The sequence below is a fragment of the Streptomyces sp. NPDC058274 genome, assembly GCF_042881375.1.
Classification (GTDB): domain Bacteria; phylum Actinomycetota; class Actinomycetes; order Streptomycetales; family Streptomycetaceae; genus Streptomyces.
The window spans coordinates 626921-683139 of sequence record NZ_JBHVXW010000001.1; the positions used below are offsets into that span (position 1 = coordinate 626921).

Sequence of the window (56219 nt, forward strand, 5' to 3'; positions counted from 1 at the left end):
AAGGTGATCGTCTCGTACGCGCCGAAGTCGCCCGTCTCGTAGAGGAGTCCGACGGTCGCCGGGTCGGCGCGGACCAGGTCCGAGTACGCGGCGGGCAGTCCGTCGACCGTGTGGACGGGCCGCCAGGTGGTGCCGCCGTCGGCGGAGGCGCGGACCGTCATCAGGGCCCGGAAGGCGGGGTCCGCGGGTCCCGCGTACAGCAGCAGGTCGGGGTCGCGGAGCTGGAGGAGGCTGCCCTGGACGACGGGGGTGACGAGTCCGGCCTGCGGGCGGAAGGGCTTCTCCAGGGTTCTGCCGCCGTCGCGGGAGTGGGCGTCGGCCCGGTTGCCGGGGGACGGCGAGTCGTTGCGGGTGTTGAAGTAGACCCGGCCGTCGGGGAGTTCGGCCGCCGTGGTCTCGTTCACGTTCACATAGCCGTTGGTGTTCTCGTCGAGGTAGCCGAGGGTCCAGGTCGCGCCGCGGTCGTCGCTGAGCAGGCAGTGCCCGCTGTTGTACTTCGCCTCGGTGCCGTTGTCCGTGCCGGTGGGCGGGACGGTGTGGTTGCCGGGGACGACGACCCGGCCGGTGCTGAGCTGGATGCCGTGCCCGGGCGTGGTGGCGTACCACCGCCAGGCCGCCTTCTTCACCTGCCCGGTGATCTCCTTCGGGCCGGACCAGGTCATTCCGTCGTCGTCGCTGTGCTGCACCCAGACGCGGCGCCCGTCGGCGGCCTTCACCTTGCCGCGCAGCAGGGCGTCCTCGGTCGCCGTGGCCGCGCTGCGGACGTGGACGAGGAGGACCCGGCCGGTGTCGAGGACGACGGGGGCCGGGTTGCCCGCGAGGTTGTCCCCGTTGCCGGCGACGGTCTGGAGGGGGCCCCAGGTGCGGCCGCCGTCGCCGGACCGCTTCAGCACGATGTCGATGTTCCCGTGGTCCTGCGCGGAGCCGACTCGACCCTCGCAGAAGGCGAGCAGGGTACCGGTCGCGGTGGCGACGACCGCGGGGATCCGGAAGCTCGCGTAGCCCTCGCGGCCGGCACGGAAGGGGATGCTTGCCTCGGTCATGGGCGGGCTCCTCGGTCGGAACTGGGGTGTGGCCTTCGATCGGTGCCCCTTGCCCATCTTGGGCGAATTCGTGGTGAACTCCGCCTGACGAACGGCCGGTTGCGGCAGGATGCCTTCCATGGACGCCGTACGGGTCGCATTGCTGCGCGAAGTGCTCGCCGGGACCGAGTGGCTCGGGGCCACGCGCCGCTTCGCGGGGGCCCTGCGGGGGTCCGTGGTGTCGTACGGCGGCGGGCTGCTGCTGGTGGGGACGGCCGACTACGAGCCGTGGCACCTGGCGGCGCATCTGGTGGACGAGGCCGCCTGGTCGGGGACACCGGAGCTGTCGCCGACGCTGGTGCGGCACGGGGCGCGGGCCTCGGATCCGGCCCATCTGGCCGTGGGTCTCGGCCGTATCGAGGCGGCGCGGCGCGGTGAGACCCTGCTCGTGGTGTCGCCGGCCGCGCCCGGGGCGCCGCTCCTGGAGCGGGTCCACGACGCCCGGCAGGCCGGCGCGACGGTCCTCGCCCTCGACGCGGGCGACCGTGAACTCCAGGCGCTGGCCCATGAGTCCCTCGCCGTGCCGCCCGGTCCCGACCTCGACCTCGACACGGTCCAGCACCTGGTCAGCGCGGCGGCCGGCGAGAACTCGCTGCCAGCTCCCCGGGGTCGGCGGCGCCTTCGCGACCGGCTGTCCCGGCTCGCCGACCAGCTGACGTCGCCGCCGCCGGCGCGGTGGTAGGCCGGGCTCCGGCGGTTTTCCGGCGCCACGGACTCCCCCGCGGGCGTCCCGGGCCGATAAGAAGGTGCCCTTCCGGGAACCTGCGCTGTCGGGGCCGTCGGACTCGTACCGCTGATCGTCTTCGGCCTGTACGGCGGGGCGCTCGCCGACGCCCTGGACAAGCGGAAGCTGATCGTCTGGACGGAGGCCGGGCAGGGCGTGCTGTGTGCCCGGGCTGCCGGCCAACGCGCTGCTGCCGCATCCGACGGTGTGGCCGCTGTACGGGGTCGCTGGTGCCCCGGATCGTCCCGCACGAGCACCTGCCGGCGGCGGCCTCGCTCAACTCGCTGCGCTGGACGGTCGGCGGGGTCGCGGGCCCGGCCCTGGCCGGGGTGGTCGTGGCGTACGCCGGGCTCGGCTGGGCGTACGCCGTGGACCTGGCGACGTTCGTCGTGTCGGTGGTGCTGATCGTCGGGCTCGCGGCCTGCCCCGCCGCCCACGAGGCCGCGAAACCGTCGCTGCGGTCCATCGCGGAGGGCGCCCGGTACGCCTGGAGCCGTAAGGAACTGCTCGGGACGTACGCCATCGACCTCGCCGCGATGTTCTTCGCCATGCCCCTCGCCGTGCTGCCGTTCCTCGCGGACGAGCTGGACGCCGAGTGGTCGCTCGCTGACGGGAGGGGTGCGGGGCGGGAGTCGCGAGGGGGTGCGGGGCTGGGGATCGTGAGGAAGTGCGGGCCGGCGGGACCACTCCCGGCCGCCCGCCTCTCCGCAACCCGGCACCCGGCACCCGGCACCCGGCACCCGCGATCGGCACCCACGAGGGCGATCCGGCGCCCGTCGCGCGGCTCAGTCCTCGTCGGTGCCGCTGCCCGGGGCGTCATGCCACTTCGGGTCGTTCTCCCATTCGAGGTTCCGCTCGCGCGCCTGCTCCATCGCGCGCTGGGCCTCCTCGCGGGAGGCGTACGGGCCGAAACGGTCCTTGGCAGGACACTCGGGGCCCTCCTCGACCTTCTTGTGTTCCAGGCAGTAGTACCACTCGCCGGGCTTGCCGACGGTCCGCTTCTTGAACAGGGCCATGACCAGCTCCTTTCGCCACGGACATGGTGCCCCACGTCCGCTGGTTAAACTCGCTGGCATGTCTGGCCAGTCGCTGCTCGTACCAGGGGAGCTCTCTCCCATCCGTTCCGTACCCGGAAACATCAGGCGCCCGGAGTACGTGGGCAAGCCCGCTCCGACGCCGTACACCGGCCCGGAGGTGCAGACCCCGGAGACCATCGAGGCGATGCGGACGGCGGGTCGCATCGCCGCGCGGGCCATGGCCGAGGCCGCCAAGCTGATCGCCCCGGGGGTGACCACGGACGAGCTGGACCGGGTCGCGCATGAGTACATGTGCGACCACGGGGCCTACCCGTCCACCCTCGGCTACCGCGGCTTCCCCAAGTCGCTCTGCACCTCCGTGAACGAGGTCATCTGCCACGGCATCCCGGACTCCACGGTCCTCAACGACGGCGACATCATCAACCTCGACGTGACCGCGTACATCGGCGGGGTGCACGGCGACAACAACGCGACGTACCTCGTCGGTGACGTCGACGACGAGAGCAGGCTCCTCGTCGAGCGGACTCGCGAGTCCCTCGACCGCGCCATCAAGGCGGTCAGGCCCGGGCGCCAGATCAATGTCATCGGGCGGGTCATCGAGTCTTACGCGAAGAGGTTCGGATACGGCGTGGTCCGGGACTTCACCGGCCACGGGATCAACTCGTCCTTCCACTCCGGTCTGATCGTTCCGCACTACGACAGCCCGCACGCGACGACCGTCATCCAGCCCGGGATGACCTTCACCATCGAGCCCATGCTCACACTGGGTACGCACGACTACGACATGTGGGACGACGGCTGGACGGTCGTGACGAAGGACCGCAAGCGGACGGCCCAGTTCGAGCACACCCTGGTGGTCACGGACAGTGGCGCGGAGATCCTCACGCTGCCGTAGCACCCGCCCCGACGAACCGGCTGAGCCCGCCCTGTCCACAGGGCGGGCTCTTTCATGTGGGTGTTCATGGTGGTGTTCACGTGGGTGTTCACGTGGGTGTTCACGTGGGTGTTCAGGTGGATGCGAGCGGATTCGCGGGTAGGATTTTACCGACAGGATGTCGGAAACTCATTGACTTAGGTAAGCCTAACTATAGAAGATCTGACTGGCTCTCGTCCCTTCGGCACCGGAGGTTTCCATGAAGTCGTCGACCGCGTCGCCCGCGTCCGGCACGGCGTTCTCGACACTCATCCGTACCGCGTCGCACGAGCAGCACACGGAGGCGGAGACCTCGACCTTCATGAGCGACCTGCTCGGCGGCCGGCTGGGCATCGAGGCGTACGCGCGCTACACCGAGCAACTGTGGTTCGTGTACGAGGCGTTGGAGGCGGACGCCGAGCGGCTGGCCTCCGATCCGGTGGCCGGTCCCTTCCTGCGGCCGGAGCTGCCGCGCCGCGCGGCGCTGGAGCGGGACCTTGCCCATCTCCGGGGCGCCGACTGGCACTCGACGCTCACCGCCCTGCCCGCGACCCGGGCGTACGCGGACCGCGTCGCCGAGTCCGCGCGCACGTGGCCCGGCGGCTACCTCGCGCATCACTACACCCGCTATCTCGGTGACCTCTCCGGCGGCCAGATCATCCGCGACAAGGCGGAGAAGACCTGGGGCTTCGCCCGCAAGGGCGACGGCGTCCGCTTCTACGTCTTCGAGGGCATCACCAACCCGGCCGCCTTCAAGCGGAGTTACCGCGAGCTCCTCGACGCGGTCCCGGCCGACGACCTGGAGAAGCAGCGGATCATCACCGAGTGCAAGCACGCGTTCGCCCTGAACACGGCGGTGTTCCACGCCCTGGGCGAGGAGTTCCCGCTGACGGCGTGACCTTCGGGCCGGTGCCCCTCAGCCGCGCATCAGCCGTACCCGGCCGCCGACCTCCACCCAGCCCTCCGGCTGCGGTGCCGTGAGGATCTGCGATCCCGCTCCCTGGACGATGTTGAGTGCCCGGCCCAGCCGGGCGGTCAGTAGCAGCGCCGCCGCTCCCGTGGCCTCGTCCTCCTCGACCCCGTCGCCGCGGCCGGGAAACCCACGGGCCCGCACCCGCCCCGCGGCCTCGTCCTCCCAGGCCCAGGCGTAGAGCCACTCGCCGGCCGGCGGTACGGACAGGCCGTCGACCTCGGCAGCCGACGCGTACTGCCGCACGGTACGCGGCGGCGCCCACTCCGCCCGCGCCTCGATCCAGCTGAACTCGCCATCGAGACGGACCCCCACCACCCCGGCGGGCGTGACCAGTTCGGGCACGTCGAGCAGCCAGCCGGTGCCGACGCAGGGGTGTCCGGCGAACGGCAGACGCAGGGTGGGCGTGTAGATGTCGATGACACCGCGCTCGGGATCGTCGACGAACACGGTCTCGCTGAAACCGAGTTTCGCGGCGAACGCCTGGCGTTCCTCGCGGTCCGGCAGCACCGAGCCCTCGCGGACGACACCGAGTTCGTTGCCGTATCCGCCGTCGGGCCCGCAGAAGACCCGCAGCACGTCGAAGTCAGTCACCCCCGCATTCAAACATCACCGGACGGCGAGTCCGCCTCGGCCCGGGGTCCTCCCGAGCTTGCCGGGCCGGCCCCCGGGGCCACAGGGCCGCCCGGCGGCGGGGCCGCCCGCGTCACACCCGCAGGCGCCCGACCCGGCACCGGTCAACCCGACCCCGACCGGTCGACCCGACCCCGACCGGTCGACCCGGCCGCCCCGGTCGACCCGGCCGCTCGACCGGGGCGATCCGTCAGGCCGTACGCCACCTGCGCACCGCGGGCACGGCACCCGCCCGACCAAGTCGACGTCCACGGCCGGCCGGTCGAGGTGTTCGCGCACCCCAGGACGGGCGCCGTCCTCGTCGCCCCCAAACGGAGCTCTTGACCTTCTCTTTACTATTCTGTGGGGCTGGTTTTGAGACGCCGTGATCAAGCCGTGCCTGTGCGCCGCCCATGAGAGCTGAATCACCGACCTCGTGGGTATCGATGAGGCAAGCCTCAGATAAGTTAGGCCAGCCTCACCATGCTGCGCGGGCGTGCCGCGCGGTCCTGTCCGCCTTCACCGGGAGCCTTCATGCGAGCCGTCCGACTCTCCGTCGTCACCGCAGCCGCCACCGCGGCCGCCCTGGCCGCCGTCACCGGCTGCACGGAGAAGAGCGACGCCAAGGGAGGTGACGCGATCCAGGTGACCGCCGCTGACTCCACCTGCGACACCTCGTCGAAGTCGGTCCCGGCCGGCCAGGTCACCCTGAAGATCGAGAACAAGGGCTCGCAGGCCACCGAGGTCGAGATCGTGTTCCCCGACGACCGGATCGTCTCCGAGAAGGAGAACATCGGCCCGGGCACCAAGTACACGCTGACCGCCGAGGTCAAGGCCGGTTCGTACGAGATCGCCTGCCGCCCGGGCATGAAGGGCCACGGCGTCCGCCAGAAGCTCACGGTCACCGGCGGCAAGGTCGCCCAGCGCGACCCGCGCCTGGACAAGGCGGTCGCCGCCTACCGCGAGTACGCGCAGGAGCAGGCCGACGCGACGCTGCCCAAGGCCGAGGCCTTCGCCAAGGCCGTCAAGGACGGCGACATCGAGGCCGCGAAGAAGGAGTTCGCCGGCTCGCGCCTCGGCTGGGAGCGCACCGAGCCCGTCGCGGAGTCCTTCGGTGACATCGACCCGAAGGTGGACGTCCGCGCGGACGGCCTGGAGGACGGCCAGAAGTGGACGGGCTGGCACCGTCTGGAGAAGTCCCTGTGGCAGGACAAGAAGATCGGGACGGCGGAGAAGACCCTCGCCGACCAGCTGGTCACCGACCTCAAGGACTGGCAGCAGCGGGTCGGCAAGGCCGTGATCACCCCGACCTCCATGGCCAACGGCGCCAAGGAACTCCTCGACGAGGTCGCCACCGGCAAGGTCACCGGCGAGGAGGACCGCTACTCGCACACCGACCTGAGTGACTTCAAGGGCAACGTCGAGGGCGCGCAGAAGGCGTACGAGCTGCTGAAGCCCGTCGCCAAGGAGAACGACGCGGCCCTGACGACCGAGCTCGACAAGCAGTTCGCCGCGCTGAACACGCTGCTCGACAAGTACCGCACGGACAAGAACTCGTACGACTTCACCTCGTACGACAAGGTCGGCGGGGCCGACCGCAAGGAGCTCTCGGACGCGGTCAACGCGCTCGCGGAGCCGCTGTCCAAGCTTGCCGCCGCTGTCGTGAAGTAGGAGCCGACCCCATGACGGACACCAGGGAAACCACGGAAGTCACCGAGGCCGCCGACACCCCCGCGCCGTCCCGGCGTTCGCTGATCGGCTGGGGCGGTGCCGGCCTCGCGCTCGGTGCCGCCGCGGCCGGCGGCGCGGTCGCGATGACCCGCGCGGGCAACGACGTGGAGCCGGCCGGCGCCGAGACGGGCGGCGCCGTCACCTTCCACGGCACACACCAGGCCGGGATCGCCACGCCCGTGCAGGACCGCCTGCACTTCGCCGCGTTCGACGTGAAGACGGACGACCGCGCCGCGTTCGTGCAGCTCCTGAAGGACTGGACGCAGGCCGCCGCGCGGATGACCGCAGGACACGCGGTCGGCGAGGGCGCGTACGGCGGCCTGGCCGAGGCTCCCCCGGACGACACCGGTGAGGCGCTGGGGCTCAAGCCGTCGCGGCTGACGCTGACGATCGGCTTCGGGCCGTCCCTCTTCGAGAAGTTCGACCTCGGCGACCGGCGGCCCGAGGCGCTCGTCGAGCTGCCGAAGTTCCCCGGCGACAACCTGGACAAGGCCCGCAGCGACGGCGACCTGTGCGTCCAGGCCTGCGCGGACGACCCGCAGGTCGCGGTGCACGCGATCCGCAACCTGGCCCGGATCGGCTTCGGCAAGGTCGCCATCCGCTGGTCCCAGCTCGGTTTCGGCAAGACGTCCTCGACGACCCCGGACGCGCAGACCCCGCGCAATCTGATGGGCTTCAAGGACGGCACCCGCAACATCGCGGGCACCGAGACGGACCGGCTGAAGAAGTTCGTGTGGGTGGGCGAGGGCGACGGGCCCGACTGGATGGCCGGCGGCTCGTATCTCGTGGCGCGCCGGATCCGGATGAACATCGAGACCTGGGACCGGACTTCGCTCCAGGAGCAGGAGGACGTCTTCGGCCGGGACAAGGGCGAGGGCGCTCCGGTCGGCAAGGCGAAGGAGCGCGACAAGCCGTTCCTGAAGGCGATGAAGCCCGACGCGCACGTGCGGCTCGCGCACCCCGACTCCAACGACGGGGCCACGATCCTGCGCCGCGGCTACTCCTTCACCGACGGCACGGACGGCCTCGGCCGGCTGGAGGCGGGGCTGTTCTTCCTCGCGTACCAGCGTGACGTCCGCAAGGGCTTCATTCCGGTGCAGCGCAGCCTGTCGCGCGCCGACGCGCTCAACGAGTACATCCAGCATGTGAGTTCGGCGGTCTTCGCGATCCCGCCCGGCGTCCGGGACAAGGACGACTGGTGGGGCCGCGAGCTGTTCTCGAAGGAGGCGTAGCCCGTGTTCGGCAACTATCTGATCGGTCTGCGCGAGGGCCTGGAAGCCAGCCTCGTCGTCTGCATCCTGATCGCCTATCTGGTCAAGACGGGCCGCAGGGACGCCCTGAGGCCGATCTGGGCCGGCATCGGCGTCGCGGTCGCCCTCTCGCTCGGCTTCGGCTGCGTCCTCGAATTCGGCTCCCAGGAGCTGACGTTCAAGGCCCAGGAGGCGCTCGGCGGTTCGCTGTCGGTCCTCGCGGTGGTCCTGGTGACGTGGATGGTCTTCTGGATGCGGCGTACCGCACGGCATCTGAAGGCCGAGCTGCACGGCAAGCTGGACGCGGCGCTCGCGATGGGCACGGGCGCGCTGGTGGCGACCGCGTTCCTGGCGGTCGGCCGCGAGGGCCTGGAGACGGCGCTGTTCGTCTGGGCGTCGGTGCACGCGGCGAGCGACGGAACCCCGCGCCCGCTGATCGGCGTCGCTCTGGGCCTGGCCACCGCCGTGCTCCTCGGCTGGCTCTTCTACCGCGGCGCGCTGAGGATCAACCTCGCCAAGTTCTTCACCTGGACCGGCGGCATGCTGGTCGTCGTCGCCGCGGGCGTGCTCGCCTACGGTGTCCACGACCTCCAGGAGGCCGACCTGGTGCCCGGTCTGACGAGCCTGGCCTTCGACATCAGCGGCACGATCCCGCCGACGAGCTGGTACGGCACCCTCCTGAAGGGTGTCTTCAACTTCCAGCCGGACCCGACCGTCCTCCAGGTCACGGTGTGGGTGCTGTACCTGGTGCCGACCCTGGCCGTCTTCCTGTCGCCGGGCCGGCCCGGTACCGGAAAGCCGAAGCCGGCTGCCGAGGAGCCCCAGCCGGCGACCGGCGGTCCGGTGGGCGACAAGCGCTGAGCAAGGTCACGATGCGGGCGCCGTTGCGGATCCCCGCGCTCAGGGCCTCGGCGCTCCCCGGTAGGGTTCGGGCCCGGGAACGGGGAAGGCGGAGGGACCCGATGAGCACGCTTGGAAGGCTGAGGCGAGCCGTGCCGGCGGTGGCGGCCGGCATCGCACTGTCCGTCACGGTGAGCGGATGCGTGGTGGTGCACGGGGAGCGCGAGTTCCTCCCGACGGCGACGGCCGGCGAGGCCGCGCGCGCCCTCAAGGACTTCACCACCGCGTACAACAAGGCCGACAAGGCGAACGACCGGTCCCTGGACGCGGACCGGGTCACCGGCCCGCTGGCCGCCATCGACGGCGCGAAGCTCAAGGCGGGTCACAAGAACAACCCGAGCGGCAACCCCGACCACGCGCCGCTGAAGCTGACCGACGCGAAGTTCGTCATACCGAAGAAGGCCGGCTGGCCGCGCTGGTTCGTCGCCGACACCAAGGCCAACAAGGGTGCGGCGGACTCCCATTGGCTGCTGGTCTTCACCCGCAGCGAGGCGAACGACATCTGGCAGGTGTCGTATCTGACCGTCCTGTCCGCCGGTGACATGCCCACGTTCCAGCAGGACAAGGACGGCTGGGCCGAGCCCGTCACCGCCGGCGACGCGGAACTGGCCGTCGCGCCCAAGGAGTTGGGCCAGTCGTACGCGGCCTATCTGAAGAGCGGCGGCGACACCTTCGCGCCCGGCACGCACACCTCCGCATGGCGGGACCTGCGCAAGAAGAACGCCAGGAAGCCCGGTCTCGCCCGGCAGTACGTCGACGAGGCGCTGCCGTCCGGCGACTACGCGCCGGTGGGTCTGCGCACCTCGGACGGCGGCGCGCTGGTGTTCTTCAGCACACGGCACTTCGAGAAGCAGACGGCGGCGCCGGGCGTCGACATCAACGTCACCGACCCGAACATCAAAGCCCTGCTGACCGGTGAGGTCAAGCAGTCCCTCACGCTGGAGTTCGTCTCCAACCAGGCGGTGCTCGACCCGTCGAGGACGGCCTCGGACCGGAAGGTGGAGTTCCTCAGCCGGGTGCAGGGGCTGACGGGGGCGCAGGGCGAGTAACGCGCCGGCGGGGGCGCAGGCCGCGTGATGCGGGGCGGCGGGCGCGGCCCGCCGCCGGGGCGCTCAGCGGCGGTGCGGCCAGGCGGCCAGCCGCTCCGTGTGGTCCCCCGCATGGCGCGCGCAGGCGTCCGTCAGGACTTCGAGCAGGCTCAGCGGGTCGGGCAGCGGGTGCTCGGGCCCCCGTACCCAGTCGACCGTCAGATCGCCCATGAGCCGGGCCGGCGGCACCGGCACGTACGAACCCCGGCAGTGCCAGCGCAGCCCGGGGTGCTCGTCCATCGTCTCGGGGTGGCAGTCCAGCTCACAGGGCCACCACTCGTCCTCGTCCTCGGGCGTACCACGGGTCGCCGTGAAGAAGAGCAGGCGGTCACCGGCGGACTCGGCGACGGGACCGACCTCGACACCGGCGGCGAGCAGCCGCTCCAGCGCCTCCAGGCCGGCGTCCAGCGGCACGTCGAGGACGTCGTGCACCAGGCCGGTCGCGGTGATGAAGTTGGCCTGCGGCTGGTGCCGCGCCCAGCGCTCGATCTGGCCGCGGTCGGTCGTGCACTGCGTCTGCCAGGCGAAGGAGACGGGGTGGCGCGCGGGGGTGGGACAGCCGACCCGGTCACAGGAACATCGGTACCCGGCGGGGTGCGCGGCCGGTGCGAGCGGCAACCCGGCAGCGGCGGCGGCGAGCAGCAGGCCCTCTCGGCCGCCGTCACCGGCGGCCTCCTTGGGACGACGACCACGCAGCCACTGGGAGATCCTGCCCTGCCGGCCGGAGCGGCCGCCGAACTCCGCGCTCATCTATCCCCTCACCATGCCGTGGGTGTGGACAACATGCTCCATCGTCCCACCATCCTGCGCCCTGGGTGGCCAGAGCCCACATCCGGGGTAGCCGGGGCAAGCCAACCCCGGGGATGGATCGAGTGTCATTGCATACTTTTATGGTATTTATCCCCCTACCGTGGTCGCCATGGTCACATGGACTGCGCTCACGGGTCTCGCCGGTCTCGCCTCACTGGCCCTGACCGGGCAGGGCGGCGCCCTGGCCCCGCTGGAGTGGGGCGCCGGACCTCTGACGGTGGACGCGCTGCCCCGCGTCGTCTACGTCGCCCACCGCGGCGGCGCCCGCGAGGTCCCGGAGAACAGCATGTCGGGGCTGATGGCCGCCTATGAGCGCGGTACGGCGCAGGTGCTCGACTTCGACACCCGGATGCTGCGCGACGGGCACATGGTGGTCATGCACGACGAGACCCTCAACCGCACGACCTATCTGGGCGGTCCGGTACGGAGCCTGGGGCTGCGGGACTGGGCGGGCGTGCGGCTGCGGCCGAGGGCCGCGATCCCCGGCAGCTGGCGCTCGGAGCGGCCGCCGACCGTCGCCGAAGTGCTGGATCGTTTCGGCGGCCGGGTCGTGCTGATGCTGGAGGCCAAGGACCCGGAGAGCCTGCGCACCCTCGCCGGGCTGATCCGCGCCCGCGGGCTGACCCGCTCGGTCTTCGTCAACTCCAACCGTCCCGAGGTGGCCTGGCGGGCCCACCGGATGGGTCTGGTCGCCCAGCTGTGGCGCTCGGCGGAACAGATGCGCGGCGACCGGCCCGAGCGCTGGGCGCCGTTCGTGGACGTGCTCGACGTGGACTACAAGGCGCGGGACGCCGATCTCGCACGGGCCGCGCACTCCGGCATCTCCCGGGTGTGGGCGCACACCGTGGTGACCCCGGCCCAGCGCGACCGGGCCCTCGCGCTCGGCTGCAACGGGATCATCACGGACGCGCCCGGGCGGCTCTCCCGCCACCCGGTGAAGGGGGTGGCGGCCGCGGCGGCCGTGCAGGGCGTCAAGGGCGTGAAGGGCTTCCGGGCGGTGCGGGGCCGCCCGCGGCCGTAGGGGCCGCCTGGCGTGGAGCCAGGCCGTTGGAGGCCTGGCCTGGCGTGGGGCTACCGCGGGGCGAGGCCGTAGCGGTCCGGCGGGGGCCAGGCCGTGGGGCTACCGCGGGGCGAGGCCGTAGCGGTCCGGCGTGGGGCCAGGCCGTGGGGCTACCGCGGGGCGAGGCCGTAGAGGGCGTATTCGACGAGGGCGTCCGTGTACGCGTACGAGATCGGGCCGGTGCGCTGGAGCCAGCGCTGGGCGAGCGGGGAGACGAAGAGTTCCAGGGCGATACGAGGGTCGATGCCGGGGCGTACCTCGCCGCTTTCCTGGGCGGAGCGCAGCCGCTTCACGTACAGCTGGAGCTGGGGCTCCAGCAGCTTGCTCACGAACTCCTCGCCGACCTGCTCGTTGACGACACCCTCGGCGGCCAGGGCGCGGCTGGGGATCTCGAACTTGGGGTCGATCAGCTCGTCGACGGTGGCGCGCAACACGGCCTTGAGATCGGCCTCCAGGTCGCCGGTGTCCGGGATCTCGTACGTCGCCGCGTCTCCGATGACCTCGGGGTGGCCCGCGGCCTCCGCCGCCTGGGCGCTGAGGTCCATGAACGCCTCCAGCAGGACGTCCGCCTTCGACGACCACCAGCGGTAGATCGTCTGCTTGCCGACTCCGGCGCGGGCGGCGATGCCCTCGATGGTGGTCTTCGGGTAGCCGACCTCGACGACGAGGGCGAGGGCGGCGTCGTAGATCGCGCGACGGGAGCGTTCGCTGCGGCGGGTGGAGTCGGGGGTGGGCTTGCCCGGGGGCGGGGCGGGCTTCTGGACCATGGGTCGAATTTAACAGGGGGCCAAGACGGGACGTCTCGCTGCGCGGGGGTCTCCGGCGTGCGGGGGCCTCCGGCCGTGCGAGGGCGGCGGCAGCGTGAAGTGCTGCACACAGGAGCTTCGGTAGCGGTAGCGGCCAGTGACTCCCGAGTCCGAGTCCGAGTCCGAGTCCGAGTCCGAGTCCGAGTCCGAGTCCGAGTCCTGGTACGGCTTCTGACGTCGAGTCAGTCGGTGTCCGGCGGCCAGGCGTCGCCCCAGTCGGCGTCACGGGCCGCCCGGTACAGGGGTCCGTGCCGCTTGGTCACCGTCTCGCGGTGCAGGGCTTCGTCCGGGCCGCACAGGTCGAGGAGCACCTGACCCTTGCGGATCTGCGGCCTGCGGACGACCCGGGAGGGGGCCGGCGTCACCGGGAAGCGGGTGGCGGCGACGTAACTGAACTTCTCGTCCTCGTACGGCAGTGAGCCGCCCTTGACCTGGCGGTGCAGGGAGGAACGGCTGACCCGGGCGGAGAAGTGGCACCAGTCCTCGCCGGGGACGATGGGGCAGGCGGCGCTGTGCGGGCAGGGGGCGGCGATCCGGAAGCCGGCGCCGATCAGCCGGTCGCGGGCCTCGATGATCCGGGCGTAGCCGTCCGGGGTGCCCGGCTCGATGATCACGACGGCCGGGGCGGCGGCCGCGGCGGCGTCCACGACGTGGCCGCGGTCCTCCTCGGTGAGCTCGCCGAGGACGTAGGAGACGGTGACGAGATCAGTGCTCTCGATGGTGAGCGCCGCTCCGATACGAGAGCGGTGCCACTCGGCGCCCTTCAGCGCCGGGTTCGCGGCGGCGAGGTCGCGGCCCAGCGCGAGCGCCGGTTCGGCCCAGTCGAGGACCGTCACCGGTCGGTCGCCGTCCCAGGTCGCCGTCACCGCCCAGGTCGCCGCGCCCGTGCCGCCGCCGACGTCCACGTGGCTGCCCGGCGTCCATTCCGGCACCGTCTCCGCGAACGCGTCCAGCGCCGCGCGCACCGCCTCGAACGTCGCGGGCATCCGGTACGCGGCGTACGCCACCACGTCCGAGCGGTCGCGGAGGACCGGCGTGTGCGTCGGGGTGGTGCCCCGGTAGTTCGCGATCAGCCGCTCGACGGCCTGCGCGGCTGCCTTCGGCGGCAGCCCGTCCAGCAGCCCGGCGAGGGCGGCGCGCAGGGTTTCGGCGGGAGGAGCGGGGGCGTTCACCCGGCGATTCTACGGTCGCCGGGCAGGGCCCCCGCCTGTCGGCGTCCGGGCCATGGGCTGGCCGGGCAGGGCCCGCCTGTCGGCGTTCCGGGGCCATGGGCTGGCCGACCAGTGCTCCCGCCCGTCGGCGCCCGGGGGCCACGGGCCGGCCTGGCACGGCCCGCGCCCGTCGGCGCCCGGGGCCATGGGCTGGCCGGACAGGGCCCCCGCCCGTCGGCGCCCGGGGCCATGGGCTGGCCGGACAGGGCCCCCGCCCGTCGGCGCCCGGGGCCATGGGCTGGCCGGACAGGGCCCCCGCCTGTCGGCGCCCGGGGCCATGGGCTGGCCGGACAGGGCCCCCACCCGTCGGCGCCCGGAGGCCACGGGCCGGCCTGGCACGGCCCTCGCCCGTCGGCGCCCGGTGCCACGGAGTGGCCGGCCAGTGCTCCCACCCGTCGGCGCCCGCCCTCGCGGCACGGCCCGCCCGCGCCCCGCCGTTCGGGGCCCGGCCTCGCGCCGACCCCGAAGCCGCGACGCTGGCCTCGCGCCGGCCCCGAAGCCGCGACCCTGGCCTCGCGCCGGCCCCGAAGCCGGACGTCGAGCCCGGCGGCAGCCCCGCCGGCAGGAGGCGAGCCGGCGCCGGTTCCGCCGGCGGGACCGGCGCCGGGCGCCCCTACGCCCCCCGTACCGCTCGGGCCAGCCGGGTGCCCAGCGCCGCACGTGGCGCGTTGTCCGGCTCGCGGCGGCGGGGATGGACCGTGTTGGCGAGCAGGACGAGGAACGTGTCCGTGGCCGGGTCCAGGACCAGGGACGTACCGGTGAAGCCGGTGTGGCCCACGGCGCCGCGGTGGGCCAGGGCACCCATGAACCACGGCTGGTCCACGGCGAAGCCCAGACCCGGCGCGGTCGTCATCAGCTCGACGAAGTCGGGGCCCAGGATGCGGGCGGGCCCGTAGGAGCCGCCGGCGAGCAGGGTGCGGCAGAAGACGGCGAGGTCGCGGGCGGTGGAGAAGAGGCCCGCGTGGCCGGCCACTCCGCCGAGCGCCCACGCGTTCTCGTCGTGGACCACACCCCGCAGCATCCCGCGTTCCGCCTTCCCCCACGGCCGGCGCTGGTCCTCGGTCGCGGCCGCGCCGGGGCAGGGCCCGAAGCCCGTGGCCGTCATCCCCAGCGGCCGGGTGATGCCGTCGCGGATCAGGGCGTCGAGCCGGCGCCCGGCGATGCGCTCCAGGACGTACTGGAGGAGGAGCAGGTTGAGGTCCGAGTAGCGGTACCCCACGCCGGGCCGCGACACCGGTACCTCGGCGCGCAGCAGTTCGAGACGGGCCGCGTCCGACGGGCAGTCGTACAGCGGGAGTTCGGGCCGCAGGCCGGAGGTGTGGGTGAGCAACTGCCGTACGGTGACGCCGTGTTCGGTGACCCCGCGGAAGTCGGGCAGGTACGCCCCCACCCGCGCGTCGATGCCGAGTGTGCCGCGCTCCAGTTGCTGGACCGCGGCGACCGCCGTGAAGAGCTTGGTCAGTGAGGCCAGGTCGAAGGGCGTGTGCACGCTCATCGGCACCCGTGCCCCGGCCGGCAGCTCGACCCCCGCGTCCTTCTCCTCGTCGTACGACGCATAGCGCACCGCCCACCCGGCGGCCTCCTCGACGGCGATCACCGGTCCGCGCCCGGCGACCACGACGGTGCCCGCGGCCCAGGGGCGCTCCCCCGTGGTCAGAGTGCGCACCTCCCGTACGAGTCGACGCAGTTCGTCGGGGTCGAGTCCGGCCCGTTCCGGTGTGTCGATGCGCAGTCTCGGTGCGCTCAGCTGTCCGCCGCCTTTCCGTCCGCGGTGAGGGTCCCGCCGTGCTCCCGGTTTCGCTCGAGGAGTGGGGACCCCTGTTCCCAGGGACGGCACAGTGCCACGAAGCAGGCGATCGCCACCAGTGCCGCGGCCAGTTGGACGACGGCCATCGGGACGGCGGTGTGCTCACCGGCGACGCCGACGAGGGGCGAGGCGATCGCGCCGACGAGGAAGGAGGAGGTGCCGAGCAGCGCCGAGGCGGAGCCCGCCGCGTGCCGGGTGCGCATCAGGGCGAGCGCCTGGGTGTTGGGGAGGGTGATGCCCATGGCGGTCATCAGGACGAACAGGGCGCCGGCGACGGGCCCGAGTCCGGCCTCGCCGAAGACTCCGGTGGACATCAGCAGGAGGGCGGTCGCGGCCAGGGCGACGGTGGCGAGACCGGTGGCGAGCACCCGGTCGAGGCGGACGCGGCCGACCAGGACCTTGCCGTTGATCTGGCCGGCGGCCACCAGGCCCACCGAGTTCAGCCCGAACAGCAGGCTGAAGGTCTGCGGGGAGGCGCCGTAGATCTCCTGGATCACGAACGGCGAGGCGGAGATGTACGCGAAGAGCGCGGCGAAGGCGAAGCCGCCGGCGAGCATGTACCCGGCGAAGGCGCGGTCGGCGAGCAGCCCGCGCATGGACCGCAGCGCCTCACCGACGCCTCCGCTGTGCCGTTCGCCGGCGGCGAGGGTCTCCGGGAGCCGGAACCAGACGACCGCCGTCAGCGCGATGCCGACGACCGTGAGGACGACGAAGACGCCCCGCCAGTCGGTGACGCGCAGGATCTGTCCGCCGATGAGCGGCGCGACGATCGGGGCGACCCCGGAGATCAGCATGAGGCTGGAGAAGAAGCGGGCCATCGCCACACCGTCGTACAGGTCCCGGACGACCGCCCGCGCGATCACGATCCCGGCCGCGCCCGCGAGCCCCTGCGCGAGCCGGAGGACGACGAGGAGTTCGACGGTGGGCGCGACGGCGCACAGGGCGGTCGCGACGATGTAGACGAGGAGACCGGCGAGCAGCGGGCGCCGGCGGCCCCAGCGGTCGCTCATCGGGCCGACGACCAGTTGTCCCAGTGCCATACCGGCCAGACAGGCGGTGAGGGTGAGCTGCACGGTCGCCGCGGGCGCGTGCAGCGACCTGGTGACCTCCGGCAGCGACGGGAGGTACATGTCCATGGCCAGCGGGGGCGTCGCGGTGAGCCCGCCGAGGATGAGCATGACGAGGAATCCGGTGCGGCGCAGGGCCTTGGTGCCGGGCAGTGCGGTGGCGGGCGGTGGGGTGCCGGCCGATGCCGTGTCGGGATGTGCCTCGGAGGCCGCGACGGGTGCCGGACCGGCGGCCGTCGCGTCCGCTATGTGTCCCTCGGGGCCTTCCTGGCCCCGCGTGGTGCGGCCGCCCTCGGGCATGGAGCCCCTCCCTGTTCGTTCGGTTCGCCACCTATGCTCTCAGCTCGTACGGCGTGGTCGGGGTCACAGGCGAGAGGCCGGGAATGACGGGCGAGAGCGTGCGGTGGGGAATTCTGGCGACCGGGGGGATCGCGGCGGCGTTCACCGCGGATCTGGTGGATCTGCCGGACGCGGAGGTCGTGGCCGTGGCCTCGCGCAGCCAGGAGTCGGCGAAGGCGTTCGCGGAGCGGTTCGGGATACCGCGGGCGTACGGCGACTGGGCGTCGCTCGCCGCGGACGAGGACGTGGACGTGGTGTACGTCGCCACCCCGCACGCGGCGCACCGGGCGGCCGCCGGGCTGTGTCTGGAGGCCGGGCGCCATGTGCTGTGCGAGAAGGCGTTCACGCTGAACGCGCGCGAGGCCGGGGAGCTGGTGGCGCTCGCCCGCACCCACGACCGCTTCCTGATGGAGGCGATGTGGATGTACTGCAATCCGCTGGTGCGGCGGCTCAAGGCGCTGGTCGACGACGGCGCGATCGGTGAGGTCCGCACGCTGCAGGCCGACTTCGGTCTCGCCGGGCCCTTCCCGCCCTCGCACCGGCTGCGCGATCCGGCGCACGGCGGCGGCGCGCTGCTCGATCTCGGTGTCTATCCGGTGTCGTTCGCACAGCTGCTGCTCGGGGAGCCGTCGGACGTCGTGGCGAGAGCGGTGCTCTCGGACGAGGGCGTCGATCTCCAGACGGGAGCACTGCTCTCCTGGGAGAGCGGTGCTCTCGCTTCGGTGCACTGCTCCATCAACGGCGGAACCCCGGTCTCCGCGTCGGTCACCGGATCCGCGGGCCGGATCGACATTCCGCACGGCTTCTTCTTCCCGGACCACTTCGTGCTGCACCGGGACGGCCGCGACCCCGAGAGGTTCGCGGCCGACCCCGGCGCCGGCCCCCGCAACAGCCTCAAGCACGAGGCGGGCGAGGTGATGCGGGCGCTGCGTGCCGGCGAGACCGAGTCGCCGCTCGTCCCGCTGGAGGGCACCCTCGCCGTGATGCGGACGCTCGACGCGATACGGGACCGCATCGGCGTCCGCTATCCGGGAGAGGGCGCCGGGCCGGACCTCAGGCCGGCTTGAGCCCCTGGTCCCCCACCTCCGTCACGAACGAGGCTGCGGTGGTGATCGGCGCCCCGGGTGTCGTCACGGCGGGCACCGTCTTGAAGTCGGCCCGCGCCTCCTCGAGCCCGAGTCCGACGGTCACATAGCCGCGCCGCCCGTTGTAGAACTTCAGATGCGGGTTGGCCTTGGTGTAGGTGTCCCAGTTGGCGGGCTTGTCCGCGCCGTCCCGGCCGCTGGATATCGAGGTCGCGACGATCTCCGTGCCGAGGGTCTTGGACGCCGGGTCGTCGAAGTCGTCCTTGATGTCGAAGGCGTACCCGACGTGGACGTCGCCGGTGAGCACCATCAGGTTCTCGATGCCGGCCTCCTTTGCCCCGGCGAGCACCCGTTCGCGCGAGGCGCGGTAGCCGTCCCAGGCGTCCATCGACACCTTGGCGGCCGCGTTGAGGTCCAACTTCCGCTGCGAGAAGGTGACTTGCTGCGGGACGACGTTCCACAGCGCCCGCGAGTCGTGCCAGCCGTCGATCAGCCAGCGTTCCTGCGTCGCCCCGGTGATGCTGCGCGCGGGGTCGTCCGACTCGGGACCGGGGACGTGCGCGCCGTCGCCGTACGCCTGGTTGGAGCGGTACTGGCGGGTGTCGAGGATGTCGAACTGGGCGAGCCGGCCCCAGTGCAGCCGCCGGTACATCCGGGCGTCCGGACCGTCCGGGAGCTGCGGGCGGCGCAGCGGCTGGTTCTCCCAGTAGGCGCGGTAGGCGGCGGCGCGGCGCAGCAGGAACTCCTCCGGCGGGCTGTCGCTCTCGTCGATGTCGCCCGCGTAGTTGTTCTCGGTCTCGTGGTCGTCCCAGGTGACGACGAAGGGGTGCGCGGCGTGCGCGGCCCGCTGGTCGGGGTCGGTCTTGTGGAGGGCGTAGCGCAGCCGGTAGTCCTCCAGGGTCAGGGTCTCGTGGTTGAAGACCTCGGGGAGCGTGCGGTCGGTGTAGGCGCGTGAGCCGCCGGCCGCGTTGACGGCGTACTCGTAGATGTAGTCGCCGAGGTGGAAGACGATGTCGACGTCGTCCTCGGCCAGGTGCTTGCAGGCGGTGAAGTAGCCCTGGTCGTAGCGCTGGCAGGAGACGGCGGCGAAGGTGAGCGCGGAGATACGGCTGCGGGTGGCGGGCGCGGTGCGCGTGCGGCCGGTCTCGCTGACCCAACTGCCCGCCCGGAAGCGGTAGTAGAAGATCCGGTCGCTGTCGAGGTGGCCGACTTCGACATGCACCGCGTGGTTGAACTCGGGGTGCGCGAGGGTGGTGCCACGTCTGACGATCCGGCGGAAGCGGTCGTCGTGGGCCAGCTCCCAGTGGACGACGACGCGTTCCTGGGGCAGACCGCCGTCGGCCTGGTACGGCGCCGGGGCGAGCCGCGTCCACAGGAGGACGGAGTCCGGCAGCGGGTCACCGGACGCCACGCCGAGCGTGAACGGGTCGTCGGTGATTTTGGCCGCGTCGAGTTCGGCGGCGCTCGCCGTACCCGCGGCCGGCAGGTTCACGGAGAAGGCGAGTGCGGCGGCCGCGCCGGTGACGGTGAGGAAGCGGCGGCGTCCGATGTGCCGGGCGGCGGCGCGCAGTTCGGGGGCGTGCTGGGGCCGTGCGTGCGGTGGCTGATGGGCTGCGGGTGTCATCTGGCGCTCCCCTGACGGTGGCTGTACAAGGCATTGGAGTGGCCAGCGTCGACGCTGACCTGTCGCGTACACAACAGTCAGATGGCGGACGGATGAGTTCCGTATGGCGGACCCTCCCGTACGCTGCGGGCCCATGAATGCCATGCAAACGAAGACCGCGGTGGTGACCGGGGCGGGCTCCGGCATCGGCCGCGCGGTCGCCGTGGAGCTGCTGCGCACGGGCTGGTCGGTGGCGCTGGCGGGACGCCGGCCCGAGACCCTGGAGGAGACGGCCGCACTGGTGCCCGACAGCACCTCCGTCGCCGTACGCACCGATGTCTCGCACCCCGACGAGGTGGCTGCCCTCTTCGCGGCGGTACGCGACCGGTTCGGGCGGCTCGACCTGCTCTTCAACAACGCGGGGACCTTCGGCCCGGGCGGCGTCCCTGTCGAGGAACTGCCGTACGAGGCCTGGCGGCACGTGGTGGACACCAACCTCAACGGCGCGTTCCTGTGTGCGCAGGCGGCCTACCGGCAGATGAAGGAGCAGGACCCGCAGGGCGGCCGGATCATCAACAACGGCTCGATCTCGGCGCACACGCCCCGGCCGCGCTCGGTCGCCTACACGGCCACCAAGCACGCGCTGACCGGTCTGACCAAGTCGCTGTCCCTGGACGGGCGTCCGTACCGGATCGCGGTCGGTCAGATCGACATCGGCAACGCGGCCACCGACATGACCGAGCGCATGCAGTCGGGAACACTCCAGGCGAACGGCGAACTTGCGGTCGAACCCGTGATGGACGTGGCGGACGTGGCGCGCACGGTGCGGCACATGGCCGAACTGCCCCTGGAGGCGAACGTGCAGTTCGCGACCGTACTGGCGACCGCGATGCCGTACGTGGGCCGCGGCTGAGACCCGGCGCCGTCCTTGGTCAGCCCGTCAACCTACACAAACGGAAGCTGCCCGTCCGGGCTATTCCGGCCGGTGACGGGCTTATGCTCATTTCTCCTCCACCTCAGCTTCACACTTGGAGCACACAGCTTCCGCAGGCCACACCAAGGGGGGAGGAGCAGCCGTTCCGCGATCCGGAAGGGGGCGGACCTCGCGTGTGACCGCGAGATGTGCACCGGCCACGGAACGGCTGCTCCACAGTTCACCGCCGTCGACGGCCCTCCGCCGCGGCCGCGGTGTCGTCGCTCCCCTTGCGTCCGCGACGGCGCAACGCGAAGGCGCCGCCCGCGAGCAGCGCGACCGCTCCCCCGGCCCCGCCGATCAGCCCCCACGACGAGCCGCCGTCCGCCGTGGACGCCGGAGCACCGCCGGCGGCCTTCGCGTGCTTTGGCGCCGGGGTCGCGGTGGCGCCGCCCTCGCTGAGCGGATCGACCAGCGTGCCCACGGACTTGGCGCGCCCCGCCGAGGCGAAGCCCCAGTCGAGCAGCGCGGCGGTCTCCTTGTAGACGCCGTTGCCGCCGCTCTTGGGGTGCATCACGGTGACCAGGAGCGTGCGGCCGTCGCGGGTGGCCGCGCCGGTGAAGGTGTTGCCCGCGTGACTGGTGAAGCCGTTCTTCACGCCGATCAGACCGTCGTACGTCTCCATCCCCCACGCACCGGTCAGCAGACGGTCGGTGTTCTGGATCTGGAAGGTCTTCTTGCCGCCGGCCGGGAAGTCGGCGGTCCTCGTCGCGCAGTAGGCGCGGAAGTCGGTGTTGTGCAGCCCGTGCCGGGCGAAGAGCGTCAGGTCGTACGCGGAGGAGAGCTGCCCCTTGTGGTCGAAGCCGTCGGGGCTGACCACATGCGTGTCCAGTGCCTGCAGATCCGCGGCCTTGGCCTGCATCTCGGCGACGGTCGCGTCGACCCCGCCGTTCATGTGGCTGAGCACGTGCACCGCGTCGTTGCCCGACCGCAGGAAGACGCCGAGCCACAACTGCTCGACGGTGTAGGTGATTCCGGGCTTGACGCCGACGAGGCTGGAGCCCGCCGGGATCCCGGCCAGGTCCGCGTCGGTCACCGTGTGCCGCTCGGTCCGCCCGAACTTCTTCAGCACCGTGTCCGCGAACAGCATCTTCAGCGTGGACGCGGGCGCCAGCCGCCGGTGCGCGTTGTACGAGGCGAGCACCTCGCCGCTCCCCTGGTCGGCGATCAGCCAGGCCCGCGCGGTGAGCTTGGGCACGCTCGAGGCGCCGCTCACCTGGATCCCGGTGCGTCCCAGCCGCTCACCGCCGATCGCGGCGGCCGGGACGGAGACGGCGGCGGGTTCCGCGGACGCGGGGGTGGCAGAGGCCAACGGGACGGCGGCCGCGGCGAGGCCGAGAGCGGCACGCCGGGTCAGCCGAGAGGAATCGTGCATCCGGGGACCGTACAAAGTGCGTTCCCGGCGCCCTGCGGCGGGGTCACAAAGGGAGGGCATGGCACTCCCAAAGACGCGGCAAAGGGCCGGATCCGAGGATCGGGCGAAGGTAGGGGAAACGGCTCCGCGCAAGCCGTCGGACAGCGCGGGAGCAGGGATGCGAGCAGTGGTCCGGGACCGCCGGAACAGGGGTACGAGCCGCCCGGTGTGCCCGTCCACCGTCCCACCGGGAGGCGCACACCGGGCGGGCCCGCTGTTCTTCACCGCCCCCCACTCAACAGGTGTTACCTGGCAACAGGCCCTCCCCCGCCTAGGAATCAGCTGTCTTACTCAATTCTGATTCCGGACGCCGCATTCTCAGCCCTGACACATCCTTTACTCAGGTCCACTCAAAGGTTTCTCCATAGTTTGTGGCCGCGCCCACAGCGGGCGCCAAGAACCTTTGGGGAACGGGATGTTTGGCATCTATCTCAAGCGTGAGCTGAGCCGGCGCAAGAAGGCGGCCCTGGTGATCGCCATGGGTCTGGCGCTCGGAATCGCGCTGGTCATCACCGTCAACTCGGTGACGGCCGGTATGCAGCAGGCGCAGGACAAGGTCCTGAAATCGCTCTACGGACTCGGCACCGACATGACGGTCACCAAGGCCATGGCGGCGCCCAGCAGCAGCTCTTCGGGCAGACCCAAATTCAATTTCGACGCCAAGTCGGACGACAGCACCTCCCAGAGTTCGGACCGGGTGATGACGCAGGGCGGACAGTCCCTGAAGTCCTCCCTCGTCGAGGACGTCGCGTCGCAGAAGGGCGTGGCGGACGCGGTCGGCGCGCTGAGCCTGAACGTGACCAAGGTCGACGGCTCCTTCACCCAGGGCAAGGCCGAGGCCACCCAGCAGGGCGGCCGCGGCGGCGGCACCGGCCAGCCCAGGGTCCAGGGCGGCGGTGCCTCCTTCGACGTCAACTCCTACTCCGTCGCGGGCGTCGACGTCACCCAGCAGGACCTCGGCCCGCTCTCCACGTCGAAGATCACCAGCGGCAAGACCTTCACCAGCGCGCAGACCGACGCGAAGGTGGCGGTGGTCAGCAAGTCGTACGCCAAGGAGAAGAAGTACGAGGTCGGCGACACGTTCAAGATCTCCGGCACCAAGTACGAGGTCATCGGCATCGCGACGCCCGACAGCAGCGAGACGACCACCGACGTGTACCTGCCGCTGAAGCAGGCGCAGACGCTGGGCGACTCGAAGGACAAGGTCACCACGATCTACGTCAAGGCGACCGACTCCCAGCAGATCAGCGCGGTCAAGTCGACCATCCAGAAGAACATCTCGGGTACGACGGTCACCACCTCCGCCGACCTCGCCGACACCGTCTCCGGCTCCCTGTCGACGGCCTCCGACCTCGCGACCAGCGTCGGCAAGTGGCTGTCGATCGCGGTGCTCGTCGCCGCGTTCCTCGTCGCCGCGCTGCTCACCTCGTCCGCGGTCAGCCGCCGGGTGCGCGAGTTCGGCACGCTGAAGGCGCTCGGCTGGCCCTCCCGCAGGGTCACCCGGCAGGTCGTCGGCGAGTCCATCGTGAACGGTCTGCTCGGCGGCGCCCTGGGCATCGCCCTCGGCCTCGGCGCGGCGTACGCGGTGACGGCGATCAGCCCGAAGCTGACCGCGGAGCTCGCCGCGAGCTCGGGCGGAGGCGGCATGGGCGGCCGTATGGGTGGCGGCGCCGCCCAGCAGGCCAAGAACACCGTCGAGATCGCGCTGACCGCGCCGGTCTCGGTGACCACCATCGCCCTCGCGGCGGGCCTGGCCATCGCGGGCGGTCTGATCGCCGGTGCGATGGGCGGCTGGCGCGCCTCGCGGATGCGCCCGGCCGACGCCCTGCGCAGCGTCTCGTAACACCCCTCGGCACGCCGGGCGCACCCCCGGCGGCCGGCGAACACCCCGTGAGCCGGGGTGCCGTGTCCGTTCCCCCCGGGTCACGGCGCCCCGCCCCTCCTCATTGCCTTCCTCAATCGCTTCCTCATCCGCTTCCTCATCCGCTTCCTCTTCTGCTGCATCTTCGGAGAACTCATGTACAAGCTCACCGGCGTCACCAAGCGCTACACGCGGGGCAAGGAGACGGTGGAGGCGCTGCGCGGCATCGACCTCGTCATCGAGGACGGCGACCAGCTCGTCATCCAGGGCCCCACCGGCGGCGGCAAGTCGACGCTGCTGCAGATGATCGGCGGTCTGGACCGGCCCAGTGCCGGCAGCGTCGAGCTGGACGGCGTGGACCTCGCCACCATCAGCGAGGCCAAGCTGACCCGGCTGCGCGCCGAGAAGATCGCCATCATCTTCCAGGCGTTCAACCTCATCCCGACGCTGACCGCGCAGGAGAACGTGGAGACCGCGCTCGTACCGCTCGGGGTGAAGGCCAGGGAGCGGCGCGAGCGGGCGGCCGAGGCACTGAGCTCGGTCGGTCTCGGCGACCGCCTGGCGCATGCGCCGGCGGAGCTGTCCGGCGGCCAGCAGCAGCGGGTCGCCATCGCGCGCGCCCTGGTCAAGAAGCCGAAGGTGCTCCTCGCGGACGAGCCGACCGGCAACCTCGACGAGGGCACCCGCGACGACATCATGGGCCTGCTCGAAGGGCTGTGGCACGAGTACGGGCTGACTTTCATCATGGTCACCCACGACTCGTCGATCGCCCGCCGGGCGCCCCGCGTCGCCACCATCAAGGCGGGGCAGATCACGCTGACCGAGCAGGGCGGTGCGCGGCCGCCGGTACTCGGGGAGTACGCGGGGCAGCCGTTCGCCCAGCAGCAGTAGGGCGGCCGGCCCGCCGGTCCCCGACCCGCCGTACGGCTGTCCGTACGGCGGGTCGGGGCTACTGGCCCACCTGCCGCCGTACGGCTGTCCGGTGGCGGTCGAAGGGGTCGCTCACCGGCCGAGCACGCGGTCGGCCTCGGCCAACTGCCCTGCGGTGAGCGGCCCCTTGGCGATCGCGCCCGCGTTCTCCTCGGCCTGAGCGACCGAACGGAAACCGGGGATCGGGATCGTGCGGGGGCTGCGGGCCCAGATCCAGGCGAGGGCGCCCTGCGCGAGCGTGCGGCCGCCGCTGGTGAGGATGTCCTTGAGGGCGTCCACCCGGGCGATCCAGTCCGGATCCGCTCCCCCGCCGTCGGAAAAGCCGGGCAGCCAGACGGGCGGTGCGCTGCGGATGTCCCCGGCGGCGAGCGTGCGCTGCCCGTGGTGCTTACCGGTCAGCAGCCCCATGGCCAGCGGACTGCGGTTGACGCTGGCCAGGTCCAACTCCTCGCACAGGACGAGCAGTTCGGGTGCGTCCTGGAGGACATTCAGACGGTGCTGTACGGCCGCGCAGTGCGGGCCCTCGGCGAAGACGGCGGCGCGTGCCGGGTCGTCCGTGCTCCACGCGTACGCGCGGATGAGCCCCTCGCGCACGAACTCCTCGCAGGTGTCCCGGAGTTCGGCGGCGCGCTCCGGTCCGGCGTCGGAGATGTGGAGTTGGTAGAGGTCGACGTGGTCGGTGTCCAGGCGGCGCAGCGAGGCGGTCAGGGCGCGGCGGGCGTGCGCCGGGGAGTCGTCGCTGCCGATGGCGAGCCGGCGCTCCTCGTCGAACAGGTTGCCCCACTTGGTGGCGATGACGGCATCGTCCCGCCGCTTGCCCAGCGCACGCGCGAGGACGCGCTCACTGTGCCCGGTGCCGTAGGCGTCCGCGGTGTCGAAGAAGGTCACGCCGAGGTCCAGGGCGCGCCTGATGGCCCGTACGGACTCGTCGTCGTCGACCTTGCCCCAGCCCAGGGGCTGTCCGTCGGGGGTCTGCCACTCGCCGCCGATGGCCCAGCAGCCGAAGCCGAGGGCACTGACCTCGATCCCGCTGCGTCCCAGTGTCCTGTGCGGTGTCCCCTGCTCGTTCTCGGTGCTCTCCATGTCCGGTGACGCTAGGAGTTGGAGTGCACCCGAAGGCAAGACCCCGGACGGAACCGGGGTGCGGGCCCGTGGGCAGGACCCCGGCGCGGGACCGGGCCGGCAGCCCGCGTCTAGGCCTGGCCGGTCTCGAAACGGGAGATCCGGCCGCCGTCGTCGACGGTGAAGCTCCAGCGCGTCTTCATCTCACCCCAGGCGTCGTTGCTGTAGCGGGCGATGAGGGCACGGCCGCCGTTGGACTCGTTGTCGACCTCCATGTGGCCGTGCGAGGAGAAGATCTCCCGGTCGGTCCACTCGTCGAGGTCACGGTCGGAACCGTCGTCGGACATCGTCGCGTCCGGGGTGAGCAGGGCCTGGAAGGCCTCACGGTCGTGCGCGTTCACGGCGCTGACGAAGGCCCGGACGGCCGGGTCGCTCAGCTTGGCTACCTGAATCGTCATGCCAGTCAGACTCACACCGGTCCCGGGCCTGCGCCACCCGAACGGCTGCCCAGGACCGCCGGTGCCGGGAGAGGGGTGCGACGGTGGGGACGCGGGAGGGACTCGTACGCCGCCGTCTGTTCTGGGAGTCACCGTGACCTGTTTCGACCGAAGCGATCTGGGACTGCTGCTGCTCCGTCTGGGCACGGGCGGGGTGCTGGCCGCGCACGGCACGCAGAAGCTGTTCGGCTGGTTCGGCGGCGGCGGGCTCGAGGGGACCGCGGCGGCCATGGAGTCCATGGGGTACGCGCCCGGGAAGGCGAGCGCCGCCGCCGCGGGCCTGGCCGAGGCGGGCGGCGGCACGCTGCTCGCCCTGGGACTCGCGACGCCGGCGGCGGGTGCGGCGGCGGCCGGCGCGATGGCGGGCGCGGCCGCGGTACACACGCCCAACGGGTTCTTCGTACAGGGCGGCGGCTACGAGTACGCGGCCTCGCTGAGCCTGACGGCGGCGGGCCTCGCGGTGGCGGGCCCCGGCCGGCTGTCGCTGGACCATCTGCTCGGCCACTCGGTGAACCGCGGCTGGATGGTGCCCGCGGCACTGGGCTTCACGGCCGCGCTCACGCTGGCCGTGGTCGGCGCCCGGAACAAGCGGGTCCGGAGGGCGGCGGAGGGCGAGCAGGAGGCGCTGTTCGACGAGTAGCCGCCGACCGGACTCCCGGTCCGGGGGCCGGCTCCCGGGAAGGGCGGGCAGACGTCATCGGGCTGCGCCCCTCGGGGGAGACTGACTCCCATGGCTGAGCACGCTGCTGAGGAACTCTGGGACACGATCGATCTCCTGCACGCCTGGCTGGACGCGCATCGGGCGCACGACAGCCGGGAGGACCTCCTGCTGCGCATGCTGAAGCTCTCGGAGGAGGTCGGCGAGGTGGCCCAGGCGGTGATCGGCGCGACGGGCCACAACCCGCGCAAGGGCGCGAGTCACACCTGGGACGACGTCCGGTCCGAACTCTGTGACGTCGTCATCACGGCCCTGGTCGCGCTGCGCACCCTCACCCCGGACGCCCGCGAGGTGTTCACCGCCCACCTGGCCGGCGTCACGCGCCGCTCCCTCGGGACGGCCGGAACTCCCTGACGGGCGGCGGGACTTGTCCCGCCCATCCCACTTGTCCCACCCGGCCCCCGCGTGTTTAACAATTGTATACACGCAGGATGCATACAATTGGTGAGGGCCGCTAAATAATTTCGTCGACAGCATGCCGACGAAAGGTTCCTCGTGCAGGACGACGTAGTACTCAGTGGTCGCAGGGCGGTTGCCGTGGTGAGCGGGGTACTGACCCTGGCCGTGATGGGGCTGGGAAGCCAGGCACAGGCGGCGAGTTACGGGACGCCCACCCTCTCGCTGTCGGCGGAGTACCTCTCCGGCGCGGTGGGGGCGAGCGGCGACCCGGCCGTGGCGGTGACGGTCGCGCAGAGCGGCGCCGACGCCGGGGCGCTCACGGTGACGGTGACCAAGAGCAGCAGTACCGCCGTGGCCACCACGAGCGATGTCACGGTCACCGGGACCGGTGGCGCCCGCCGCCTCGCGGTCGCCGCACGCGGCCAGGGGTACACCGACCTCACCGTGAAGGTCACCGGCGTGGACGGCCGGACCGCTACCAGGACACTGCACTACGCGGCCTCCGCCGCCGTCCAGCAGAGCGCGGACAGCCGCTACTTCACCGGCTCCAGCGATGCCTCGGCGGCCGTCGACGTCGGCGGCGGCTACGCCGTCGTGGCGGACGACGAGTCCAACACCCTTCGCCTGTACGACCGTTCGACCTCCGGAGCCCCCGTCAAGACCTGGGACTTCAGCTCGAAGATCGGCGTCTCGAAGGAGATCGACATCGAGGGCGCGGCCCGCGTCGGCGACACCGTCTACTGGACGGGCTCACTGGGCAACAACAAGGACGGCGTGTACAAGTCGGACCGCAACACCGTCTTCACCACCAAGGTCACCGGCTCCGGCGCGGCCACCACGCTTTCGTACGGCGGCTCGTACGCGAAGCTCCGCGACGACGTCGTGGCGTGGGACAAGGCCAACGGCAACCGCTACGGCTTCGCGGCGGGCACCGCGGACGGACAGATACCCAAGCAGATCGACGGGTTCAACGTGGAGGGGCTCGAATTCGCGCCCGGCTCGACCACGACCGCGTATCTCGGCTTCCGCGCCCCTCTCGCCCCGGCGGTGCCCGGCGGCAAGGCGCTGCTCGTGCCCGTCACCAACATCGACAAGGTGGTGAGCGCCGGCGCGACGGCCACCTTCGGCACGCCCGTCGAGCTCGACCTCGGCGGCCTGTCCGTCCGCGACATCCGCAAGAACGCCGCGAACCAGTACCTGATCGTCGCCGGTTCCTGGGCCGCCGACGACAACTCGGACCCGTACGCGCTCTACTCCTGGGACGGCAACCCCGCCCACGCCCCCGTCAAGCGCGCCGACCTGCCCACCTCGGACCCGGGCGGCTGGGAGTCGGTCGTGGACGTCCCCGACCTCAACACCCCCGGCGCCCGCGCCCAGTTGATCACGGACGACGGCTCGGCCGACCTCTACGGCGACGGCACCGAGGCGAAGGACCTCGACCACCCGGAGTGGAAGAAGTCGCGGGCTACGTGGTTCACGGTGACCCACTGACGGCGTTCACGGTGACGCGCTGACGCGTTCGCAGGAACCCACTGACGCGTTCACAGTGACCCACTGACGCGTCCGCGGTGACGCACTGACGGTCCACGAGACCGCGCCACGGACCACCGGCTCCCGGGCTGCACCGACAGCCCGGGAGTTGCGTGCTGCGTGCCGGTGCCGTCCCGTACGCGGATGGCCTGTTCGGTGACGGCGGCCTCGACGCGGTCATCATGCTGGTACCGCTGCAGCTGGACCTGCGGCAGGCGCGAAGAGTTCAGGCGGGTCCGCCGGACGGACCGATGCCGGCCTTCGCCGCGCCGTGCCCCGCCGTGGCCACCGCGCCCAGGAAGGGGAGGCACGCCAGAAGGAGCAGGCCGGCCAGCGCCCAGGGGGCGTCGAGTCCGACGTGCTGAGCCAGGGCGCCGCCCGCCGAGGCGCCGATCGGCATGGCCCCCCAGGCGGCGAGCCGATAGCCGCTGGTGACCCGGCCCAGCATGTCCGGCGGGGCGAGACGCTGCCGCAGGGAGACCGTGCACACGTTCCACAGCACGACCCCGGCGCTGTTGAGAGCCAGCATGACGGCGACCAGCGGCCACCAGGGCAGTACCGCGACGACCAGGTAGCTGAGCGCCGAGACGGTCACCGACACCTTCACACTCCGCCCGGGCCCCAGCCACCGCACGATCCGGGGTGCCGTTTTCGCCCCCGCGAGGCTGCCGACGGCCGCGGCTACCAGCATGAGGCTGTAGCCGAAGGGGCGCAGATGCAGACGCTGTTCGACGTAGACCACGAGCACCGCGTAGACCGCCTGTTGCGCCACGCCCAGGACCGCGACCACCCCCATGAGCGGGCGCAGGACCCGGTCGTGCGCCAGGAACCGCAACCCGGCCCAGGTGCCCCGCAGCAGACTCCGTATCCCCTGCTCGCCGTCTCCCGCGGTCGGTGCGGCCCGCTCCGGCAGCCCCGTGAGCAGCAGCGCCGACGCGAGGAACGTCGCACCGTCCAGGAGGAAGGGGAGCGGGTGCCACGCCGACCAGAGCGCGGCGCCCACGGGCGGGCCCACGAAGCCGGTTCCGACGATCTGCGCCGAGATGACCCGGGCGTTGGCGCGCTCGAGTTGGTGGTCGGCGGCCAGCGTCGGGACGACGGCCTGTGCGGCGCTGTCGAAGAACACCTCGGCCAGGCCCGAGCCGAACGCCAGCAGCACCAGGACCGTCACCGGCGTCCACCCCGTCACCACGAGGGCGCACAGCAGGAACAGCGTCGCGCACCGCGCCAGGTCGGCCCCCACCATCGACCGGCGCCGGGGCGTGCGGTCCACCAGGGTGCCGATGACCGGTGCCAGGAGCCAGGCCGCACGGCCCGCGGCCGCCACCACGGACACCCAGAACACGTCGCCGGTGCTCCACGCTGCCAGCAGGGGCAGCGCCGCGAACCGCGCACCGTCCCCCACCGAGCTGAGCCCGTTGGCGGTGATCAGCCGGCGCAGGGCCTTCGCCCGGGCCCGGTCCGACGGGGGTGAGGTGGGAGCGGAACTCATCGAGAGGAAATGTCTTTCGTCGGCGGTACGTCGCGGCGCGCACACGGCGTGTCCGGAGGGGCCCCTGCGCTCGCCGCCTGGCAGGAGACACACATAACGAGAGGCGCGTACCCCGTGTATGGCGCACCATTCCTGTCGCCCGGGCGGTCTTTGCACTCTTTTCACAGAGCGGCGGATTTTTTCGTCCCGGCCGCTCGAGATGCTTGACGCGGCTTTCTCTCCCGTGGCAGCTTCGATGAGTCGCCAGTTGCGAATCCGGCGTCAACGCACCTTTGCAACAAGCACCGTTGGCACAATCCTGCCCATGACGTTCATCGCATTCCGCGGCAAGCAGGGGATGTCCTCCGACAGGGGCCACTGTATGCAAGAACCTGCACTCGTCACGCTCGCCGAGCACCCCGTCTTCGCTCAATCGACCGCTATTCTCGACCGGTTATACGAGACCTACGACTTCCTGCTCGAATGCGTCGCGCCGGACATTCTGCCGGTCGATTCCGCAGGTCGCCGGATTTCTCGCGACACCGCTTTGGAACCCACCGTCCGCCATGAACTAGACGGGGCGCTGCGCAGAATTCGGGACCCCCGCGCCTGCACAGCGGAAATCGCCTCGCTCGCGGACGGGCCCCTCCTCGGCGGAACGCTCGCGGCGGAGGAGGAGAGCGCGGGCGTCCGGCAGACGGTTGAACTGCCCGGCCACCGGGTGCACCTGCTCACGGACCCCGCTCTGCCGGCCGAAGTCCACCGGGCGTTCGAGGCCCTCTTCCGCCGCCACCTCAGCGCAGGCCCCGGCGCCGACACCCTGACGGGCCTCACCGCCGAGCGGACCGCGACCCTTCGCGCGGCTGTGGAACTGATGCTGGCCACCGCCCCCGACCTGTGCACCGGCCTGCTGCGGCACGCCCGTTACGTCATAGCGGTCGACGGCCCCGACGCCTTCGACAGCGCGTCGACCCGCGAGATCCCCGGCGCCGCGTTCGTGGCCGTCCGCTGCATGCGGACCCCCGAGCGGCTGGCCGAGGCGCTGGTCCACGAGTTCGTGCATCTGCGCCTCTACGACCTCCAGGCGACCCGGTCGATCTTCGCCCCGGCCTACGACACGGCCACCGCGCCCACGGTGGCGCCCGAGTGGCACAGAACCTCCCAGGTCTCCCGATGGCCCGTCGACCGGGCCCTGGCCGCCGCCCACGTCTACGTCCACCTGTGCGCCTGGTTCGGGCAGCGCGCCCACGACAGCGGGAATCCCGATCTCGGGCAGTCCGCGGAGACGGCCTCGTTCCGGGCCACCAGCCTGCTCGACAAGGTCGCCCGGCACGCCGAGGAGTGTCTCGGCCCGGCGGGCAGGGACTTCCTGCACTGGCTGACGGAGGTGCACCGGACCCGGTCCGGACCGCCTGCCCGCGTCCACGAGCGGGTGACGTCGTAACCGGTCGCCGGGGCGTCACCGGCCGGGCCTGCGGCCGCGCCGGAATCCACGGCCGTCCGAGCCGTACCGCACCGCCGTGCACACCGCGGGCCGCCTCCGGCACGGAGACCGCCTGAGTCCCTTCCCGGCGCCTGCCGGGCCGGCCCTCCCTGGTGTGGGCCCGCGAGCCCTCGCCACCACGCCCACACACCGCACCGCGGCACACTGTGCGCCCCTCACGGTCGCAGGCGCGCCGTGTCCGCACCGGTCATCGACGCCCTCGCGCCGGGCCGGCACACCTCAGCGCACGAACCACACGGTGCCGATCAGGACGGAGACCCATGGAACTGGTACTCAACGAGCCCCTCAAGAGCTGGTTGCAGGTCACACAGTCGTGCAACCTCAAGTGCCGTCAGTGCTACGGCGACTGCGCGGCCGAGCCCCGCAGCGAGGAGATGCGCCGGGCCGAGTACGCGACGCTCATCCGGGAGATGGCCGACTCCGGAGTGATCGAGGTCTTCGTGGAGGGCGGCGAACCGCTCAACCGCCCGGATGCCCTGGACCTCCTCGCCGAACTGACTCCGCACGTGATGACCCGGCTGCGCACCAACGCCACCCTGCTGACCCCCGAAGTCGCGGCCCGGCTGAAGGAGATCGGGATCGGCGAGGTGTACGTGGACGTCCTCGGAGCCACCGCGGACACCCACGACTGGCACGTGCAGGTTCCCGGCAGCTTCGACCGGACCGTCCAGGGAGTGCGGAACGCCCTGTCGGCCGGACTCCCCGTCTCCCTGCTCATCATCATGACGCGGCGCAACGTGGACGAACTCCAGGGCGTGCTCGACCTCGCCGCCGAACTCGGCGTCCCGCGGGTCGGAGTCCTTCGCCTGTACCCCCTGGGCCGGGCTCGCACCCAGTGGCACGACCTGGCCCTGCGGCTGCCCGACCAGATGGCCGCGCTGGATGCGCTGCAGGTACCCGACTCGGTGCACCTGATGACCTCCTGGCACCCCAAGGACGGCAACTGCTGCTGGCAGAACGCCGGCGTGGACGCCACCGGCCGCTCCGTCGGCTGCGCCTACCTGCGGGACTACACCGACTACGGCAACGTCCGCGAGGTCAGCTGGCTGACCACCTGGAACGACCCCGTCTACGTGCACAACCGCTCCGGTCACGTGGACGGCGGCTGCGAGTCCTGCGAGGAGACCCAGGGATCGTCCGGCGGATGCAGGTCGACGGCGTTCGCCTTCACCGGCCGCTGGGACGCCCCCGACCCGTTCTGCACCACGACCAACGGAGGGATCGATGTCTCTCAGCTCCCCGACGACCTCGAGGACCGGCGGGTCCGCCCCGCCGTACCGGCAACGAGCCGACTGCTTTGAGCAGAGCCCCCACGCCAGGTTCCGCCCCATCCCGGAGTGGAACTGCATGCTCGCCTACACACCGCGCAAGCCCGCCATCCACTACCTGAACCCGGTGGCCTGGGTGGTCGTGGAGCTGTGCGACGGATCCTCCGGTTCGCAGATCTTCGCCTCGTTCAAGGAGCTCAACAAAGGCCGGATCGGTGAACCGGAACTCCAGGAGGCGTTCGAGTCGGCGATGGCACAACTCCTCGAAGGGGAGCTGGTCGCCACCGCGTGAACGACCCGTTCGTTTCGCGGAAGGGAGGTGAAGTGATGACGAAGAAGAAGACGGACCTTGAGCACCTCATGGCAGCGGCCGGCGCGACCGGTGAAGGACCCGCGGTCGAGGTGGTACAGCCGGAAGTGCGCACTGGTGCGCAGTACGCCCTGCTGCCGTCGATGAAGGCCAAGCGCCCGGACACGTCCGGCGCCACGCCGGAGGCGGAGGCGGACGACCAGAAGTGACGCGGGCCCGACCCGTGTCGCCCCGGCCGGCACCCGGACACACCGTCCGGGTGCCGGTCTCACCAGGAGGACGGACCGATGGGGAAGACGATGGGCACGAAGACCGTTCTGGTGAACCCGCCCCTGTGGAACGCGTACGCCCCGCACCTCGCGGTGCCCCTGCTCCTGGGAGACCTCCGCGCACGCGGCCACGAGGCCACCGCCTACGACCTGAGCATCGAGTGCATCGACTGGATGCTCTCGGCCGCGGCTCTGGAGGAGCTGCGGGAGAAGACGGCCACGCGCGCGACGGTGGACCTGGAGGACGAATGGGCGCGCCGGCGTGGGCTCCTGGTCGCCCCGTCCGCGATCCGGGGTGTCGAGGAGGCGAAGGCGCGGCTGAGGTCCCTGGACACCCTGCACGACCCTGCCGCGTTCCACTCGGCCCGCCGCACCCTGCGCGACGCGCTGTGGCTGATCTCGGGGGCCTTCCCCCACTGCGACTTCGACCTGGTCTCCAACACCTCGACGTACTCGGCCGAGTCGACGGCCCAGGTCCTGGCGGCGAGCGGCGACCCCGAGGGCAACCCCTACCGCTGGGCCTTCGACCGGATGCTCGACCGCGACCTCTTCCTCGACCCCGCGGTCGGTGTCGTCGGCGTGAGCATGTCCGCCGACACCCAGCTGATCGCCGGGGTCACGTTCCTCGGCATGCTGCGGGAGATGCGCCCCGACGTCCACGTGGTCCTCGGGGGCAACTACGCCACCCGGCTCGTCGACCGCTGGCAGCACCGGCACGCGCTCTTCGACTACGTCGACACCGTGGTGACCGGAGAGGGCGAGGGTGCGCTCGCGGCCGTCATCGACGGCCTCGGCGAAGGGACGGCGGAGGGAGCCGACTTCCGGGAGCGGATCCCCGGAGCCGTCTGGGACGGCGGCGGCATCCTGCTGCGTACACCGCGGCGCAGCGCCGACATCTCGGCCGCGGCGAAGCCGGCCTACGACGCCCTTCCGCTGGGCAAGTACCTCGCCCCGGGGCCGATCCTGCCCGTCTTCGCCTCCCGCAGCTGCCCCTGGGACTGCGCTTTCTGCTCGATCCCGTTCGCGAGCAACTCCTTCCGGCAGCGGCCCGCCGCCGCCGTCGCCGGGGAGGTGGCCCAGCTGCGGGCGGACCACGGCTCCCCGTACTTCATGTTCGTCGACGAGATCATGAGCCTGCGCACCCTGCGCAACGTAGGCGAGGCGCTCGTGACCACCTCCCCCGACGTGTTCTGGTACGGCGAGACCCGCTTCGCCGGTGGCCTGGACGACGAACTCGCGCGGCTCCTGCACGACTCGGGCTGCCGCCGGATGAACTTCGGCCTGGAGTCGACGAGTCAGCGCGTCCTGGACCTGATGCGCAAGGGCACGCGGATCGAGGACGGCCACCGGAACATCGCCGCGATGCTGGAGGCCGGGGTACCGATCCACCTCTTCGTCATCCACGGCTTTCCCGGGGAGACCCGGGAGGAGGCCGCACACACGGTGGAGTTCGCGGAGGCCGTCCGGCGCCTGTCCATCGAGCGGTACGGCATCGCGCACACGACCTGGGGCGGCTCACCCTTCGTCCTTGACGTGCACTCTCCCGTCGGCACCCGGCCGGAGGAGTTCGGCGTCCACATCGAGCCCCCCGACCCCGGCGACGACCTGAGCCTGAGCCGCAACTACCGCACCGACGCGGGCCTGTCCCAGCAGGACACCCTCGCGGTCGCCGAGGACGCGGCCGGGTCCGCCGGCGACACGACTGTCTGGTTCCGCGCGGCGCGCGACCCCATGGCGCGGGAGATCGAGGAGTTCACGTTCCTCCGGGCCTGCGTCGGGGCTCCCCTGCCCGAGGCACCCCCCGTCCCGCTCTTCGACTGGCCCCCACCGGAACCGGACGCCCGGCTGGGCATCGCCCCCGGCGTGACGTTCACCCGGGTGCCCTGGACGGCGACGGAGACGGACACCGATCCGGCGATGGCGCTGTACAACCCGGCCGGGGACAGGTTCCTCCAGCTCAACTGGAAGGGCGACACCGCTTGGCAGGAACTGGACGGCCTGTCCCTGCGCGACCTGGAGGAGTGGCTGGCCGACCGGGACTGCCACTACCTCGGCTCCGAGCCCGCCGCCACGGCCGCACTGCTGCTCCGGCACGGTTTCCTGGTGTCCTCACGACGGCTGACGACGGCGCCGGCCGCCGTGCTCCGCGCCGAGATCGGCATCGGGCTGGACAGCGGCGACGGAGCCCACCACCTTTCCAACCCCATCACGGGAGTGACGATCCGGCTCCGGGGCACCGCCGTCGACACCTGGCAACGCCGGCGGTACGGCGAGACGACCGCGTCGGAGGCGTCACGGGACGCCGTCACCGACGCACTGGTCCGCTACGGATTCCTGTACCGCGACGCGGCCGGCGCCGGACGGCCGCGACCGCGGTACCTCACCCAGGGACAGGCGGTGTAGTGCGATGGAACGGTTCCGGATCTCCGGCAAGGCGTCGCTGACGGCGCGCCCGATGCTGCCCGAGGACGAGCCCGGCGTTGCCCGCGTGCTCGCGGCCTGTGACGACTACCTGATCGCGGCCACCGGCTCCACAGCCCTGCCGGCGGACGTGCAGAGTCTGTACTACTCCCTGCCCGAGGGCGCGGACTTCGCACAGAAGCACCTGCTGGTGCTGTGCCGGGGGGCGGATGTGGTGGGCGTGGTCGACGCCACGGCCGCCCATCCCGACGACCGCACCCTTTCGGTCGGGCTGTTCCTCCTCGACCCGGAGGTGCGGCGCGCCGGCGTGGGCACATCGGCGGCCCGGCATCTCCTCCAGGAGGCCGCGGCGCAGGGGCTGTCCCGCGTGACCGCCACCTGCCCGCAGGACTGGGCTCCCGGCATCGCGTTTCTGGAGAAGCTGGGCTTCGAGGTGCAGGCGCCGCCGCAGGACGCCGCCCCGACGGTGGGCAACCGGCTCCGCTTCCCCGCCGAGACGGGCCTGTGCACCGCCGTACGGGATCTGAACGAGGCGCCCGCTGGTACCGGTCACCGGGACCGGGGTGCGTCATGACGACGGTGCCCGCGCTCCTCGACGCCGGCCCGGACAGCGTTCAGGAGGACATCGCCGAGGCGTACGCGCTGGTCCGTGCCTTCGACGGCGACGCGACGTGCCCGGCGGCCGGTGATCCGCACGCCGAGTTCGCGGAGCTGCGCCGGCGGGGCGCCGTGCAGAGGTCGACGCTGGAGCGGGTGATGGCCGGCGTGGACGTGCCCGAGGAGACGGCCACCCTCGTCTGGCATGTGCTCTCGTTCGCGGACGCCGAGGCGGTCCTGCGGGACGAGGACACCTTCTCGTCGTCGGCGTACGACGAGAGCATGGGCCGCCTGATCGGCAGGTCCTTCCTCCAGATGGACCACCAGGAGCACAGGATCTGGCGGAACGTCCTCCACGGCGGCTTCAACCGGCAGGCGGTCCTCGCCCTCCGCGACGCGGTCCGCTCGGACACGGCCGCCGCACTCACCGCCGTCGCCGCACGCGGCGGAGGCGACCTGGTCGCGGAGGTGGCCTTCCCGGTGGCCCTGACCACCATCGCGCGCATGATCGGCTTCCCTCCCGGCACACGGATCGGCACGCTGTACACCTGGGCGGTCGGCCTGCTCGACGACACCGGCGGCCGGATCTCGACGGCCGTGGAGGAGTTGCTCGACACGCCGTCGGCATGGGTTTCCGGTGGTCTCGTGGACCTGCTCCTGGGCACGGAGAATCCCGAGATCGGGAGCGGACCTGAACTGCTCCCCGCTGTACGGCTGTTGCTGTCCACCGGCACGGAGCCGCCGTTCCGTTCCCTCGCGACCCTGATGTACGCGACCCTCACCGACGGCTCCGTCGCGGACCTGCTGCGCACGGACCCGTCCGCGGCCTCCTCGGTCTTCCAGGAGTGCTGGCGCTGGGAATGCCCCCTGACCTGGGTGCTGCGCCGCTGCACCACCGACACCGTGCTCTGCGGCCAGGCGATCCGGCGCGGCGACCTGGTGTGCGTCAACCTCGCCTCGGCCAACCGCGACGAGACCCGGTGGACTCACCCGGAGCGCTTCGACCCCCGGCGCGAGCCGCAGCCGAGCCTGGCCATGGGAACCGGCCCCCACACCTGCCTCGGCCGACACCTCGCCGCCCTGGAGGCGGACCAGATGCTGTCCGCGCTGATCGACGTGCTCCTGCCCGACCGGTCCCCTGGATGGGCCCTGGACTCCGCCGGCCCGATCGGACGCGGCTTCCGGTCACCCAGGCGGCTCGGGGTTCGCGTCGCCCGGTCCCCGGGGTGAACCTTCCGGTCACCCAGCCGACTCGAGGGGCACGTCGCCCCGTCCCCGAGGTGAACCCCGCGGGCGGGGCGGCAGACGAGTCGGGCTATACGCCGGGTTCTGTCACTCGACCGCCTCGCGGCGGCCGGGGAGACGGCCATCCATCTAGGACCGGCGTTGCCGCCGGTCTCGTGCGGTCTACCCGCGGACTCGGGCGGGCAGCCCTCGAACGTCCGCGCAGAGCACGTTTTACGGTGCTCCTTTTGACCTTGCTCCGGGTGGGGTTTACCTAGCTGCCCAGGTCGCCCTGGGCACTGGTGGTCTCTTACACCACCGTTTCACCCTTACCGGGGAGCGCCCTCTTTCAAGAGCGCAGCCCCGGCGGTCTGTTTTCTGTGGCACTGTCCCGCGGGTCACCCCGGGTGGCCGTTAGCCACCACCCTGCCCTGTGGAGCCCGGACGTTCCTCGGGGAGGTCCACAAGAACCTCCACGCGGCCGTCCGCCCGGCTCGTCTGCCGTGTCGACCATGCTACCGGGCGCCCGGACCGTCCCCGTCCCGAGGCCGCCGTGGCCAGGACCGAGCCCGCCAGGATCAGGGCGAAGGCCGCCCCGACCGTGACCGTCAGCGACTCGTCCAGGAACAGCACCCCGGCCGCCACCGCCACCGCCGGGTTGACGTACGTGAACACCACCGCGCGGGTCGGGCCGGCCTCGCGGATCAGTTCGAGGAAGACCACGAACGCGAGGGCGGTGCAGATGACGCCCAGGCCGGCCAGGGATGCCAGGACCGAGGTCGAAGGAACGGAGGACGGCCAGGTCACGGCCGCCGCCGGGGCGTAGACCACGGTCGCCAGGAGCAGGCACGGGGCGATCAGCTGGAGCGTCGGCACCTGCTTGAGGTGGCGGGCGATGATCAGGGGGGCGGTGGCGTACCCGAGGACCGTCAGGAACACCTCCACCAGCGACCGGGCGTCGCCGCCGGTCAGGTGCGGGACCGTCAGGGTCGCGACCCCCGCCAGGCCCAGGGCCAGCCCCACCGTACGGCGGGCGCCGAGCCGTTCCGTGTCGCCGAAGAAGCGGGCCAGGACGATCCCCACGATCGGAACGCCCGCGATCAGCAGGCCCGCCGTGGAGCTGGAGAGATGGCGCTCCGCGTCCGTCAGGGTCCACCAGGGGCCGATGATCTCGATACAGGCGAAGGCCAGCATGGGACGCCAGTGCGACCGTACGACGGCGGTCAGCCCGCCCTGCCGTACCGCGAACGGCAGCAGCAGGGCCGCGCCGAGCGCACATCGCGCGAACACGACCATCGACGGAGAGACCCCGTCCACCGCCACTTTGATCATCAGATAGGGGATGCCCCAGAGGACTCCCATCAGGGAGAAGAGGAGCCAGCCGCGTGCAGTCATGGGCCGAGTTTCGGCCGCAGAGCGGTGCGGTGTCTTGAACGCTGTTGCGCGAGCCCGGCAACCCTTTCCGTCTACGCCGTGCCCGCCACGCTCGCTCGGTATGCCGCCGGGGTCACCCCGAGCACTCTGCGGAACCAGCGTGTCAGGTGTGCCTGGTCCGCGAAGCCCACCAGGCCGGCGACCTCGGCGGGGCGGTGCCCGGCCTCCAGCAGGCCGCGCGCCCGGTTGACCCGGTGCTGGGCGAGCCAGGCGTACGGCGGCATTCCCATCGTCGTACGGAAGGCGCGCAGGAGCTGGTAGCGGGACAGCCCGAGGTCGGCCGCGAGGTCGGCGAGCGACGGCGGGGCCAGGAGCTCGTCGGCGAGCCGGTCGCGTACGGCGAGGGCGACGGCGCCCGCTCCCGGGACCCTGTCGCTCACCGGCCGGGCCGTGGAGTGGCGCCGGGCGAGGGCGGTGAGCAGCCAGGGGAGGCGGGACTCGGCCTCCAACGGGTCGGGGCAGGCGCTCAGTTCGGTGTGCGCGGTGCGCAGGGCCGCGGCGAGTTCGGGGTCGTCGAGGAGGGGCTCGCGGAAGTGCGGTGCGGACAGGGTGCCCTCGGTGAGCAGCGTGGCGTCCGGATAGAGGGCGCGGTACGCGTACCCGTCACAGGCCGCGGGGCCTCCGGTGTGCACCTCTCCGGGGGCGAGTACGACGATCGAGCCCGGGCCCGTACGGATCCGGCCGCCGCGGTAGTCGATGACCTCGGCGCCGCCGACGCATACACCGACGGTGAACTCCTCGTGGGCGTGCGGGGCGTAGCGGTGGCGGTCGAAGCGGGCGGTCAGCAGGTCGAGAGGCGGCCCTTCGCGGCCGAGCGTGGCCCGCGTCCACAGCGCTTCTTCTCTCACGGTTCTCACGGATATCGCTGTTTTCACGGTTATCGCTGTTCTCACGGTTGCTCCGCCTGCTCCCCCGGTCCGACCCGTCGTCGGTCGGCTCCTGTGGGGGCAACGCCCGGATGCCTCGGATCTATGCCGGGGTCGGGGGCGGGGGCGGGGTAGTGGCGCGGTGCGGCGGCCGGCGGCTCCGACACCCGAGGCCAACGGCGACGCCGTCAGCCCGTCCGCTCCGGCGCGAACGCCCGCTCCAGCGCGTCGAACGCGGCGCCCACCCGCGCCCGGTGATCCTCGGCGATGTCGTCCGCCCGCTCCCCCGCGAGCAGGCGGCCCGCCGAGGTGACGTACACCGACCGGTACGCGGCGACGATCAGCGCGGCGGCGAGGCCGGGGTCCGGAGAGCCGGGGATGGCAGCGGACGTCTCCGTCAGCGCATCGGCCAGCGCGGTCTCCAGCTCCTCGACCCCCTCGCGGGCTCGTGCCCGCAGTGCCGGTGAGTCGAGCACGACGTGCCAGAAGGGCGGGAAGTCGTCGTCGACGCCGGACAACGGATGCCGTGCGTCGAGGAGTTCCAGGACCAGGCGTCGCAGCGCGGCGAGCGGTGTCTCGCCGGGACCCCGCTGACGTACGGCCTCGGTGAACATCTCGACGGCCTCGGGGATGCGGTCGAGGAAGAGGTCCTCCTTGCGCGGGAAGTAGTTGAAGACGGTCATGGCGGAGACGTCCGCGGCCCGGGCGATCTCGGTGACGGTCACGTTGTCGAACCCGCGCGCCACGATCAGCGGCGTCGCGATGTCGGAGATCCGCTGCCGGGTCGCCCGCTTCTTGCGCTCCCGCAGCGAGAGTTCGGCGTCTGGCGGGAGCTGAGCGTCTTCGGCCACCGGTCGCTCCTCCTTCGTCGGCTTGCCCACGGTACGGAGGAAACCATAGCCGAAAGATATAGCGGATATAATTTTTTAGTGACTACAGTGAAGTCATGGACTCAGACATGGGGAACGCGGAGACCGAGTACGACGTGGTGGTGTCCGGAGCCGGGCCGGTCGGGCTGCTGCTCGCCTGCGAGCTGCGACTCGGCGGGGCAGGGCGGGTGCTCGTCGTCGAGCGGCTCTCCGCGGTGGACGAGACGATCAAGGCGGGGGCCGTCAACGCGCCCACCGCTGTGGCCCTGGACCGGCGGGGCATGCTGCCCGCCCTGGCCGAGGTGCAGGAGCAGGCGCTGAGCCGCTTCCGGGCGTTCCTGCGGGAACGGGGCGGCACTGGTGACGGCGCCGAGGCGGCCCCCACGCCGCCTCCCAAGTTCGCCGGACACTTCGCCGGGATCATGCTCAGCGCCGGCCTCTTCGACGAGTCGGATCCGGCCTTCGCCGACGTCGGCCCCGCGGGCGGGGTCGGCCTCGTCCCGCAGGCGGCGCTCGAACGGCTGCTCGCGGAGCGCGCGGCACGGCTCGGCGTCGAGCTGCGCCGAAACGCTGAGGTCACCGGCTTCGAGGCGAACGCCGACGGGGTGACGGTGCACATCGAGCGCACGGACGAACCCGGGACGGAGGCACTCCACCGCACCGACGAACCCGGGACGGAAGCACTCCCCCGCACGGACGAACCCGGGACGAAGACAGACCACCCCACGGACGAACCCGGGACGGAAGCACTCCCCCGCACCGACGAACCCGGGACGAAGACAGACCACCCCACGGACAGGCCTCGGTCTGCGACAGGTCACCGCACGGACAAGCCCCCGTCGGAGACGGTCCGCGCAGCCTGGCTCGTGGGCTGCGACGGCGGCCGCAGCACGGTCCGCAAGCTCGCCGGTTTCCAGTTCGACGGCACGCCGCCGGAGATAACCGGTCATCAGGCGATCGTCGAAATGACTGGCGCCGAGGGGCTGAAGAGCGGCTGGAACACGACGGACACCGGGACCTACGCGCACGGTCCGGTGCCCGGCCGGATCCTCACCGTGGAGTTCGACGGACCGCCGGCGGACCGGGAAACACCCGTCACCGCCGAGGAGTTGCAGACGAGCCTGCGGTACGTCTCCGGCACGGACGTCACGGTGACGAAGGTGCACTCGGCGACCCGGTTCACGGACAACGCCCGCCAGGCATCCTCGTACCGCGCCGGCCGGGTGCTGCTGGCGGGCGACGCGGCGCATGTGCACTCCCCCTTCGGCGGGCAGGGGCTGAACCTGGGCATCGGGGACGCGATGAACCTGGGCTGGAAGCTCGCCGCGGTCGTGCGGGGCGGCGCGCCGGAGGGGCTGCTGGACTCGTACACCTCCGAACGGCATCCCGTCGGCGCCTGGGTGCTCGACTGGACCCGGGCCCAGATCGCGCTGATGCGTCCCGACCCGCACGCGCGCGCCCTGCGCAAGGTGGTCACCGACCTGGCGGAGACGGTCACCGGGACGACGTACCTCGTCCGGCAGATCTCCGGTGTTCTTCAGCGCTACGACCTGCCCGGCGGCCACCCGCTGGTCGGCCGCAGCGCGCCCGACCTCGAACTCGCCGACGGCGGCCGGCTCGCCGACCACCTCCACGGCGGGCGGGCCCTGCTGCTCGACCTCGCCGACGACCCGAAGCTCCGGGCCCGCGCCGAGGGCTACGGCGACCGGGTGGACGTCGTCGTCACCGGCTGCCCCGCCCGGCCGGAACTGGCGGGACTGCTCGTCCGCCCGGACGGGATCACGGCGTGGGCGGCGGACGGTACGTCGAGCGAGGACGCGCTCGTCGACGCCCTGGAACGGTGGTTCGGGTCACCCGTCCTCCGATGACACCGCGCGGCCCCGCGAGCTTGACCCTGCCGCAACGTCAACGTTTCTACTGATCCCATGCCGATCGGAGAACTCCGCCGCGGCCGTCGCAGTCACGACGCGGGCCGTGCGGCATTACCACCACCTGGGGCTGCTGCCCGAGCCGGAGCGGCAGCCGAACGGGTACCGGCACTACGCGCTGCGGCACGCCGTCGTGCTCGCCCGGATCCGGCGGCCGACCGAACTGGGGCTCGGGCCGGCGGAGGTGCGGGACGTTGTGGCGGACGACGCGGGCCGCGACCTGGCCGGGGTGCTCGCGGAGCTGGACGAGGACCTGGGCGAGGCGCCGGGCCCGGTGGAGCGGGCGCACGAGGCGTACGCCCTGCTCGACGCGCTGGCGGGCGCCGACCCCGCCGACCGCGCGGCGAGCAGGGGCACCCTCGAACTGGCCGTCCCCATAGCCCACTTCACCTTCCTGGGCCGGCGCCAGGACGTCCGGCTCGTCCGGCTGCACGCCGACGCGGCGGACGGGTTCGTCCAGGCGGTCAGGCAGGGGCGAACCGTACCTTCGCCGTGCCCGGATCCGCCTGGGTGAGACGGACCCGCAGCCGCTCCCCCAGCGGCAGCCGGGCCGTGCCGCCCTCGACGCGGGCGACGACGGCCGGGACCTCCAACTGGATGGTTCCGACGGTGGGTTCGCGCTCCTGAACGTCCACCACGCAGGCGTCGAAGATGTCGCCGACGCGATCCTTGAGCAGCGCGGCCTCGACGATGTCGACGCACTCGCGCTCGACGGTGCCGGCGCGCCGGGTGCCCTCGGCCATCTCCTTGGGGAGTTCTCCGAGGGCGGCGAGCACCCAGTCGGGCGGTGCCTGGCCGGCGGCGGCCGCGAGGCAGATCTCCGAGGCGTAGCGGTCGACGAGCCGGCGCAGCGGGGCGGTGCAGTGGGCGTAGGGCGCGGCGACGGCGGCATGCGAGGTGACCTCGGGGAGGACGCCGTCACGGAAGACGGTGTAGCCCGCGCCGCGCAGCAGCGTCGTGCACTCCTGGAGGAACGCCGCGTGGTGCGGCAGGTGCGGGTCGAGGGAGCGGATGAGCTGTGCGTACGAGACATGGTGCGGCCAGTCGATGCGCAGGGCCTTCGCGGTGCGGCGCAGCCGGCCGACCGCACCGTCGGGCGCGGCCGGGAGGGTGCGCAGGACGCCGGTGCCGTGCGCGAGCATGAGATCGGCCGCCGCCATGCCCGTGAGCAGGGAGATCTGCGCGTTCCAGCCGTCGGCCGGCAGCGGGGCACGGAAGGCGAGTTCGTAGGCGTGGTCGCGCTCGACGATCTCCTGCTCGGGGACGTTCAGGGAGATGCCGCCGCGCTCCACCTCCAGGCGCTCGCGCAGCAGCCCCACGTCCTTGAGGAGGGCCAGCGGTTCCTCCGCTGTCCCCGCGTCGAGCTCCTTCTGCACGTGTGCGTAGTCGAGCTTGGCGCGACTGCGGACGAGGGCCCGGCGGACATCGACGGTGTCCGTACGGCCGTCCGCGTCGAGGTCGATCGTCCACAGCACCGCGGGGCACGTCTGGCCGGGCAGCAGGCTCGCGGCGCCCTCGGACAGCCGGGTCGGGTGCAGCGGCACCTTCTCGTCCGGGAAGTACAGGGTGGTGACCCGGCGGTGGGCCTCGGCGTCCAGCACACTCCCGGGGCCGACGAACGCGGCGACGTCGGCGATCGCGTACCGGACGCGGTAGCCGCCCGGGCGGCGGGAGAGGTGCATCGCCTGGTCGAGGTCGGTGGACGTCGGCGGGTCGATGGTGAACAGGGGCACGTCCGTCGCGTCGTACGACGGCAGACGGGGTGCCCCGGCGGCCCGCTCGGCCTCCGCGAGGACGTCGGCGGGGAAGCTCTCGGGCACCTCTAGCTCGGTACGCAACGCACGCAGCGCGGCCCGCAGCGGGGCCTCGGCTGCGCCGGTGACACGGATATGGCGGCGAGGCATACAGCGAGCGTAGGCAGAAACCGGCCCGCCCGCCGTTCGCGGACGGGCGCTCGGGCCGCACGCCAGCCGGTACGGGCCGTGCGGCGGAACGGCAACCGGTACGGGCCGATCGTGCCGCACAGCTGCCAGTACGGGCGATCGTGGCGCACGGCAGCCTGCGGCGAGCCGATAGGTCCGCACGGCAGCCTGGGGCGAGCCGATAGGGCCGCACGGCAGCCTGGGGCGGAGTCCCTTCGGGAGAAGCACGGGAGGAAGACGGGAGAAACACGGGAGGAACAGGGGTCCGGGGCCGGAACCCCCAGGTGCGGGGCCGGGCCGGCCGCACCCCGTACCCTGGCGCCGGGCCATCCCACTGTTAGGAGACATCACCGTGCTCGTCCTGCTGCCGCCCTCCGAGGGAAAGGCCCCGTCCGGCCGAGGTACCGCGCTGAAGCTGGAGTCGCTGTCGCTGCCCGGGCTCACCGAGGCGCGCCAGGCCGTCCTCGACGAGCTGGTGGAGCTGTGCGCCGGCGACGAGGAGAAGGCGCGCGTGGTGCTCGGCCTGAGCGAGGGTCTGCGCGGCGAGATCGCCAAGAACACGGAGCTGCGGACCGCGGGCGCGCGGCCGGCCGGGGAGATCTACACGGGGGTCCTGTACGACGCCCTGGACCTGGCCTCGCTGGACACCGCGGCCAAACGGCGCGCCGGCCGTTCGCTGCTCGTGTTCTCGGGTCTGTGGGGCGCGGTCCGGGTGACGGACCGGATTCCGTCGTACCGCTGCTCGATGGGGGTGAAGCTGCCGGCTCTCGGGGCGCTGAGCGCGTACTGGCGTACGCCGATGGCGGCGGCGCTGCCCGAGGCGGCCGGGTCCGGACTCGTACTCGACCTGCGGTCCTCCGCGTACGCGGCCGCCTGGAAGCCGAAGGGCGAGGTCGCCGGGCGCACGGCGACGGTTCGGGTGCTGCACTCGCAGCTGGTCGACGGGGTCGAGAAGCGGTCCGTCGTCAGCCACTTCAACAAAGCGACGAAGGGCAAGATCGTCCGCAGTCTGCTGATGGCCGGCGCCGCGCCGAAGGATCCGGCGGAGCTGGTGGAGGCGCTGCGGGACCTCGGGTACGCGGTGGAGGCCGAGGCACCCTCGAAGCCCGGCCGGCCGTGGAATCTCGACGTGGTGGTGACGGAGATCCACTGAGCCGGCTCGCGGGGCTGTCACAGGAGGGGTGCGGGGAGCCGGTCCGCGCGGTGCGCACCCCGAGCCGACCCGTGGGGCCGTCAGACCGTGCGCTGAGCCCTCGGCGGTTGTCGCAGGCGGCGCACGGCGGCCGGCACTGAGTCGCGGCCCGAAATCATCCATTGCAGCATGCGCAACGACCTTTGCGCATGCTGCACCCCCCGGGCAGGATGTGGGCATGACCTCGCCGCTGCCCCCGTCGCCCGCTGTCTCCGTGCTGGATCTCGCGCCCGTCGTCCCCGTGGTCGTCGTGCGGGACGCGGCCGACGCCGTACCTCTCGCCCGGGCGCTGGTGGCCGGCGGGCTGCCGGTGATCGAGGTGACGCTCCGGACGCCTGCCGCGACGGACGCCATCCGGGCGATCGCGGCGGAGGTCCCGGACGCGGTGGTGGGCGCGGGCACCGTCATCACGCCCGCGCAGGTGGCGGACTCCGTGGCCGCGGGCGCGCGCTTCCTGGTCAGTCCCGGCTGGACGGACGTCCTGCTCGACGCCATGCAGGCGTCCGGGCTGCCGTTCCTGCCGGGGGTGTCCACCACGTCGGAGGTGGTGGCACTGCTGGAGCGCGGGGTGCACGAGATGAAGTTCTTCCCGGCCGAGGCCGCGGGCGGTACGGCGTATCTGACGTCCCTCGCCGGACCGCTGCCGCAGGCCCGCTTCTGCCCGACGGGCGGGATCGGCCTCGCCTCCGCGCCGGACTATCTGGCGCTGCCCAACGTCGGTTGCGTGGGCGGGAGTTGGATGCTCCCCGCGGAGGCGATCGCGGCCCGCGACTGGGACCGTGTCGAGGCGCTGGCACGGGAGGCGGCCGCGCTGCGCACCTGAGCGGACAGGGCCCGCGCGGCCGAGGTCAGCGCAGGTGGGAGGTGTCGTTGAGGAGCCGGAGGCTGGCGTTCCCGTCGGCGTAGTACGCCACCGCCGACAGCGAGGCCGCCGACAGTTCCATCCGGAACAGGGACTCGGGTGGGGCGCCCAGCGCGAGGCGTACGAGGGTCTTGATCGGCGTCACGTGCGAGACGAGCAGGACGGTGCGGCCGGCGTACGCGGCGGTGAGCTCGTCCCGGGCCGCGGCGACCCGGTGGGCCACGGCCGCGAAACTCTCGCCGCCGCCGGTCGGTTCGGCCTCCGGCGAGGCCAGCCAGGCGTTCAGGTCGTCGGGGTACCGCTCGCGCGCCTCCCCGAAGGTCAGCCCCTCCCACGCCCCGAAATCGGTCTCGCGCAGCCCGTCCTCGACGACGACGTCCAGCCCGAGGCGGGCGGCGACGATCCCCGCGGTCTGCCGGCACCGGGCCAGCGGCGACGACACGATCGCCCGGATCGTGCCGCGCGCGGCAAGCGCTGAGGCCACGCGCCCGGCCTGTTCCCGCCCGATGTCCGACAGGGCGGGATCGCTCCCCCCACTCCCGGAGAACCGCTTCTGCGGCGTCAGCGGGGTCTCCCCGTGCCGCAGCAGTACGAAGGTGGCGGGCGTCCCCAGATCGGCGGGCGGCCCGGCGGCGACGTTCCGCGCGGCCCGCACGTCGGCAGCCGCCCGCACGTCGGCAGCCGCCCGCACCTCACCGATGCCGGCGCCGGCGCCGGCGCCCGGGATTCCGCCGGCGGGAGGGTCGGCCGCTCCCCGGCGGGGGGTTACTTCGGAATCGGAGGGGGAGCCGGCCGGGGCCGATTCGGGCAAGCCGGGGGCAGGCTCCGGAGCGGAGGAGGGTGCCGAAGCGGTGGCCGCGCCGGCAGCAGGCGCCGAGCCGGAAGACGGGCGTGGGGACAGGGCCGCGCGGGCCTTGGCGGCGCCCGCTGCCGCGTCGCCCGGCGGGCCCGACGGCTCGGGCGTCGCGGCTCTCGAAGCGCGGGCGTCGAGGTCCGCCGTCGAGTGCGACGGCGACCACTGCTCGCCCCGCTTGCCCGCGTCCATCGCCTCGTTGGCGAGCCGGTCCGCGTGCTTGTTCCGCTCGCGCGGGATCCACTCGTAGGTGACCTGCGAGGGCGGCAGGATCCGGGCGGCCTCGGCCGCGAGGGGCCGCATGTCGGGGTGCTTGATCTTCCAGCGGCCCGACATCTGCTCGACGACGAGCTTGGAGTCCATCCGGACCCGCACCGACGCGGTCGGGTCCAGCTCACGGGCGGCACGCAGCCCGGCCACCAGCCCCCGGTACTCCGCGACGTTGTTCGTGGCGGTGCCGAGGTACTCGGCGGCCTCCGCCAGGGTCTCCCCCGTGGCCGCGTCGATCACCACGGCGCCGTAACCCGCGGGCCCCGGGTTGCCCCGGGAACCCCCGTCGGCCTCGACGATGAACTCCCGCACGCCGTGGTTCCTTGCTCTCTGGGCTCTGTGGCTTCCTGGGCCCTGGTTCCTACAGGCCGGACTCGGACGTGCGCACCAGGATGCGGCGGCAGTTCTCGCAGCGCAGCACCGTGTCCGGGGAGGCGGCCTTCACCTCGTTGACCTCGGTGATGTTCAGCTCCAGCCGGCAGCCCTCGCAGCGGCGCTGGTAGAGCCGGGCCGCGCCGACCCCGCCCTGCTGCTGGCGGAGCTTGTCGTAGAGCTTCAGCAGGTCGGCGGGGACGGAGCCCGCGACGACCTCGCGCTCCTTCGTCACCGTGGCCGCCTCGCCGTCGAACGACTCGAAGGCCTCGTCCCGGCGCGCCGTCGCGTCGTCGATCTTCGACTGGACGGAGGAGACCCGCTCGGTCAGCTCGGCGACCCGCTCCTGCGCGGACTCGCGGCGCTCCATCACCTCGAGCACGACGTCCTCCAGGTCGCCCTGGCGCTTGGCGAGGGAGGCGATCTCGCGCTGGAGGTTCTCCAGGTCCTTGGGGGACGACACGGCACCCGAGTCCAGGCGCTTCTGGTCGCGGGCGGCGCGCTGGCGCACCTGGTCGACGTCCTGCTCCGCCTTGGTCTGCTCGCGGGAGCAGTCGCTCTCCTCGGTCTGCGCGGCGACGAGCAGGTCACGCAGCTGCGTGAGGTCCTTGGTCAGCGACTCGATCTCGGCGTGCTCGGGCAGCGACCTCCGCTTGTGGGCCAGCTGCTGCAGGCGGGCGTCGAGGGACTGGAGGTCGAGGAGTCGGATCTGGTCGGCGGGCGCGGCGTTCAGTTGGGGGCTCCTGCAGGTGTGAGAGGTGAGGCCGCGTGGGCGGTCCAGGGGTCGGTGACCGTCTTGGAGACATGGACGCGAAGTCCCCATCCATGACGGTCGGAAATCTCGTCGAGCTGGGCGGCGGCCAGCTCGCACCAGGGCCACTCGGTGGCCCAGTGCGCCGCGTCGAGCAGCGCGAGAGGACTGTGGGCGCGGGCTTCGGAGGCCGGATGGTGGCGCAGGTCCGCGGTGAGGAACGCGTCGACGCCCGCGGCGCGGACGTCGTCGAAGAGGCTGTCGCCGGAGCCGCCGCTCACGGCGACGGTCCGCACCAGCGCCTCGGGGTCGCCCGCGACCCGGATGCCCTGCGCCGTGGCCGGCAGCCGCTCGGCGGCGCGGGCGGCGAAGTCGCGGACGGTCAGCGGGTGGTCCAGTTCGCAGACGCGGCCCAGGCCGCGGCGGCCCTCGGGGTCGGCCGGGTCCGGCACCAGGGGGCGTACGACCCGCAGGTCAAGTGCTCCGGCGAGGGCGTCCGAGACGCCCGGGTCCGCGCGGTCGGCGTTCGTGTGGGCGACGTGCAGCGCGACGTCGTGCTTGATGAGGGTGTGGACGACGCGGCCCTTGAAGTGGTCCGCCGCGACCGTGGTCGTACCGCGGAGATAGAGCGGGTGGTGGGTGACCAGCAGGCCGGCGCCCAGCTTCACCGCCTCGTCGACGATCTCCTGGACGGGGTCCACGGCGAACAGCACCCGGGTGACGTCCTGGCCGGGGTCACCGCAGACCGTGCCGACCGCGTCCCATCCCTCGGCCCGCTCGGGGGGCCAGAGAGCGTCGAGCGCGGCGATGACTTCAGACAGACGGGGCACGGGGAAAGGCTACCTGGCTCACGTCCCGGTCCGACCGGCCGCGGGTCAGGTCGTCCCCACCGCCGCCACCCGCCTCCCCCCGCAGCACATCCGTCCCTGTTCCCTCAGGCGAATCGGGACATGGCCACCCTTATGTGTGAAGCGGCAGCGCGCGGTCCCACGCCTGTGCGTACGAAAACTAGTTTCGTCGCCGGAGGTGACCGAACGATGACGGCCTGTGTTTCCCCCGAGCTCCCGACTGCGCAAGAGCAAGGGGAACCCCCATCGTCCGCGGCGGAGAACGGGAACGAGTGGGCCGCCCGGCCCCGATGCGTGATCACCGCTGACGGCAGCTACGGCGCACGGCTCGCCCTCGACGGCGAGTCCTGGTTCCCGGAGCGCTGGACCCTCGACGGACCCGAGCCGTACGCCGTACCGCTGCCGGGCCATCAGCCCGAGGAGCCCGGCACCGAGGTGCAGCCGCTGACCGACGGGCGGGTGCTGATCCACCGCCTCACGGACGGGCGGCACGCGTTCTCGCTGCTGTATCCGACCGGCCCCGGGACCGGTGAGCTGCTGCTCGGCGCGGTGGAGTGCCCGGACGAGGGCACCCGGCTGCGGCTGCTGCCCCCCGCGCCGGACGGCGACCACGCGTACGCCCTCGCCGTCGGCCCGCGCTCGACCGCGGTGTGGCTGGTCGCGGGCGGCGCCTTCGGACCCGAGCATCTCGCCGAGGTGCCGGGCCGCTGCTCGGGCGGCGTGTGGCTGGACCGTACGGGCCGGCTGCTGGCCCTGGACCGGGAGCTGGACGGGCGGACCAAGGCGGTGGTGGTCGACCTGGAGCGGGGCGGCGAGGTGTCACCGCTGCTCCAGATCACCGAGGAGAGCAACGACCGGCTGGTGCTCGCGGACCCGGACAGCGGGCTGCTGCTGATCCGCTCGGACGCGCCGTCGCCGGGGCACGACCGGCTGGGCTGGGGCGTGCTGGGGAGCACGCTGCCCCTCCGTTTCCCGGAGTCGCTGCGGCTCGGGGACTGCGGGCTGACGCCGTTCGCGATCCAGCCGGGGCAGGTGCTGATGCCGGAGAGCTGCGCGGTGGCGCTGCGGATCGACGGCAAGGCCGGCACCTGGGTGGGCGTCTGGCGTCCCGCCGAGGGCCAGGTCCACCATCTCCGGTCCCCCGAGGGGTGGTTGGCGGGCGCCGGCCGGTGGACCCCGGAGGGTGTGCTCCAACTGCCGTACTCGACGGCGGCGGTGCCGTGCGGGGTGACGTGGGTGGTGGCCCCGGCGGGGGCGGGGGCGGGGAGTCCCGAAGGGGGTGGGACCGGGTCTGCCGGTTCGCCCGCCGTGGAGGAGCCGGCGGCCGCGGACCGTCCGGAGCCGGTCGCGGCGCGGCCCGTGCCGTTGCAGCAGGCGCCGCTCACGGGACGACCGGCCGCCGGGCGAAGGCGGTTAGGGGTGGGCGCGGACGGGAAACCGGTGGCGCTGACCGCGGTCAAGAAGGCGCTGACGGTGGCCGCGGGTGACCGGCCGGAGTCCCCGGTGCCCGCGGAGTCCCTGGCGAAGGGGGCTGCGGAGCGGCCCGTCGCGTCGGCCGTCGCGGGAGCGCCGCTCACCGCTGTCGCCCGCGAGAAGCCCGGTGCGGCCGCCGAAAAGCCGGTGGCCGCCGATCACCGCCCGGTGGCCGCCGGTTAGACTCGCCCGGCTGTACGAAGGATCTTGTTGACGGGGTGGAATCTTTCGATGACCAACGCACAGATGACGGAGATGACGGTCACCGACTCTCGGGTGGTGGCCGCGACGCAGTCCGACCAGGGCCACGGCAGACACCGGGGTCCCGTCTCCGCCCAGGACGAACAGGCGGCCCCGCGCGGCCGCCACCGCAGACCGTCCGAGCAGGGGGATTCGGCGGCCTGACAGTACGCGGCACCCGGCCCCGCCCGTCCTTGGACGGGCGGGGCCGTTGTGTTGTAGGGGCGGGGCCGTTCTGCTTGTAGGGGCGGGGCCTTTCTGCTTGAACGGGCGGTCGGGTACGGGTCGTTGAATCGCCCGGCACCTTCCTGCGGCGCTTCCTCAGCCCGCGGACCCCGCCCCCTCGTGCCTGAGTCCCAGTACCTCCGCCGCCGCGAACGTCTCCCCCGGCGGGCGGTCCGCGTAGTGCGGGGTGAGCAGCGCGTCCAGTTCGTCGTAGGTGAAGGCGTCCTGCTTGGTGTCGAACTTGGCGGCCACCCGCGGGCGTTCGACGATCGCCACCATCCCGCCGTGCACGACCAGCAGCTGGCCGTTGACGTGCACGGCGGCCGGCGAGGACAAATAGCCGACGAGCGGGGCGACATGCTCGGGGGCCAGCGGGTCGAGTCCGTCCGCCGGCTCGGCGAAGCCGGCGAAGACGTCCTCGGTCATCCGGGTGCGGGCGCGCGGGCAGATCGCGTTCGCGGTGACGCCGTACTTGGCGAGCGCCAGGGCCGTGGACGTGGTCAGCCCGACGATGCCGCCTTTCGCGGCCGCGTAGTTGGGCTGTCCCGCGGAGCCGGCGAGGAACGCCTCGGAGGAGGTGTTCACGATCCGGCCGTACACCGGTCCGTCGGCGGCCTTGGACCGCGCACGCCAGTGGACCGAGGCGAAGTGGGTGGTGTTGAAGTGCCCTTTCAGATGCACCCGGACGACCGAGTCCCACTCGTCCTCGGACATCGAGAACACCATCCGGTCGCGCAGGATGCCCGCGTTGTTGACCAGGATGTCCAGCTTCCCGAACTCGGTGACGGTCAACTCGACGAGTTCGCGGGCCTGTTCGTGGTCGGCGACGTCGCCGGTGTGGGCGAGCGCGCGCCCGCCCGCGGCGCGGATCTCGGCGGCGACCTCCTCCGCGGGGGTGGCCGAGGCCTCGCCGGAGCCGTCCCGCCCGGGCTGTCCGTAGTCGTTGACGACGACAGCCGCACCCAGGCGGGCGAGTTCCAGCGCCTCGGCCCGGCCGAGGCCGCGGCCCGCGCCGGTGACAAGGGCGGTCAGCCCCTCAAGTGGCAGTGACATCGGCATCCCTTGGGGTCGTAGGGGTCCGTCGGATCCGGGTGCGCACGGGCTCAGATCTGGACCCTCGGATCCGGGTGCGCACGGGCTCAGATCTGGACCGTCGGATCCGGGTGCGCACGGGCGCAGATCTGGACCTTCGGATCCGGGTGCGCACGGGCTCAGATCTCGATGCAGGTCCGCAGGGAGGTACCGGTCCGCATCTGGTCCAGCGCCTCGTTGATGCCGGCCAGCGGCACCCGGTGGGTGATCAGGCCCTCCAGGTCGATACGGCCGGCCCGCCACAGGGCGATCGTCCGCTCGTACGAGCGCAGCACGTCACCGCCGCCGTACATCGAGGGCAGGATCCGCTTCTCGTCGAAGAACAGCTCGAACATGTTGAGTTGGAGGAAGTCGTCCATGGCGCCCGCGCCGACGACGACGAGCGTGCCGCCGCGCCGGGTGGTCTCGTACGCGGTGCGGGCGGTGGCCGAGCGGCCGACGACCTCGAAGACGTAGTCGAAGCCCTCGCCGCCGGTGATCTGCTGCTTGGCGTCGGCCAGTTCGTCCGGCGAGACCGCCTTCGTGGCGCCGAACCTCAGCGCGGACTCGCGGCGCGAGGCGACCGGGTCGACGGCGACGATCTCGGCCGCGCCCTTGAGCCGCGCGCCCTGGATCGCGGATATGCCGACACCGCCGCAGCCGATGACGGCGACCGACGAACCGGCTTCCAGGTCGGCCGTGTTGAGCGCGGCGCCGAGTCCGGTGGTGACCCCGCAGCCGATGAGGGCCGCGATGTCGAAGGGCACGTCGTCGGGGATCGGCACAGCGCAGCCCGCGTCGACCACGACCTCCTCGGTGAAGGTGCCGGTGCCCGCGAAGCCGAAGAGGTCCCCGCCGGGGCGCCTGAAGTTGGGGGTGCCCGCGTTCATGAATCCGGCCAGGCACAGTTCGGTCTGGCCGCGCCGGCAGGCGGGACAGGCACCGCAGGCCGGCAGCCAGCAGACGACGACCCGGTCGCCCGCGGCCACGTTGGTGACGCCCTCGCCGACCTCGATGACCTCGCCGGCTCCCTCGTGCCCGGGCACGAACGGCGCGGGCTGCGGCAGGACCCCGCTCATCGCGGACAGGTCCGAGTGGCACAGCCCGGTGGCCCGGACCCGGATCCTCACCTTGCCGGGGCCGAAGCCCACCGCCTCGACGTCGTCGAGGACGTCGAGCTTGTCCTGGCCGATCTCGTGCAGTACGGCTGCGCGCATGGTGCGGCTCCCCTCAGGAAGAACATCGGCGTCATGGAGCTACGACGGAGGTGCGTACGTCGGGCGGCAGGTGCGGGGAAATCGGTCCGTCGGGAGTCAGGCGTGCTCCACGACGGTGTCGGCGAGGACCGGCGCGTCGTCCCGTTCGACGGCGGTCACCGCCACCTGGACCCTGTCCTCCTGCCGCCACAGCCGGATGCGCAGGGTCTCGCCGGGGAACACGACGCCGGCGAAGCGCGTGCGGTAGGCGCGGACGCGGCCCACGTCACCGCCGAGAAGGGTGTCGACGACGGCCTTGAGCGCGATCCCGTACGTGCACAGCCCGTGCAGGATCGGCCGGTCGAAGCCGGCGAGCTTGGCGAACTCGGGGTCGGCGTGCAGCGGGTTCCAGTCGCCGGAGAGCCGGTAGAGCAGCGCCTGGTCCTCGCGGACGGGACGTTCGACGACCTTGTCCGGCGGGCCCGTCGGCGCCTCGGGACGCGTGGAGGGGCCGCGGTCGCCGCCCCAGCCGCCTTCTCCCCGTACGAAGATCTGCGCGTCGTTCGTCCACAACGGGCCCTCGGCGTCGGCTACTTCGGTGCGCAGGACGAGGATCGCCGCCTTGCCCTTGTCGTACACGGCGGCGACGCGTGAGGTGGCGACGGCCTTGCCCTCGACGGGGATCGGGCGGTGCAGCTCGACACTCTGGCCGCCGTGCAGGACGTGCGCCAGATTGACGTCGACGCCCGGCATGGAGAGGCCACCGATCACACCCGGGGAGCCGGCGCCCGCGACGGTGGCGAAGCTGGGCAGGACGTGCAGCCTGGATTCGAGGGTGTACCGCAGCTCGTCGGGGTCGGTCGCGGGGCTGCTCCGGTCGGGATTGGCGGCCGCGCCCACGCCGAGGTGGTAGAGCAGGACGTCCTTGTGTCCCCAGGCGATCTCGGCGGTCCGGGGTTCGGCGGCGAGCGCCTTGGCTGCGTCGATGGGCATGGGGCTCCTGATCGCTAGAGCTGAGACCTCGGTGCGGCCGTCCGCACCGTCGGCCGCACCGAGGTCGACACTGGGCCGTGGAACCGTCCGTTCTAGAACGCGTTCCAGTCCGGCGACCCCCTGTATAGCCCAGCTCCCAGCACTTGTGAAGCCTCCTGACGCTACGTCAGCTGCACGCGTCGCCGGGCACCCCGCGGACGCTCGCGGCCACCTGTGCCGGGCAGGTACCCACCGCTCGCGGCCACGCGTGCCAGGCACCCGTACCCGCCCGCTCGCGGCCGCCCTCGTGCCGGGCACCCGTGACATTTGTC

General features: G+C 72.3%; 48 protein-coding genes, 1 other RNA gene and 4 pseudogenes (1 of these 53 cut by a window edge). 29 read left to right on the forward strand and 24 right to left on the reverse strand.

The genetic code is table 11. From position 1 onward, the window contains the following. Positions 1-1043, reverse strand: partial view of an exo-alpha-sialidase gene (locus ACFVYF_RS02795; protein WP_389449715.1) — the 5' portion only. It extends 31 nt beyond the left edge of the window; 1043 of the gene's 1074 nt are visible here — the first part of the coding sequence; the start codon lies at positions 1041-1043; the stop codon falls past the left edge of the window. A gap of 118 nt (positions 1044-1161) precedes the next feature. On the opposite strand from ACFVYF_RS02795, the gene ACFVYF_RS02800 reads away from it, so the two are divergent. Together ACFVYF_RS02800 and ACFVYF_RS02805 are read left to right on the forward strand one after the other, a co-directional pair. Then, positions 1162-1764, forward strand: coding sequence for a hypothetical protein (locus ACFVYF_RS02800; RefSeq protein WP_389449718.1), 603 nt, complete (start codon positions 1162-1164; stop codon positions 1762-1764). Between the two features lie 84 nt (positions 1765-1848). Further along, positions 1849-2411: pseudogene (locus tag ACFVYF_RS02805) on the forward strand (MFS transporter); the annotation flags it as partial. 180 nt (positions 2412-2591) lie between these two features. Here ACFVYF_RS02805 and ACFVYF_RS02810 read toward each other — a convergent pair. After that, positions 2592-2822, reverse strand: coding sequence for an SPOR domain-containing protein (locus ACFVYF_RS02810; RefSeq protein WP_383287206.1), 231 nt, complete (start codon positions 2820-2822; stop codon positions 2592-2594). Between the two features lie 58 nt (positions 2823-2880). Here ACFVYF_RS02810 and map point away from each other — a divergent pair, with 58 nt between their 5' ends. Together map and ACFVYF_RS02820 are read left to right on the forward strand one after the other, a co-directional pair. After that, a complete protein-coding gene (gene map / locus ACFVYF_RS02815) occupies positions 2881-3738 on the forward strand; it encodes a type I methionyl aminopeptidase (RefSeq protein ID WP_389449721.1) in 858 nt (285 codons plus the stop codon). A 238-nt stretch (positions 3739-3976) separates the two neighbouring features. Beyond that, the gene (locus tag ACFVYF_RS02820; RefSeq protein ID WP_389449724.1) at positions 3977-4654 is read left to right on the forward strand and encodes a heme oxygenase (biliverdin-producing); all 678 of its coding nucleotides are present in this window, start codon (positions 3977-3979) and stop codon (positions 4652-4654) included. An 18-nt stretch (positions 4655-4672) separates the two neighbouring features. Here the strand turns inward: ACFVYF_RS02820 and ACFVYF_RS02825 are convergent, their stop codons facing one another. Then, positions 4673-5320: a PhzF family phenazine biosynthesis protein gene (locus ACFVYF_RS02825; protein ID WP_389449727.1), complete on the reverse strand. Its 648-nt coding sequence runs from the start codon at positions 5318-5320 to the stop codon at positions 4673-4675. A gap of 552 nt (positions 5321-5872) precedes the next feature. Between ACFVYF_RS02825 and efeO the strand changes: the two genes are divergently transcribed. The 4 genes from efeO to ACFVYF_RS02845 all read left to right on the forward strand — a co-directional run bounded on the left by efeO (position 5873) and on the right by ACFVYF_RS02845 (position 10268). Next, positions 5873-7009: an iron uptake system protein EfeO gene (gene efeO / locus ACFVYF_RS02830; protein WP_389449730.1), complete on the forward strand. Its 1137-nt coding sequence runs from the start codon at positions 5873-5875 to the stop codon at positions 7007-7009. Between the two features lie 11 nt (positions 7010-7020). Continuing rightward, positions 7021-8301 carry an iron uptake transporter deferrochelatase/peroxidase subunit gene (efeB, locus tag ACFVYF_RS02835; RefSeq protein ID WP_389449733.1) on the forward strand — a complete coding sequence of 427 codons (1281 nt, stop codon included), beginning with the start codon at positions 7021-7023 and terminating at the stop codon, positions 8299-8301. A 3-nt stretch (positions 8302-8304) separates the two neighbouring features. Then, entirely contained in the window at positions 8305-9180 is an 876-nt protein-coding gene (efeU, locus tag ACFVYF_RS02840; protein WP_389449735.1) for an iron uptake transporter permease EfeU, read from the forward strand. A gap of 101 nt (positions 9181-9281) precedes the next feature. Then, positions 9282-10268: a hypothetical protein gene (locus tag ACFVYF_RS02845; RefSeq protein WP_389449737.1), complete on the forward strand. Its 987-nt coding sequence runs from the start codon at positions 9282-9284 to the stop codon at positions 10266-10268. A 63-nt stretch (positions 10269-10331) separates the two neighbouring features. On the opposite strand, the gene ACFVYF_RS02850 is transcribed toward ACFVYF_RS02845, so the two are convergent. After that, positions 10332-11057 carry a bifunctional DNA primase/polymerase gene (locus ACFVYF_RS02850; RefSeq protein ID WP_389449739.1) on the reverse strand — a complete coding sequence of 242 codons (726 nt, stop codon included), beginning with the start codon at positions 11055-11057 and terminating at the stop codon, positions 10332-10334. A gap of 169 nt (positions 11058-11226) precedes the next feature. Between ACFVYF_RS02850 and ACFVYF_RS02855 the strand changes: the two genes are divergently transcribed. Next, the gene (locus ACFVYF_RS02855; protein ID WP_389449741.1) at positions 11227-12138 is read left to right on the forward strand and encodes a glycerophosphodiester phosphodiesterase; all 912 of its coding nucleotides are present in this window, start codon (positions 11227-11229) and stop codon (positions 12136-12138) included. A gap of 149 nt (positions 12139-12287) precedes the next feature. Here ACFVYF_RS02855 and ACFVYF_RS02860 read toward each other — a convergent pair whose 3' ends face one another. The 4 genes from ACFVYF_RS02860 to ACFVYF_RS02875 all read right to left on the reverse strand — a co-directional run bounded on the left by ACFVYF_RS02860 (position 12288) and on the right by ACFVYF_RS02875 (position 17368). Then, positions 12288-12944, reverse strand: a complete 657-nt coding sequence (locus ACFVYF_RS02860; protein WP_389449743.1) for a TetR/AcrR family transcriptional regulator — start codon at positions 12942-12944, stop codon at positions 12288-12290. A gap of 221 nt (positions 12945-13165) precedes the next feature. Continuing rightward, positions 13166-14155 (reverse strand): small ribosomal subunit Rsm22 family protein, encoded by a 990-nt coding sequence (locus ACFVYF_RS02865; RefSeq protein WP_389449746.1) that lies wholly within the window; start codon positions 14153-14155, stop codon positions 13166-13168. A 652-nt stretch (positions 14156-14807) separates the two neighbouring features. Beyond that, complete coding sequence (locus ACFVYF_RS02870; RefSeq protein ID WP_389450626.1) at positions 14808-15920, reverse strand: serine hydrolase domain-containing protein; 1113 nt, start codon at positions 15918-15920, stop codon at positions 14808-14810. Between the two features lie 17 nt (positions 15921-15937). Beyond that, positions 15938-17368: a multidrug effflux MFS transporter gene (locus ACFVYF_RS02875; protein WP_389449749.1), complete on the reverse strand. Its 1431-nt coding sequence runs from the start codon at positions 17366-17368 to the stop codon at positions 15938-15940. A gap of 83 nt (positions 17369-17451) precedes the next feature. On the opposite strand from ACFVYF_RS02875, the gene ACFVYF_RS02880 reads away from it, so the two are divergent. Continuing rightward, entirely contained in the window at positions 17452-18474 is a 1023-nt protein-coding gene (locus ACFVYF_RS02880; protein ID WP_389449752.1) for a Gfo/Idh/MocA family protein, read from the forward strand. On the opposite strand, the gene ACFVYF_RS02885 is transcribed toward ACFVYF_RS02880, so the two are convergent. After that, entirely contained in the window at positions 18461-20116 is a 1656-nt protein-coding gene (locus ACFVYF_RS02885) for an alkaline phosphatase D family protein (protein WP_389449755.1), read from the reverse strand. The two genes, ACFVYF_RS02880 and ACFVYF_RS02885, sit on opposite strands and share 14 nt — an antisense overlap. Before the next feature lie 133 nt (positions 20117-20249). Here ACFVYF_RS02885 and ACFVYF_RS02890 point away from each other — a divergent pair, with 133 nt between their 5' ends. After that, a complete protein-coding gene (locus tag ACFVYF_RS02890) occupies positions 20250-21008 on the forward strand; it encodes an SDR family oxidoreductase (protein WP_389449758.1) in 759 nt (252 codons plus the stop codon). A gap of 241 nt (positions 21009-21249) precedes the next feature. Here the strand turns inward: ACFVYF_RS02890 and ACFVYF_RS02895 are convergent, their stop codons facing one another. Further along, complete coding sequence (locus ACFVYF_RS02895; RefSeq protein ID WP_389449761.1) at positions 21250-22443, reverse strand: D-alanyl-D-alanine carboxypeptidase family protein; 1194 nt, start codon at positions 22441-22443, stop codon at positions 21250-21252. A gap of 454 nt (positions 22444-22897) precedes the next feature. Here ACFVYF_RS02895 and ACFVYF_RS02900 point away from each other — a divergent pair, with 454 nt between their 5' ends. Next, positions 22898-24325, forward strand: a complete 1428-nt coding sequence (locus tag ACFVYF_RS02900; RefSeq protein WP_389449764.1) for an ABC transporter permease — start codon at positions 22898-22900, stop codon at positions 24323-24325. Between the two features lie 174 nt (positions 24326-24499). Further along, positions 24500-25234, forward strand: coding sequence for an ABC transporter ATP-binding protein (locus ACFVYF_RS02905; RefSeq protein ID WP_389449766.1), 735 nt, complete (start codon positions 24500-24502; stop codon positions 25232-25234). 111 nt (positions 25235-25345) lie between these two features. Here ACFVYF_RS02905 and ACFVYF_RS02910 read toward each other — a convergent pair whose 3' ends face one another. Both ACFVYF_RS02910 and ACFVYF_RS02915 read right to left on the reverse strand, forming a co-directional pair. After that, positions 25346-26356: an aldo/keto reductase gene (locus ACFVYF_RS02910; RefSeq protein ID WP_389449769.1), complete on the reverse strand. Its 1011-nt coding sequence runs from the start codon at positions 26354-26356 to the stop codon at positions 25346-25348. A gap of 110 nt (positions 26357-26466) precedes the next feature. Continuing rightward, positions 26467-26793: a nuclear transport factor 2 family protein gene (locus tag ACFVYF_RS02915; protein ID WP_389449772.1), complete on the reverse strand. Its 327-nt coding sequence runs from the start codon at positions 26791-26793 to the stop codon at positions 26467-26469. Between the two features lie 133 nt (positions 26794-26926). On the opposite strand from ACFVYF_RS02915, the gene ACFVYF_RS02920 reads away from it, so the two are divergent. The 3 genes from ACFVYF_RS02920 to ACFVYF_RS02930 all read left to right on the forward strand — a co-directional run bounded on the left by ACFVYF_RS02920 (position 26927) and on the right by ACFVYF_RS02930 (position 29440). Then, entirely contained in the window at positions 26927-27472 is a 546-nt protein-coding gene (locus ACFVYF_RS02920) for a DoxX family protein (RefSeq protein ID WP_389449775.1), read from the forward strand. A gap of 90 nt (positions 27473-27562) precedes the next feature. Then, entirely contained in the window at positions 27563-27904 is a 342-nt protein-coding gene (locus ACFVYF_RS02925) for a MazG-like family protein (protein WP_389449778.1), read from the forward strand. 213 nt (positions 27905-28117) lie between these two features. Next, positions 28118-29440 (forward strand): hypothetical protein, encoded by a 1323-nt coding sequence (locus tag ACFVYF_RS02930; protein ID WP_389450629.1) that lies wholly within the window; start codon positions 28118-28120, stop codon positions 29438-29440. A gap of 265 nt (positions 29441-29705) precedes the next feature. Here ACFVYF_RS02930 and ACFVYF_RS02935 read toward each other — a convergent pair whose 3' ends face one another. Then, complete coding sequence (locus ACFVYF_RS02935) at positions 29706-30971, reverse strand: MFS transporter (protein ID WP_389449782.1); 1266 nt, start codon at positions 30969-30971, stop codon at positions 29706-29708. 361 nt (positions 30972-31332) lie between these two features. Here ACFVYF_RS02935 and ACFVYF_RS02940 point away from each other — a divergent pair, with 361 nt between their 5' ends. From ACFVYF_RS02940 to ACFVYF_RS02970, 7 genes are all read left to right on the forward strand, one after another. Next, positions 31333-32394: an aKG-HExxH-type peptide beta-hydroxylase gene (locus ACFVYF_RS02940; RefSeq protein ID WP_389449785.1), complete on the forward strand. Its 1062-nt coding sequence runs from the start codon at positions 31333-31335 to the stop codon at positions 32392-32394. Positions 32395-32714: 320 nt separating this feature from the next. Further along, a complete protein-coding gene (locus ACFVYF_RS02945) occupies positions 32715-33755 on the forward strand; it encodes a radical SAM/SPASM domain-containing protein (protein ID WP_389449788.1) in 1041 nt (346 codons plus the stop codon). A gap of 46 nt (positions 33756-33801) precedes the next feature. After that, a complete protein-coding gene (locus ACFVYF_RS02950) occupies positions 33802-34014 on the forward strand; it encodes a hypothetical protein (RefSeq protein ID WP_383287258.1) in 213 nt (70 codons plus the stop codon). Between the two features lie 35 nt (positions 34015-34049). Continuing rightward, entirely contained in the window at positions 34050-34241 is a 192-nt protein-coding gene (locus ACFVYF_RS02955; RefSeq protein WP_389449791.1) for a hypothetical protein, read from the forward strand. A gap of 78 nt (positions 34242-34319) precedes the next feature. Next, on the forward strand, positions 34320-36704 hold the full coding sequence (locus ACFVYF_RS02960; protein WP_389449794.1) for a B12-binding domain-containing radical SAM protein: 2385 nt from the start codon (positions 34320-34322) through the stop codon (positions 36702-36704). 4 nt (positions 36705-36708) lie between these two features. Continuing rightward, positions 36709-37296: a GNAT family N-acetyltransferase gene (locus ACFVYF_RS02965; RefSeq protein ID WP_389449797.1), complete on the forward strand. Its 588-nt coding sequence runs from the start codon at positions 36709-36711 to the stop codon at positions 37294-37296. Then, positions 37293-38549 (forward strand): cytochrome P450, encoded by a 1257-nt coding sequence (locus ACFVYF_RS02970; RefSeq protein ID WP_389449800.1) that lies wholly within the window; start codon positions 37293-37295, stop codon positions 38547-38549. The genes ACFVYF_RS02965 and ACFVYF_RS02970 overlap by 4 nt, the downstream gene beginning before the upstream one ends. 72 nt (positions 38550-38621) lie before the next feature. Here ACFVYF_RS02970 and rnpB read toward each other — a convergent pair. The 4 genes and pseudogenes from rnpB to ACFVYF_RS02990 all read right to left on the reverse strand — a co-directional run bounded on the left by rnpB (position 38622) and on the right by ACFVYF_RS02990 (position 41694). Beyond that, an RNA gene (rnpB, locus tag ACFVYF_RS02975) (RNase P RNA component class A) lies at positions 38622-39040 on the reverse strand. Between the two features lie 118 nt (positions 39041-39158). Continuing rightward, positions 39159-39938: pseudogene (locus ACFVYF_RS02980) on the reverse strand (DMT family transporter); the annotation flags it as partial. Positions 39939-40009: 71 nt separating this feature from the next. Then, the gene (locus tag ACFVYF_RS02985) at positions 40010-40834 is read right to left on the reverse strand and encodes an AraC family transcriptional regulator (protein ID WP_389449803.1); all 825 of its coding nucleotides are present in this window, start codon (positions 40832-40834) and stop codon (positions 40010-40012) included. Between the two features lie 197 nt (positions 40835-41031). After that, positions 41032-41694, reverse strand: a complete 663-nt coding sequence (locus ACFVYF_RS02990; protein ID WP_389449806.1) for a TetR/AcrR family transcriptional regulator — start codon at positions 41692-41694, stop codon at positions 41032-41034. A gap of 95 nt (positions 41695-41789) precedes the next feature. Between ACFVYF_RS02990 and ACFVYF_RS02995 the strand changes: the two genes are divergently transcribed. After that, entirely contained in the window at positions 41790-43580 is a 1791-nt protein-coding gene (locus ACFVYF_RS02995) for an FAD-dependent monooxygenase (protein WP_389449809.1), read from the forward strand. A 57-nt stretch (positions 43581-43637) separates the two neighbouring features. Then, positions 43638-43900 (forward strand): annotated as a pseudogene (locus ACFVYF_RS03000) (MerR family transcriptional regulator); the annotation flags it as partial. A 204-nt stretch (positions 43901-44104) separates the two neighbouring features. Here the strand turns inward: ACFVYF_RS03000 and ACFVYF_RS03005 are convergent. Continuing rightward, positions 44105-45544 (reverse strand): RNB domain-containing ribonuclease, encoded by a 1440-nt coding sequence (locus tag ACFVYF_RS03005; RefSeq protein ID WP_389449812.1) that lies wholly within the window; start codon positions 45542-45544, stop codon positions 44105-44107. Positions 45545-45914: 370 nt separating this feature from the next. Between ACFVYF_RS03005 and yaaA the strand changes: the two genes are divergently transcribed. Then, positions 45915-46715, forward strand: a complete 801-nt coding sequence (yaaA, locus tag ACFVYF_RS03010; RefSeq protein ID WP_389449815.1) for a peroxide stress protein YaaA — start codon at positions 45915-45917, stop codon at positions 46713-46715. A gap of 217 nt (positions 46716-46932) precedes the next feature. Beyond that, on the forward strand, positions 46933-47577 hold the full coding sequence (gene eda / locus ACFVYF_RS03015) for a bifunctional 4-hydroxy-2-oxoglutarate aldolase/2-dehydro-3-deoxy-phosphogluconate aldolase (protein WP_389449818.1): 645 nt from the start codon (positions 46933-46935) through the stop codon (positions 47575-47577). Positions 47578-47602: 25 nt separating this feature from the next. On the opposite strand, the gene ACFVYF_RS03020 is transcribed toward eda, so the two are convergent. Genes ACFVYF_RS03020 through ACFVYF_RS03030 form a run of 3 tightly spaced genes read right to left on the reverse strand, consistent with a single transcriptional unit; the run spans position 47603 to position 50692 of the window. Next, positions 47603-49051, reverse strand: a complete 1449-nt coding sequence (locus tag ACFVYF_RS03020) for a bifunctional RNase H/acid phosphatase (protein WP_389449821.1) — start codon at positions 49049-49051, stop codon at positions 47603-47605. A gap of 49 nt (positions 49052-49100) precedes the next feature. Continuing rightward, on the reverse strand, positions 49101-49844 hold the full coding sequence (locus tag ACFVYF_RS03025) for a zinc ribbon domain-containing protein (protein ID WP_389450632.1): 744 nt from the start codon (positions 49842-49844) through the stop codon (positions 49101-49103). After that, positions 49841-50692, reverse strand: coding sequence for a Nif3-like dinuclear metal center hexameric protein (locus ACFVYF_RS03030; RefSeq protein WP_389449824.1), 852 nt, complete (start codon positions 50690-50692; stop codon positions 49841-49843). Before ACFVYF_RS03030 ends, ACFVYF_RS03025 begins: the two co-directional genes overlap by 4 nt. 207 nt (positions 50693-50899) lie before the next feature. Between ACFVYF_RS03030 and ACFVYF_RS03035 the strand changes: the two are divergent. Next, a pseudogene (locus ACFVYF_RS03035) lies at positions 50900-52099 on the forward strand (hypothetical protein); the annotation flags it as partial. A 315-nt stretch (positions 52100-52414) separates the two neighbouring features. Beyond that, positions 52415-52588 (forward strand): hypothetical protein, encoded by a 174-nt coding sequence (locus tag ACFVYF_RS03040; protein ID WP_389450675.1) that lies wholly within the window; start codon positions 52415-52417, stop codon positions 52586-52588. Positions 52589-52744: 156 nt separating this feature from the next. Here the strand turns inward: ACFVYF_RS03040 and ACFVYF_RS03045 are convergent, their stop codons facing one another. The 3 genes from ACFVYF_RS03045 to ACFVYF_RS03055 form a co-directional block, all read right to left on the reverse strand. Continuing rightward, positions 52745-53707, reverse strand: coding sequence for a 3-oxoacyl-ACP reductase (locus tag ACFVYF_RS03045; protein WP_389449826.1), 963 nt, complete (start codon positions 53705-53707; stop codon positions 52745-52747). A 152-nt stretch (positions 53708-53859) separates the two neighbouring features. Beyond that, the gene (locus tag ACFVYF_RS03050) at positions 53860-54936 is read right to left on the reverse strand and encodes a Zn-dependent alcohol dehydrogenase (RefSeq protein ID WP_389449829.1); all 1077 of its coding nucleotides are present in this window, start codon (positions 54934-54936) and stop codon (positions 53860-53862) included. Positions 54937-55032: 96 nt separating this feature from the next. Continuing rightward, positions 55033-55908, reverse strand: a complete 876-nt coding sequence (locus tag ACFVYF_RS03055; protein ID WP_389449832.1) for a MaoC/PaaZ C-terminal domain-containing protein — start codon at positions 55906-55908, stop codon at positions 55033-55035. Between the last annotated feature and the right edge of the window lie 311 nt (positions 55909-56219).

Excerpts from the sequence above, each read along its gene's own strand:
- ACFVYF_RS02945 (WP_389449788.1), top strand. The coding sequence starts at position 32,715 with ATGGAACTGGTACTCAACGAGCCCCTCAAGAGCTGGTTGCAGGTCACA.
- map (WP_389449721.1), top strand. The coding sequence starts at position 2,881 with ATGTCTGGCCAGTCGCTGCTCGTACCAGGGGAGCTCTCTCCCATCCGT.
- ACFVYF_RS02855 (WP_389449741.1), top strand. The coding sequence starts at position 11,227 with ATGGTCACATGGACTGCGCTCACGGGTCTCGCCGGTCTCGCCTCACTG.
- ACFVYF_RS02880 (WP_389449752.1), top strand. The coding sequence starts at position 17,452 with ATGACGGGCGAGAGCGTGCGGTGGGGAATTCTGGCGACCGGGGGGATC.
- ACFVYF_RS02940 (WP_389449785.1), top strand. The coding sequence starts at position 31,333 with ATGCAAGAACCTGCACTCGTCACGCTCGCCGAGCACCCCGTCTTCGCT.
- ACFVYF_RS02970 (WP_389449800.1), top strand. The coding sequence starts at position 37,293 with ATGACGACGGTGCCCGCGCTCCTCGACGCCGGCCCGGACAGCGTTCAG.
- ACFVYF_RS03005 (WP_389449812.1), bottom strand. The coding sequence starts at position 45,544 with ATGCCTCGCCGCCATATCCGTGTCACCGGCGCAGCCGAGGCCCCGCTG.
- ACFVYF_RS02955 (WP_389449791.1), top strand. The coding sequence starts at position 34,050 with ATGACGAAGAAGAAGACGGACCTTGAGCACCTCATGGCAGCGGCCGGC.
- ACFVYF_RS02960 (WP_389449794.1), top strand. The coding sequence starts at position 34,320 with ATGGGGAAGACGATGGGCACGAAGACCGTTCTGGTGAACCCGCCCCTG.
- ACFVYF_RS02890 (WP_389449758.1), top strand. The coding sequence starts at position 20,250 with ATGAATGCCATGCAAACGAAGACCGCGGTGGTGACCGGGGCGGGCTCC.
- ACFVYF_RS02900 (WP_389449764.1), top strand. The coding sequence starts at position 22,898 with ATGTTTGGCATCTATCTCAAGCGTGAGCTGAGCCGGCGCAAGAAGGCG.
- ACFVYF_RS02875 (WP_389449749.1), bottom strand. The coding sequence starts at position 17,368 with ATGCCCGAGGGCGGCCGCACCACGCGGGGCCAGGAAGGCCCCGAGGGA.
- ACFVYF_RS03045 (WP_389449826.1), bottom strand. The coding sequence starts at position 53,707 with ATGCCGATGTCACTGCCACTTGAGGGGCTGACCGCCCTTGTCACCGGC.
- ACFVYF_RS02935 (WP_389449782.1), bottom strand. The coding sequence starts at position 30,971 with ATGAGTTCCGCTCCCACCTCACCCCCGTCGGACCGGGCCCGGGCGAAG.
- ACFVYF_RS02845 (WP_389449737.1), top strand. The coding sequence starts at position 9,282 with ATGAGCACGCTTGGAAGGCTGAGGCGAGCCGTGCCGGCGGTGGCGGCC.
- ACFVYF_RS02860 (WP_389449743.1), bottom strand. The coding sequence starts at position 12,944 with ATGGTCCAGAAGCCCGCCCCGCCCCCGGGCAAGCCCACCCCCGACTCC.
- efeB (WP_389449733.1), top strand. The coding sequence starts at position 7,021 with ATGACGGACACCAGGGAAACCACGGAAGTCACCGAGGCCGCCGACACC.
- ACFVYF_RS02800 (WP_389449718.1), top strand. The coding sequence starts at position 1,162 with ATGGACGCCGTACGGGTCGCATTGCTGCGCGAAGTGCTCGCCGGGACC.
- ACFVYF_RS03050 (WP_389449829.1), bottom strand. The coding sequence starts at position 54,936 with ATGCGCGCAGCCGTACTGCACGAGATCGGCCAGGACAAGCTCGACGTC.
- ACFVYF_RS02885 (WP_389449755.1), bottom strand. The coding sequence starts at position 20,116 with ATGACACCCGCAGCCCATCAGCCACCGCACGCACGGCCCCAGCACGCC.
- ACFVYF_RS02950 (WP_383287258.1), top strand. The coding sequence starts at position 33,802 with ATGCTCGCCTACACACCGCGCAAGCCCGCCATCCACTACCTGAACCCG.
- ACFVYF_RS02895 (WP_389449761.1), bottom strand. The coding sequence starts at position 22,443 with ATGCACGATTCCTCTCGGCTGACCCGGCGTGCCGCTCTCGGCCTCGCC.
- ACFVYF_RS02820 (WP_389449724.1), top strand. The coding sequence starts at position 3,977 with ATGAAGTCGTCGACCGCGTCGCCCGCGTCCGGCACGGCGTTCTCGACA.
- eda (WP_389449818.1), top strand. The coding sequence starts at position 46,933 with ATGACCTCGCCGCTGCCCCCGTCGCCCGCTGTCTCCGTGCTGGATCTC.
- ACFVYF_RS02850 (WP_389449739.1), bottom strand. The coding sequence starts at position 11,057 with ATGAGCGCGGAGTTCGGCGGCCGCTCCGGCCGGCAGGGCAGGATCTCC.
- ACFVYF_RS02925 (WP_389449778.1), top strand. The coding sequence starts at position 27,563 with ATGGCTGAGCACGCTGCTGAGGAACTCTGGGACACGATCGATCTCCTG.
- ACFVYF_RS02910 (WP_389449769.1), bottom strand. The coding sequence starts at position 26,356 with ATGGAGAGCACCGAGAACGAGCAGGGGACACCGCACAGGACACTGGGA.
- ACFVYF_RS02810 (WP_383287206.1), bottom strand. The coding sequence starts at position 2,822 with ATGGCCCTGTTCAAGAAGCGGACCGTCGGCAAGCCCGGCGAGTGGTAC.
- ACFVYF_RS02915 (WP_389449772.1), bottom strand. The coding sequence starts at position 26,793 with ATGACGATTCAGGTAGCCAAGCTGAGCGACCCGGCCGTCCGGGCCTTC.
- ACFVYF_RS02995 (WP_389449809.1), top strand. The coding sequence starts at position 41,790 with ATGGACTCAGACATGGGGAACGCGGAGACCGAGTACGACGTGGTGGTG.
- ACFVYF_RS03040 (WP_389450675.1), top strand. The coding sequence starts at position 52,415 with ATGACCAACGCACAGATGACGGAGATGACGGTCACCGACTCTCGGGTG.
- efeO (WP_389449730.1), top strand. The coding sequence starts at position 5,873 with ATGCGAGCCGTCCGACTCTCCGTCGTCACCGCAGCCGCCACCGCGGCC.
- ACFVYF_RS03055 (WP_389449832.1), bottom strand. The coding sequence starts at position 55,908 with ATGCCCATCGACGCAGCCAAGGCGCTCGCCGCCGAACCCCGGACCGCC.
- ACFVYF_RS02965 (WP_389449797.1), top strand. The coding sequence starts at position 36,709 with ATGGAACGGTTCCGGATCTCCGGCAAGGCGTCGCTGACGGCGCGCCCG.
- ACFVYF_RS02930 (WP_389450629.1), top strand. The coding sequence starts at position 28,118 with ATGGGGCTGGGAAGCCAGGCACAGGCGGCGAGTTACGGGACGCCCACC.
- ACFVYF_RS02905 (WP_389449766.1), top strand. The coding sequence starts at position 24,500 with ATGTACAAGCTCACCGGCGTCACCAAGCGCTACACGCGGGGCAAGGAG.